A 57164-nucleotide genomic window follows, 5' to 3' on the forward strand; every position below is an offset into this window, starting at 1 on the left:
GGCATGGGCGTGCTGCCGCTGCAGTTCAAGGATGGCATGACCCGCCACGACCTGAAGCTGGACGGCAGCGAGCGGTTCGACATCGCCGGCATCGCCGACGGCCTGACACCCCGCCGGGACGTGACCCTGACCATCACCCGCGCCGACGGCACGGTGCAGACGGTGCCGCTGCTGTGCCGCATCGACACCCTGGACGAGGTCGAGTACTACCGCCACGGCGGCGTGCTGAACTACGTCCTGCGCAACCTGGCGCAGGCAGCGTAGCGCCGGCACCGCTGCGCGGGCGGAGCGTCAGTGCGGCGCCTCCGCCCGCGGGAAGGCGAGGGTCACCGTGGTGCCCCGGCCGGGGGTGCTGTCCATGTGGAACACCCCGCCGGACTGGGCGACGAAGCCATAGACCTGGGACAGGCCGAGGCCGGTGCCGTAGCCCGGCTTGCGGGTGGTGAAGAACGGCTCGATGGCGCGGCGCAGCACCTCGGGCGTCATGCCCGTACCGGTGTCGCTGACGCGGATGCGCACGTGGGGTTTGGCGTCGATGACGGCGTTGCCGGTCTCGATGACCAGGGTGCCGCCGTCGGGCATGGCGTCGCGGGCGTTGAAGGCCAGATTGAGCAGCGCCGTTTCCAGGGCCTGCGGGTCGGCGGTGGTCGGCCACAGGCCGGGCGCCAGGCGCAGATCCAGCCGCACGGATTTGCCGACCGTCCAGGTCAGCAGCGTCTCCATGGCGGTCAGCAGCGCGTTGGCGTCGAAGGTCCGCGGTTCCAGCACCTGGCGCCGCGCGAAGGCGAGGAGCTGGCCGGTCAGCCGGGTGCCGCGCCGGGCGGCGGCCTCGATGATCGCGGCGGCGTCGTGGCGGTCCGCCTCGGAAGCGGTGCCCTCCAGGTCGTCCACGGCGCCGAGGATGATGGTCAGCACATTGTTGAAGTCGTGGGCGACGCTGCCGGTCAGCCGGCCCAGCGCTTCCACCTTGCGGGCGTGCTGCAACGCCTCGTCGGCGATGCGACGTTCGGTGATGTCCCGGAGAACGCCGATGAGGCGCGGCCGGGGGGTGGGATCGCCGCTCTCCAGAACGGAGGCTTCCACGCGCACCCAGCGCGGTGCGCCGTCGTGCCCGGCCAGCCGCACCTCCAGCCGCAGCGCCCCGCGCCCGGCGATCGCCCCTTTGACGGCCGCGCGCAGGCGCGGCCGGTCGCCGGCGTGGAAACGGCGCAGCACCGCCGCCGGCGTCTCATCGAAGACCGGCCCCGCCGCACCGAGAATGCGCCGGGCGGCGGCTGAACAGCGCAGCGTGCCGCCGTCGCCGGCGTCGTAGATCCAGGACCCGAAGCCGGCGGCGGTGCCGGCCACGTCCAGCACCTGCCGGCTCTCCTCCAGGTCCGATTCGGCGCGCCGACGGTCCCGGCGTTCCTGCGACAGGTGTTCCTCGGCGCGGCGCAGGGTCCGGGCGGCGTGGCGGATCAGCAGGAAGAGCGTGGCCGCGGTTACGGTGACGAAGACCAGCCCCTTCACGGTCTGCCAGGGACCGGGGTCGGCAATCAGCCCGAGGGCCCGGTCCGACAGGACGATCCACGCCGCTCCCGCCAGGGCGTAACCCCAGGCCACGGCCGTCGGCGGCATCCCGGCCAGGCGATCGCGCACGGCATCGAGCATATCCGCCATGCCCGTCTCCCGTATTACCGTATGCTGAACCCGCTTGCAGCCGACTCAGCCAATGATTGGTCATTCTAGAGTGCGGATGCGAACAAGGAAAGGAAAGACCGAAAGAGCGGGCCGGAAGTATCCAAGTATGCAATCGATGATGTCTTTGTTGAAATAGAATACTTAAATGTGTCCACCGCGTTCGATCCAGCCGGCGCCGCGCACGGCGGCGGCATAGCGGCGGCTGACGGGAACACGGCGTCCGGTGCTGAGGACCAGGATCAGCCGCCCGTCGCCGCGCCGTTCCACCGCCGTCACCGCCCGCGCCGCCACCCAGTGGGACCGGTGGACCTGCAACCCGTCCGCGCCGTCCAGCTCCGCCACCGCGTCGCGCAGGCGCATCAGGATCAGGTCGCTGCCCAGCGGTGTGTGCACGCGCACGTAATGGTCCTCCATCTCCAGCGCCAGCAGCTCGCGGCCGAGCCGCGGCGGGATGCGGTCCAGGAAGGCGGGCGGGCGGGCCGGAGGCGGGGCGGATGGCTCCGCCGGCCCGGTGCCGGCCAGCAGGCCATGGGCGCGCAGTTCCAGCCACAGCGGGGCGGCCGAAACCAGCAGGGTGATGACAAGGACGTACGCGTACAGCTCTGCCAGGCCGGAGGGCGACAGGAAGTCGTGGCCCCGCAGCTCCCGCTCCACCAGCGCCACCGCGCCGGTCATCACGGCGGCGTTGGCGGCCACCAGCCCGGCGACCGCCGCCGGCCAGCCCACGCCGCGCCGCGCCGCGATGCGCACCGCCGCGGCGCCGGTGGCGTGGAACAGCGCGAAGCCGCACCCCATCAGCCCGCCCCAATAGGCGAGGCGCTGCCCGACGCTCAGCTCGGCAAAGGTGCCGAACGGGCCGATCACCGTCATCACCGCCACGGTGACCAGCAGGATGGGCAGGTGGCGGGTCAGGATGCGGGCCTGCCGTTCACGCATCGCCAACCGCCCGGCCCGTCGATTCACGAAAGCCGCCCCCCTCCGCCGCGCAGGGGCGCTGGTGCGTACGGGCTGCGGTGCGGCATGCCGGCGGGGTGGACGCCGTGCAGGCGTACGCGTCCCCCCCGCACCACAGGAGACGAGGATGAGGCCCCTGCTGCACCGGACGATCCCCCTTCTGCTGCTGTCGGCCCTGGCCCCCGCCACGGCGTTCGGCGGCGAGCTTCGCGCAACCGTAACCAACGTCAAGCCCGAACAGGGCAAGCTGATGGTCGCGGTTTACGAGAGCGCGGAGTCCTTCAAGGCCGGCCGGCGGTTCGCCGCGGCCATCCTCCACCCCGTAGACGCCATGGTGGATGTCGCGTTCGGCGGCCTGCCGCCCGGACGCTACGCGGTGGCCGTCTTCCAGGACCTGAACCGCAACGAGACGCTGGACACCAACCTGTTCGGCGTTCCCACCGAACCTTACGGCTTCAGCCGCGACGCCGCCGGGTCCTTCGGGCCGCCGCCGTTCGATGCCATGGCGGTCGCCGTCGACGACGAGACGGCCGACACCACCGTCACCCTGACGCCGTGAGGGAGGGCACCATGCAGCGACGCACCCTGTTGCAGGCCGCCGGCGCCGCCACCCTGGCCGCCGCCCTGCCGGCTGCGCTGCGCACCGCGGCGGCGGCCGGCGGTGCCCCGGTGTCCCTGGCCGATGCCTTCGATTCGGCCCTGGCGGGGAACCCCTGGCTGCTCGGCTGGGAAGGCCGCGGGCGGGAGCGCGAGCCCGTGCGGCTGGTGACCGAGGGCCGGCCGCCCGACGGTCTGGCCGGCACGCTCTACCGCAACGGGCCGGCGGGGCAGGTGGTGGGCGGCGTGCGCTACCGCCACTGGTTCGACGGCGACGGCATGGTCCACGCCTGGCGCCTCGCGCCGGACGGGGCAGTCTACCGCAGCCGCTTCGTGCGCACCCGCAAGTTCGTCGCCGAGACGGCGGCGGGGCGGCCGCTGGTGCCCGCCTTCGGCACGCTGCCGCCGGGGGTGCCGGCTTTGGTTCCCGGTGACGCCATGAACCCGGCCAACATCAGCGTCCTGCCGCTGGCGGGGTCGCTGCTGGCCCTGTGGGAGGCCGGATCGGCCTACGACCTGGACCCCGACAGCCTGGACACCCGGGGCGAGCGGGTGTGGCGCGAGGATCTGCGCGGCACCCCCTTCTCCGCCCACCCGAAGGTGGACCCGGACGGCACGGTGTGGAACTTCGGCGTCCATTACCCCGAAGGCCGCCTGATGGTGTGGCGCCTCTCACCGGACGGCGGGCTGAGCCGCTTCGCGCTGACGGACGTACGGCACCCCGGTATGTTGCACGACATGGCGGTGACCGGGCGGTCGCTGGTCTTCGTCCTGGCGCCCTTCACCCTGGACCCGGAGCGGTGGGGGCGGGAGTCCTTCCTGGACGCCCACCGCTGGCACGGCAACCGGGCGACCCGCGTCGTGGCGGTGGACAAGGACGACCCGTCGCGCGTGCGGACGTGGGAGCTGCCGGCCGGCTTCGGCTTTCACTTCGGCAACGCCCTGGAGGAGGCCGACGGCACCATCCGCTTCGATTTCGCCCTGGCCCCGGACGCCCGGCTGGTCACCGACACGCTGCGCGCGGTGATGGGCGGGGAGCGGGCGGATGCGGCGGGCCCGCGGGCGGTGCTGGTGACCCTGCGGCCCGGCGGCGGGACGTCGGTGGAGGCGCTGGGGCCCGAGCCGGCGGAGTTTCCCCGCGTCGATCCGCGGGTCGTCGGCCGCCGCAACCGGCACCTCGTCCACCTCATGCGGCCGGAGGGAAGCGCCTCCCCCTGGCTGAGCGCGCTGGTCCGCCGCGACCTGGAGACGGGTGCGGTCGACCGCTTCGACTTCGCGGCGGCCGAGATCCCGGAGGAGCATGTGGTCGTTCCCCGCCCGGGGAGCGACGGCGAGGCGGACGGCTGGCTGGTCGGCACCGTGCTCGACGTGGCGCGGCGGCGCAGCGGCGTGTCGGTGTTCGATGCACGCCGCGTCGCCGACGGCCCGTTGTACCGCGCCTGGCTGGACGCGCCCGTTCCGCTGGGCTTCCACGGCGCCTTCGCTCCGGCGTGACATCGGGGTCATACCGACGGCATCAGAATGATGCCGTCGGTATGACCCTATCGATCAATGCAAGGCATTGATCTGTCGGGTTTCACGGCCGGAAACCAATGGAACGGATCTTTTTCCGGCCGTATCAGATGTCGGGGCGGCAGCGGGCGAGATAGTCGGCAAGCCCCCGCCCCGACGATTCGGTGAAGGTGCGGTCCAGCGGCCGCACCGCGTCCATGCGGTCGACGCGGAAGGTGCGGAAATCATCGCGCAGTTCGCACCAGCCGGCCAGCGTCCACACCCTGCCCCAGAAGAACAGGCCCAGCGCCCGGACGCTGCGGGTCGAGGCGGTGCCGTCCCCCCGGATGTAGTCGAAGACGACGACCCGCCGGTCGTTGATGGCGTGGCGCAGGGCGTCCAGCCGTTCGGCCATGGCCGGCGGCAGGGCGACGTCCGGGGCGAACAGGCGGGACGCCTCCAGTTCGGGGCGGCGGCCGTCGGGGACCGCCGCCTCGATCTTGTCGAGTGCGCGCGCCGCCGCTCCGGCCAGGGCACCGCCGACCCGGGCGCCGACCAGCCGTGCCCCCACCACCAGCGCCTCGATCTCCTCGCGGGTGAACATCAGGGGTGGCAGGTCGTAGCCTTCGCGCAGGATGTAGCCGACGCCGGCCTCGCCCTCCACCGGCACGCCGGTGGCGGCGAGGTCGCGCAGGTCGCGGTAGATGGTGCGCTCCGACACCTCCAGCCGGCCGGCCAGGGCGGCCGCCGTGACCAGGCGCCCCTTGCGCAGGATCTGCACGATCTGGAACAGGCGGTCGGCGCGGCGCATGCCCGGCATTTCCCGGTGGCGGAGGAGGGGAAGCCTACGACGGATCGGGGCCGCCGCCTACCGCAGCGAGTGCAGGCCGACCCGGTTGCCCTCGGTGTCCTCGAAATGGGCGAAGTAGCCGATGGACTCGTCGATCAGCGTCTTCGTCACCAGCACCCGGCCGCCGGCCGCCCACACCCGTTCCAGCGGCCCTGTCAGGTCGTCGCCGCCGTTGAGGTAGACGACGGTGCCGGTGGCGCCCGGCGTGAATCCGGGACCGGCGATGATGCAGCCCTTCACGGCGCCGTCGGCGGCGGGGAAGATGCCCATGACGACGTCCGACTGCGGGCAGCGCTCCTCGACGAGACGGACGCCGAACACGGTTTCGTAGAAGCGTACGGCGCGGGCGAAATCGGTGGCGGGGATCTCGAACCACACGGCGACGTTGGGGGTGGTCATGGCGGTGCTCCCTGGATGCGGTGGAAAGGTCGACGTGCCGGCACGCCCCCTTTCTACCGCACCCCTCCTGACAGCGTTCTGTCAGGAGGCTGCACCGGTCCGGCGCAGCCCGGTCAGGCCGCGCGGATTCCCGCCAGGAATCGCTCGACCTCGCTGCGGAGCTGCTCCGATCCGCGCGACAGCTCGGCGGCGGCTCCCCGGACCTGGCCGGCCGCCGCCCCGGTCCGGGCCGAGGACTCCGTCACGCGGACGATGTTGGCCGACACCTCCTGCGTGCCGGCGGCCGCCTGCGAAGCGTTGCGGGAGATCTCGGCGGTTGCGGCCGTCTGCTCCTCGACGGCGGCGGAGATCGCGGTGGTGATCTCATCGATGGAGCCGATGGTGCCGGCAATCCCGCGGATGGCGTCAACGACGCCGCCCGTCGCCTGCTGCATCGCGGTGATCTGCGACGAAATCTCGTCGGTCGCCTTGCCGGTGCGGGTGGCCAGGCTCTTCACTTCCGACGCCACGACGGCGAAGCCCTTCCCGGCCTCGCCGGCCCGCGCCGCTTCGATGGTGGCGTTCAGCGCCAGCAGGTTGGTCTGGGACGCGATTTCGGAAATGAGATCCACCACCTGCCCGATGCGGCTGGCGGCTTCGGCCAGCCCCTGAACGGTTCCGTTGGTCCGGTCGGCTTCGGCCACCGCCCGGTTGGCAACCCCGGTTGACCGGCTGACCTGGCGTGCGATCTCCTGAAGGGAACCGCTCATCTCCTCGGCGGACGACGCGACCGTCTGCACGTTGACCGACGTCTCCTCCGCGGCGGCGGACGAGGCGCCGGCCTGGAGGGCGGTGTCGTCGGCGATCGCCGCCATCTCCCGCGCCGTGCCGTCCAACTGGGTCGCCGCCGAGGCGACGGTTCGCAGAACACCGCCGACGGCGGCGTCGAAATCGGCGATCATGCGGGCCATGGCTTCCATCCGCCGCTCCCGGGCCTCCTGATCCTCCCGCTGCCGGCGCTCCAGCTCCAGGCGCTGGGCGGCGCCGTCCTTGAACACCTGGACCGCACGGGCCATGGCTCCGATCTCGTCCTTCCGCTCCCGTCCCGCGATCTCCGCGCCGAGATCGTCCCCGGCAAGGCGGGTCATGGTCAGGGTCATCCCGTCGATCGCCGCGGCGATGCTCCGGTCGAAGAACAGGACGACGTATCCCAGCACCGCAAGGACCAGGACGAGCACGGCCACCATCATCGTCCGCGAGAATTCATAGACTTCATCGCCATACGCGCTCGATTCCGCCGCGTTGGTCTGCTCGAGATCGACAAGATCGGCCAGGGAGCGGGAAAAGGCATCGAAGATCGGGCGGGTCTCCATGAAATCCCGGGCCGCTTGCTCATTCTGGTTGCGGCGCGACAGACCGATGATGGACTGGCTCTTTTCGAGGTAAAGCGCCCATTCGTTCTGCACCTTGGTGATGGCGCTGCGTTCCGGCGCGTCGTGGTCGAGGCCCGCGTAGGCGCCGAGACTGTCGGTGATGGTCCGGCGCAAGGCGTCGATGTCGCGTTCGATCGCCGCCATGACCGCGGGATCGGTCGTCAGGATGTGGGAGGCTTCGGCGATGCGGTAATCGGAGGTCGCGATGTTGACCGTGCTCATCTGGTCCGCCCGCACCATCCACACCTCGGCGAGGATGGTCGACTGAGCGTTGACGACCCCCATGCGTTCCACGGCAAAGACACCGAGTCCGACGACCGCGACCGCCAGAACGGCGAGCAGAAGGCGCATGCGGGCGCGCAAGCTCAAGTTGGACATCGTCGATACTCCTGCAAATCTCTTCGAGCTGCAATATTGCGAGATAAAAAGTTAAATCAATGTGAGCGAAATAATAAAAAATATCGCACCAAAGCATGAGACATCATTGAACTCATACACTGCAACAGTATTTCCGGGAAGATAAGAATGATGTCGTCCGGCGGGGAACGCCGTCAGAAGGCGAACCGGCCGTTGCCCTTTTCGACGTCACCGCGCCGCTGCAACCAGCGGGCGACCAGCCACACCGTCAGCGCCCAGGCGGCCCCCACCGTCCAGCCCGCCAGCACGTCGGTCGGCCAGTGGACGCCGAGATAGACGCGGCTGACCCCGACCAGCACGGTGACCGCCACGGCCAGCGTCAGGATGTACGCCTTGATGCGCGGGTCCGGTTCCACGCGCGCCAGCAGCGCGCCCAGCGTCAGGTAGGTCACCGCCGCCATCATGGAATGGCCGCTGGGGAAGCTGGCGGTGTAGACGTAGGCGCCGTGCGGCACCAGGTCGGGCCGTGCCCGTTCGAAAACCATCTTCAACAGCGTGCTCACCAGCATGCCGCCGCCCACCGACACCGGCAGCAGGGCGGCGGCCCGCCACAGGCGGCGCATCGCCAGGTAGCCGGTGACGGCCAGCGTCAGCATGGTCAACACCCCCATGCTGCCGAGCGCGGTGATGTCGCGCCCCATCTCCTCCAGCCAGCGCGGACCCAGCGGGTCGCTCACGTCGGCCGGATTGCGCAGGGCCAGCAGCACGGTGCGGTCGAACGCTTCGGTCTCGCCCTCGATCACCAGGTCGGCCAGCAGGACGAATCCCCACACGCCGCCCCCGACCAGCAGCAGCAGCACCAGCGTGCCCAGCCCGACCCGCTCGGCATAGGGGATGCGGTGCAGCCACGACCGCAGGCCGGCGACGGTCATCGCTCCTCCCGCTTCCCGGTCCACGGGGCTACACCCCCGAGGTGCGCGCCGATTGCTCCAGCGACTTGATGTGGGAGAGGCCGGGCAGGATCTCCGACTTGATGAACTCCAGCCGGCGGTTGGGGCCGCCGCCGCCGCGCGCGAAGCGGGTCTTCCACAGGTCCATCTTCACCGCCAGGCCGCACAGCACGCCGCCGATGGTGACGTGGTGGGAGGTGATCAGCTCGCGGATCGAGCGGAAGGTCGCGGCGTTGATGTCGCGCCAGAAATCCTTGGATCGGTTGTCGAAGCTCTCGAACCGGCCGGTGATCGAGGTGGAGATGTCCGTCAGGTCGCGGTTGATGTCGTCCAGCATCTTGCCCAGCCGGAAATCCCGTTTGATCTCGGCAGAGTCGCGGACCTCGGCCGTCCAGGTGAGGAAGCGCTGGACCTCGGGGACGATGGTGTCCAGGCATTTGCGGAAATAGGCCAGCGAGAGGAAGATGTCGCCGTACTCTTCCAGGAAGTTGGGGATCTCCATCAGCTCGATGTCGAGCCGGTCGGCCATCATGCGCAGGTTGCGCAGCGCGTCCTCCCGATTGGGGGTCGCGAACATGCGGATCAGGTCGTCGACGTCCCGGATCTGCAGCTCCTCACCGGCGTAGACGTATTCGATCAGCGGACGGGTGAACACCTGCATGTAGCGGGTCAGTTCCGCCCGCTTGCGCTCGGACAGGGTCAGCGCCTGATGGTCGTTGACCTTGATGTTGAGGCGGCGCAGTTCGATGCGCGAGGTGTAGACGTCGAAACTGGCGGCGTGCGCGATCTTGTCGATCAGCACCAGGTCGCGCTCCACCTCGTCCTTGTAGGAATCGAAATAGACGGCGACCTGATGGGGGTGCACCTGGCCGCTGCCGGTCTGCACGTCATTGAACATCTCGATGACGGTCTGCAGGCGCACGTTCTTGATCAGGCGCGCGTGCTGCAACCCCGGCGTCTCCAGGGGCAGAGCCGTCAGCGGCATGATGTGCAGGGCGTCGCGGGCCTCGTCGTCCCACGCCTTGCGGCGCGCACCACCCTCCACATCCCGGCCGGTGGCGTCATCATCCGTGTTCACTGTCTGATGACCGCCATCCACGGACACGGTCCTGTCTCCCCGGGGTGGGGCACCGGCCGACTTCGGCGGATCGCCCCGGTAAAATATCTGATTGCGCCCGCGATCCCCGTCCGGTCAAGTCCGGCGAGGTTCGTGCGACGAACGGCGGAGACGACACCGGCCCCGGCCGGAGGCCGGCCGGGGCGCGGTCGGGTGCGCCGGTCAGTGGACGCTGACGGGCTCCATGTCGTGCTGGCGCACGGCGGCGCAGGCGACGTCCCGATTGGGAAGGACGGTGAGCGGGGTGCCATCGGCCGCGTGCACCGCGAAGGTGATCGCGCCGTTGGTGTCCACCTGCTTGACGTAGGCGACGTGATTGACGCCGAAGGCGGCGAAGTCTTCGGGCGAGAGCAGCTGCAGGGTCTGCGGGGCGATGTTCATGGCGGGACTTTCGTCGTGAAATGCGTGCGGGGCGGGAAACCGATGGGACGCGGTTCCGTCACGCCTCCGGCGGGGAGGAGGGGTCGGGCGCGACGTCGATCTGCTGCGGCCCCGGAGGACGGCCGGCCGCCTTGCCGGGCTGCTTGATGGCGATGGTGCGCACCTTCGGCTCGGGCATCGGGCGGACCAGGTCGATGTTCAACAGGCCGTTGTCCAGGGTGGCGCCGACAACCTCGATGCCCTCCGCCAGGACGAAGCTGCGCTGGAACTGCCGCGCGGCGATGCCGCGGTGCAGGTACACGCGCGCCCGGTCGTCCTGCTGGCGGCCGCGGATCACAAGCTGGTTGTCCTCGATCTGCACCGACAGGTCGTCGTTGGTGAAGCCGGCCACCGCCAGGGTGATGCGCAGGCCGTCGTCGCCGATCTGCTCGATGTTGTAGGGGGGATAGCCTTCGGCCGAGTTCTTGGCGATCCGGTCGAGGGTGCGTTCGAACTGATCGAAGCCCAGCAGCAGGGGGCTGTTGAAGAGGGACAGACGAGTCGACATGGCGCATCCTCCTCGGAAGCGAGCGAGTTGCCGGAGGGCCCAGGGTAGCGGCGCCCGTTCCGCGGCGGCCCGGGCGAACCCGGCGCCACCAATTCCCCCATTAGATGGGGGATCCGCCCGAACGGTCAAGGCCATCCAGCCGCGCGGCCACCGCATCGGCGATGGCGAGGCAGGCGGTGAGACCCGGCGATTCGATGCCGAACAGGTTGACCAGCCCGCCGATGCCGTGGTCGGCGGGACCCTGGATCAGGAAGTCCGCGGCCGGCTCGCCGGGACCGCTCAGCTTGGGGCGGATGCCGCAATAGGCCGGCACCAGGCAGCCGTCGGGCAAACCCGGCCAATAGCGGCGGATGCTGTCGTAGAATCGCCCGGCGCGGCCGGGGTCGACGGTGTGGTCATGGGCCGTGCCGTCCAGCCACTCCACGTCCGGCCCGAAGCGGGCCTGCCCGGCCAGGTCCAGGGTCAGGTGCACGCCCAGGCCCCCGTCCTCCGGGACGGGGTAGACGAGGTGGCGGAACGGGGCGCGACCCCGCTCCGGGGCGTAATAGTTGCCCTTGGCCAGGCGGCGCGGCGGCACGGCGGCGGCGGGGAACCCCTCCAGCCCCCTCGCCACGTCCCACGCGCCCAGCCCGGCGGCGTTGACCAGCACCGTGCAGGCGATGCGCGTCGGCTCCGCCCCGCCGACCGCCAGCTCGATTCCGTCGTCCGTCACGCGACCGCCGGTCAGCGGGCTGTGGAAGGCGATCATGGCGCCGCGGTCCTCGGCGTCCCCTTGCAGGGCCAGCATCAGGCCGTGGCTGTCGATGATGCCGGTGGAGGGCGAGAGGAGCGCTGCCACCGCGTGCAGCTCCGGCTCCAGTGCGCGCACCGCGGCGGCGTCGAGAAGGCGCAGGTCCTCCACGCCGTTGGCGGCGGCCTGCCGGCGGATCGCCTCCAGCTTCGCCACCTGGCTGCCGTCGGTGGCGACGATCAGCTTGCCGAGCCGCCGGTGGGCGATGCCGCGCTCCGCGCAGAAACCGTAGAGGGCGTCGCGTCCGGCCACGCACAGGCGCGCCTTCAGGGACCCCGAAGGGTAATAGATGCCGGCGTGGATGACCTCGGAGTTGCGCGAGCTGGTGCCGGTGCCGATGGCTTCCGCCGCCTCCAGCACCACCACCTCCCGCCCGGCCAGCGCCAGGCGCCGCGCCACCGCCAGCCCGACCACGCCGGCCCCGACCACGACGCACTCGACCCGTTCCATCCCCTCCGGTCTCCCCTTGCCCGCCCCGCGCACCGACGCACAGTGGGGGCAAATCCCCGCGCGGTGCAAGGGGCGGCGGCGGTCAGCGGGCCGCCTGCTCCAGCGCCCGCGTGGCGGCCGGGGTGCCGGCGGGCAGATGGTGGGCGATGCCCTTGTGGCAGTCGATGCAGGTCTGTCCGTTCTCGGGCGCCGCCAGGTGCAGCGGGCGGGCGCGTTCGCTTTGCAGGGCGACGTCCATGGACTGGAAGTTGTGGCAGTTGCGGCACTCGCGCGAATCGTTGGCCTTCATGCTGCGCCACACGTTGCCGGCCAGACGCAGGCGCTGCTCCTCGAAATCCTCGGTCGTTTGGATGGAGCCGAGGATGTGATGGTACAGCTCCTTCGACGCCTCGATCTTGCGGACCACCTTGTGCGTCCAGTCCTTGGGCACGTGGCAGTCCGGGCAGGTGGCGCGCACGCCCGAGCGGTTGCTGTCGTGCACGGTGCCGCGGTACTCGGCATAGACGTTGTCGCGCATCTCGTGGCAGGAGACGCAGAACTGTTCGTTGTTGGTCGCCTCCATCGCCCAGTTGAAGCCGCCCCAGAAGAGCACGCCGCCGGTCGCGCCGACGATCAGCAGGGTGCCCAGGGACCAGCGGACGGAGGGGCTCCACAGCACCCCCCACAGGCGGGCGAGCGGGCCGGGCCGCCGGGCGGCGTCGCCGCCGGCGGTGTCACGGGGTTCGGTCGTCATGGCCGGGTCTCTTTCGGTCAGCGCAGCGTCGGGGCAGGGGCGAACTCGTTCTCCACCAGCGGCTTGGCATCGGTCTGCGGGACGTGGCACTGGGTGCAGAACCAGCGGGTGCCGGCGATGGAGTCGAGGCGGTTGCCGTCGCGGTCCAGATAGTGGGTCTCGCTGATCTGCGGTGCCCGCATGCGCTTGGCGTTGGACCAGTCGTGGCAGGAGACGCACTGGTTGACGTTGCGGTCGACCTGGTACTTCTCCACCTTGTGCGGGATGAGCGGCGGCTGCTGGCGGAAGTTGCGCGACCAGCTCCCGCCCTCCTGGTACTTGAAGATGTCGATGGAGGGCGCCTGGTCGGTCGCCGGGATCTCCACGGCGCCGCGCAGGGACTGCAGGTCGGCGGTGAAGGCGCCCGCCGGCAGGACGGCGGCGGAGACGAGCGCCATGCCGGCCGCGGCGGCGATGAGCTTCAGATGGGATTTCACGAGGGGTCTCCTTGACGAAGGGCTGTGGCGCCGACGGGGGTGCCGGCCGCCGGCAGGCGGGGCCGGTGCAGGCCGAGGGCGAAGACGTCGTGCGGGCATACGTCGATGCAGCGGCCGCAGGCCGTGCAGTCGGGTGAGTGGATCACGTCGGTGCCGGTGTCCCGCAGGGCGGGTGCGATGACGTGGGGTTCGGGGCAGACCTGATAGCAGTCCATGCAGTGGTCACACGCCGCGCGCCGCGGCGCCGCCACCGCCACCGTGCCGAAGCGGCCGACCCGGGCGTAGAAGGCGCCGACCGGGCAGAGGTGGCCGCACCAGCCGCGCGGCGCCACCGCCAGGTCGAACAGGAAGATCGCGGCCACCACCGTCCACACCAGGCCGCCGGCGGCCAGGGAGCCGAACACCAGCGAGCGGTGCAGCAGGGTGACGGGGTTCACCGCCTCCCACACCACCACGCCGGTGACCAGGGAGGCCAGCAGCACCGCCGCCAGCACCATGTGGCGCAGGCGCCGGTTCAGCGCCGTGCCCTCCTTCAGCCCCAGCCGGCGGCGCAGGGCGGCGGCGGCGTCGGTGACCGGGTTGATCGGGCACACCCACGAGCAGTAGAGCCGGCCGCGCAGCAGCGCGTACGCCCCCAGCACCAGGATGGCCCCGATCACCGCCGCCGTCTCCGGCGCGTGACCGGCCAGCAGCGATTGCGCCAGCACCAGCGGATCGGTCAGCGGCAGCACGCCCAGCGTCTCGCTGGCCGCCAGCGTGCCCTTGGTGATCCACACGCCGAACAGCGGTCCGGTGAGGAACAGGGCGAGGAACGCCGCCTGGGCGGTGCGGCGGGCGATCAGCCAGCCGTTCGCCCGCAGCCGGCCCTTGGCGGCCACCGCCGCCGGGCCCGGCCGGCGCCGCGAGGGCGCGCTCATGGCCGGAACTCCCCGTTCAGGGACGGCGGCACGTAGCCGCGGTCGGGCAGGTCGATGATGCCGTCCACCAGCGGCTTGCCGGCGCGCTCCTGCTCCTTCCAGCCCAGCCGGTAATGGTCGCCGAGACGGCCGCGCGCCAGGTCGGCGGGCAGCACCTTGATCGCCGCCTCTTCCAGCACGCAGGACTTCTCGCACTTGCCGCAGCCGGTGCAGACGTCGGTGTCGACCACCGGGATCAGGTGGGCGTGGCGGCCGGTGCGTTCGTTGTGGCGCATCTCCAGCCGGATCGCCGTGTCGATCAGCGGGCAGACCCGGTAGCAGACGTCGCAGCGCAGCCCCAGCACGTTCAGGCAGGTCTCGTGGCCGACCAGCACGGCCGAGCCCATGCGGGCGTCGTCGATGCGGGTCAGCGTCTTCGTCAGGGCGCCGGTGGGGCAGGCGGCGACACAGGGGATGTCCTCGCACATCTCGCACGGGATCTCCCGGGCGACGAAGTACGGCGTTCCCGTCGCCGCGGCGTCGGCCAGATCGGCCAGCCGCAGCGTGTCGTACGGGCAATCGCGCACGCACAGCCCGCAGCGCACGCACGCCGCCAGGAAGTCGGCCTCGGCCAGCGCGCCCGGCGGGCGCAGGGCGGTGGCCGCCAGCGTGCGCGACGGGGCGGCGACGCGGCCCAGCAGCAGCGCCAGGAAGCCGGTCCCGCACACCGCCGCCGCCGCTGCCAGCACCCGCCGCCGGCCGGGACCCTCAGGTGATGCGCTCATGGTGAGCACTCCGGTTGCCGGTGGAGCGTGGTCGCACCGGGCCCCCCTCCTGGCCTCCCCCCACTGCGCGGGGGGAGGAACGCGAGCCCTCCCCCGTCGAAGATGGGGGAGGGTTGGGTGGGGGCCCGGCGTAGCCGCTCCCGCTCCGCCTTACACCTGCGCCGTCTTCTCGACCTTGCAGGCGCACTTCTTGAAGTCCGTCTCCTTGGAGATCGGGCAGGTGGCGTCGAGGGTCAGCTTGTTGACCAGCTGGCTCTCGTCGAAGAAGGGGATGTAGACCATCCCGCGCGGCGGCTTGTTGCGCCCCTGGGTCTCGACGCGGGTCGTCACGTCGCCGCGCCGGGTCGACAGCCGCACCACCATGCCGCGACGCAGGGAGCGGGCGGCGGCGTCGTCGGGGTGCATGTACACCACGGCGTTGGGGAAGGCGCGGTGCAGCTCCGGCACCCGGCGCGTCATGGTGCCGGTGTGCCAGTGCTCCAGCACGCGGCCGGTCACCAGCCACAGGTCGTACTCGCCGTCCGGGCTCTCCGCCGGGGGCTGGTAGGGCAGGGCGAAGATGTTGGCCTTGCCGTCCTTGTGGCCGTAGAAGCGCACGCCCTCGCCGGCCGGCACGTAGCTGTCGTACCCTTCCCGGAAGCGCCACAGCGTCTCCTTGCCGTCCACCACCGGCCAGCGCAAGCCCCGCGAGCGGTGGTACAGCTCGAAGTCGGCCAGGTCGTGGGCCTTGCCGCGGCCGAAGCGGGCGTACTCCTCGAACAGCCCCTTCTGGACGTAGAAGCCCATCAGGCGCGATTCATCGTTGTCGTGCCCCGGCTGGATCTGGTCCAGGCCGTACGCGTCGACGGTGCCGTTGGCGTACAGCACGTCGAACAGGGTCTTGCCGCGCACCTCCGGCTTTTTGGCGATCAGCTCCTCGGGCCACACCTCCTCGACCCGGAAGCGCTTGGAGAACTCCATGAGCTGCCACAGGTCGGAGCGCGACTCGCCCGGCGCCTTCACCTGCTGGCGCCAGAACTGGGTGCGCCGCTCGGCGTTGCCGTAGGCGCCCTCCTTCTCCATCCACATGGCGGTGGGCAGGATCAGGTCGGCGGCCATGGCCGACACCGTCGGGTAGGCGTCGGACACCACCACGAAGTTGGCCGGGTTGCGCCAGCCGGGGAACATCTCCTCATTGATGTTGGGACCGGCCTGCATGTTGTTGGTGCACATGGTCCAGTAGCAGTTCAGCTTGCCGTCCTTCAGCATCCGGCTTTGCAGAACCGCGTGGTAGCCGATCTTGTCGGGGATGGTCCCCTCGGGAACGTTCCAGATCGCTTCGGTCTTGGCGCGGTGGTCGGGGTTGGTGACCACCATGTCGGCGGGCAGGCGGTGGGCGAAGGTGCCGACCTCGCGCGCGGTGCCGCAGGCGGAGGGCTGGCCGGTCAGCGAGAAGGGGCCGCAGCCCGGCGTGGAGATCTTCCCCGTCAGCAGGTGCACATTGTACATCAGGTTGTTCACCCACGTACCGCGCGTGTGCTGGTTGAACCCCATGGTCCAGAACGAGACGACCTTGACGGTCGGGTCGGCGTACAGCTCGGCCAGGGCCAGCAGCTTGTCCGCCGGCACCCCGGACAGGGCGGCCGCCTTCTCCACGGTGTACTCGGCGACGAAGGCCTTGAAGGCGTCGAAGCTCATGGGCTCCGACGCGTTGGGGTCCTTGGCGTCCTTGGCCCCCGCTTCCAGCGGGTGGTCGGGCCGCAGGCCGTAGCCGATGTCGGTGACGCCCTTCTTGAAGTTCACGTGTTTGGCGACGAACGCCTCGTCCACCCGGCCGGTGGTGATGATGTGGTTGGCGATGAAGTTCAGGATCGCCAGGTCCGACTGGGGCGTGAAGGTCATGGCGATGTCGGCCAGCTCGTACGAGCGGTGCTCGAACGTGGACAGCACGGCGACCTTGCAGCCCTTGTGGGTCAGGCGCCGGTCGGTCAGGCGCGACCACAGGATGGGGTGCATCTCCGCCATGTTGGAGCCCCACAGCACGAAGGCGTCGGCGTGCTCCACGTCGTCGTAGCAGCCCATCGGCTCGTCGATGCCGAAGGTGCGCATGAAGCCGGCCACGGCCGAGGCCATGCAGTGGCGGGCATTGGGGTCCAGGTTGTTGGAGCGCAGGCCCGCCTTGTAGAGCTTGGACGCGGCGTAGCCTTCCCAGATCGTCCACTGGCCGGAGCCGAACATGCCCACGGCCGTCGGGCCGGTGGTCTTCAGCGCCTCCTTCCACTTGGCGGCCATGACGTCGAACGCCTCGTCCCACGACACCGGCGTGAACTCGCCGTCCTTGGCGTACTGGCCGTTCTTCTTGCGCAGGAGCGGCCGGGTCAGCCGGTCCTCGCCGTACATGATCTTGGAGAGGAAGTAGCCCTTGATGCAGTTCAGGCCGCGGTTGACCGGCGCCTCGGGATCGCCCTGGGTGGCGACGACGCGGCCGTCCTTCACGCCGACCAGCACGCCGCAGCCGGTGCCGCAAAAGCGGCACACGCCCTTGTCCCAGCGGATGCCGTCGCGGCCGGCCGCCTGTGCCAGCGCCGGTGATACGGGCAGCCCCGCCACGGCGGCGGTGGCGGCGACGGCGTTGGCCTTGACGAAGTCTCGCCTGGTGAGCGTCATGACGGCATCTCCTCCGACAGGTCGTCGGTCTCGCAGTGGTGGTAGACCAGGGCCGCGGACGCGACGCCCTCGATCTCGGTCAGGGTCTTGAGGGTGAGGGCGGCCGGGGCGCCCTCGGCGTCCTCGATGGTGAGGACGAGGCGCCCGTCGGCGGCCGACTGGTGGATCTCCACTCCCGGCAGCGCCGTCAGGCGGCCGCACGCGGCGTCGAGACGGGCGGGGTCGGCGTGGACGAGGACGCCGCAGATGTTGTGCCCGCGCGGCGGGCGGGCGGCCTCCTCGCGGACGAAGCGGTTCACCCGCATGCGGCTTTCTCCTGTGACAGGTCGTTGGAACGCAGGGTGATGACGCCGGCCGGGCAGGGGCCGGCGCAGGCGCCGCAGCCGGTGCAGGCGGCGGCGTCGACCTCGGGCAGCCGGCGGCCGCCCCCCAGCGGACGGAAGCGGATGGCGCCGGCCGGGCAGTGCTCGCCGCAGATCCGGCACTCCACCGCGGACAGGGCGATGCAGCGTGCACCGACATCGGCGACGAGGGTCCACGGCGCCGCCGCTGCCGCCGCCCCGGTGCGGTTCAGGGCACCGGTGGGGCAGGCGTCGGCGCAGGCGCCGCAGAAGGTGCAGCCGCCGGCGGCGAACGCCATGGCCGGGCGGCCGGGGCGGTCGCGGCCGATGATCCGCTCCGGACAGGCGGCGGCGCAGCGCCCGCAGCCGTCGCAGGCGGCGGCGAAGGACGCGGCGTCCTCCAGCGCCCACGGCGGGCGGATCGCGGCGGGGGATGCCGCGACGTGTCCTCGGAACAGATCGGCTCGGCTGACGCCAGCCATGGGGCACGCCTTTCCCGTTGGCGGCCCGTCCCCGTCGCCGGGGAGTGCCGCATTGGTTGTACCGGTGGTTCGGATGTCCGTGTCGGGATCGACTCTGGCACGGCCGGGGGCCGCGGGCTTGACGCCGGTCAAGTCGGCGCCCCCGATCGGCCGGCCCGGGCCGCGACATTTTGGCCGGCTCGGCGCACCGCCGGGGCGGTGCTGCCCAAGGTTTAGGCGGGCATGACCTATTACGATAGTCGGGGAAAACCCCTAAGGGATTGTACTTATGGTGAAAGCGGGAGCGGGGCGGTGTCGGATGCCGTTGACCCCACGACCAAGTCAACTATGCTTTAAGAACGTGAGGGTGTCACACGCCGGGGGTGAGGTGCAGTGCGGGGAGAGGACGCGGACCGCGGCGGCGATCTGCTGGCGCGTTTCCAGGCCATGATCGAGACGGTGCCCGACGGCGTGATCGTGATCGACGCCGACGGCCGCATCCTGAATTACAACCCGGCGTGCGAACGGTTGTTCGGCTGGCGGGCGGAGGAGGTGTGCGGCCGCAACGTCGCCATGCTGATGCCGCCGCCCTATCGGGAGGAGCACGACGGCTATCTCACCCGCTATCTGGCCACGGGGGAGCGGCGGATCATCGGCATCGGCCGCGAGGTCCGCGGGCAGCGCAAGGACGGCACCACCTTTCCCATGGAACTGGCGGTGGGCGAGGCGCGGCAGGGGGAGGGGCCGGCCTTCATCGGCATCATCCGCGACCTGACCGAGCGCCGGCGCGCCGAGGCGGAGATGCGCGAGCGCGAGGCGCGCCTTGCCTCGATCCTCGAGACGGTCCCTGACGCCATCGTCATCATCGACGAGGGCGGCCTGGTGGTGTCCTTCAGCCCGGCGGCGGAGCGGCTGTTCGGATACACCGCCGCCGACATGATGGGCCAGAACGTCAGCCTGCTGATGCCCTCGCCCTACCGCGAGCAGCACGACGCCTATCTCGCCCGCTACATCGCCACGGGGGAGCGGCGGATCATCGGCATCGGCCGCGTGGTGTCGGGCCGGCGCGCCGACGGATCGGTCTTCCCCATGGAGCTGGCGGTGGGGGAGGTGCGCACCGCCGGGCGGCGCCTGTTCACCGGATTCGTGCGCGACCTGACCGAACGGCAGGCCACCGAGAAGCGTCTCCAGGAACTCCAGGCGGAGCTGCTGCACGTCAGCCGCGTCAGCGCCATGGGCCAGATGGCCTCGACCCTGGCGCACGAACTGAACCAGCCGCTGACGGCCGTCATCAACTACGCCAAGGCGGTCAAGCGCATGCTGGCCAACGTCGAGGGGCCGGCGGTGCCGAAGGTCGCCGACACCATGGACAAGGCGGTGGCCCAGGCCACCCGCGCCGGGCAGATCATCCGCCGCCTGCGCGCCTTCATCGAGAAGGGCCACACCGAACGCACGGTGGAAAACCTGAACAAGGTGGTCGAAGAGGCGGCGGCCCTGGCCCTGGTGGGCGCCAAGGAGACGGGCATGCGCGTCCACTTCGACCTGCATCCGCAGGCGCTGCCGGTGGTGATCGACAAGGTGCAGATCCAGCAGGTGGTGCTGAACCTGGTGCGCAACGCCGCCGAGGCGATGGCGGAGTGCGAGCGGCGCGACCTGGTCATCGCCACCGGTCCCAGCGGCGAGTCGTCCGATCTGGCCGAGGTGTCGGTGGCCGACACCGGTCCCGGCATCGACGAGCGGGTGATGGAGCAGCTCTTCCAGCCCTTCGTCACCACCAAGGCCAAGGGCATGGGCCTCGGCCTGTCGATCTGCCGCTCCATCATCGATGCCCACGGCGGCCGGTTGTGGCCGCGGCGCCATCCCGCGGGCGGCACCGTGTTTCACTTCACCGTCCTGTCGGCCGATGCGCCGGGGGCCGAGGAGGAGGCCGGCGATGGCGAATGACCCGACCGTGTTCGTCATCGACGACGACGACGCCGTACGCGACTCCCTGCTGATCCTGCTGGAGAGCGCCGGGTTCCGGGTGGAGGCGTACGCCTCCCCCGCCGCTTTCCTGGACGGTGACGCACCGGCCCGGCCGGGGTGCCTTCTGACCGACGTGCGCATGCCCGGCATGAGCGGGCTGGAGTTGCAGGAGACGCTGGCGCAGCGCGGCAACCCCATGCCGGTGATCGTCATGACCGGACACGCCGACGTGCCGCTGGCGGTGCGCGCCATGAAGGCCGGGGCCGTGGACTTCATCGAGAAGCCCTTCGACGAGGAGACCCTGATCGGCGGCGTGCGCACCGCCCTGGCACGCGCCGGCGCCATGGCCGCCGCCTCGCCGCCCGCCGCTCCGCCCGCCGCTCCGCCTGCGGCGGCCTGCCCGCCGGAGGTGCTGGCGCGGCTGTCCAGCCTGACGCCGCGCGAACGCGACGTGCTGCGCGGGATGGTCGACGGCAAGTCGAACAAGGTCATCGCCTTCGACCTGTCCATCAGCCCGCGCACCGTGGAGATCCACCGCGCCCGGGTGATGGAGAAGATGCAGGCCGACAGCCTGCCCCAGCTCGTCCGCATGTCCCTCTCCGCCGGCTTTGCCGGCGGGCCTTGATGACCGGTTCAGGCCCCGGCCATACGCGTCACCAGCAGGGCGGTGAGGTCGTCGTCGATCGGGCCGCTGTCGGCCAGGGCCAGCCGCAGGCGGTCCAGGAAGGCGGCGCCGTCCGGGTCGTCCCGGCCGCAGGCGTCGACCAGGCCCAGCAGCCCGTCCTCGTCCAGCACGCCGCCGCCGGCGATCGGGATCTCCAGGGCGGCGTCGGAATAGAGGAACAGCCGTCCGCCCGGCGGCAGCGGCAGTGTACGCGTCTGGTAGTCGATGCCGTCGACCAGGCCCAGCGGCAGGCCGCTGCCGTCCCCCGCCTCCGGCGCCGCACCCCCCGGCCCCCACACCAGCGGCCGCGTCGAACCGGCCGAGGCGTACACGAAGCGGTTCTCCGCGGTGTCGACGACCCCCGACAGCATGGTCGCGAACTGGCCGGCTGGCAGCAGCGGGCACAGGCGGCGGTTGATGGCGGCCAGGAACGCCGCGGGATCGTACTCGGTGAAGTCCATCCGCTGGGTGATGGCGTGCAGGCGGAAGGTGTTGAGCGCCGCCCCCACGCCATGCCCGGAAAAGTCGACGAGATGCACGATCAGCCGCCCCCGCCCGTCGCGGTGCAGGTCCCAGCAGTCGCCCCCCAGCTCCGATGACGGGGCGAAGTGGGCGTCGATGCGCACGCCGGCCGCCGCCGTTCCGGCCAGCCGCTCCGGCGACGGCATCAGGCGTTCCTGCATCTGGCGGGCCAGCGCCAGTTCGCGCTCCGTGCGCTGACGGAACAGGCGCAGGTCGGCCAGCAGCGCCCGGTTCTGCAAATGGATGCGCACCCGCGACAGCAGTTCCACCGCGTTGATCGGCTTGGCCACGTAATCGGTGGCGCCGGCGGCAAAGGCCCTGGCGCGGTCCTCGGCGCGGTTGAGGCTGGACTGCACCAGCACCGGAAGGTCCTGCCACGCGGGCATGGCGCGCAGACGCCGGCACATGTCGAACCCGTCCAGGTGGGGCATCATGAGGTCGAGCAGGATCAGGTCCGGCCGGAAGGTGTCCAGCAGATCCAGCGCCTCGTTGCCATCCCCGGCGGTTTCCAGATGGCCGACGCCGCCGCGCTCCAGCAGCGCCGTCAGCAGGTGGCGGTTGATGCGGTTGTCGTCGACCACCAGCACCCGTGCCGCCTTCAGCTCCGCCGGGTCCGGGATGCTGCCGGCGGCGGTCATGCCCCGCCCTCCGCCCCGTCCTCCACCGTGTTGTCCGCCCCTGCCGCCGGGCGGTCGAGCCACACCAGGGTGTGGTCGTCGTCCGGCGTCTCTCCCAGCGCCGTGCGCGCCGCCTCCGCCGCTGCCGCGAAGCGGTCGCCGGGACCGTCCAGGGATGCTTCCAGCGCCGCCGCCAGGCGTGTCGCCGCGTCCCCGGCGGTGCTTGAGCGCAGCACCACGGCGGTGCCCGGGGGGAAGGGCACGGTGTGTTCGGCATAGCGGATGCCGGCCGCGGCGGCCAACGGCGGTCCGGCCCCTTCGGCGCTCCCGTCACCGGCGATCCGCGGCAGCGGCAGCGGCGGCGGGGCGGCGGCGGCGGCGTAGCGCAGGCACCCGGCCGCGCTGTCGACGACGGCGTAGAGCGCGCCGGCGCGCTCCCCCGGTTCCAGCAGGCGCACCGCACGGTCGTTCAGTTCCGACACCAGATCGGCCGGGGACCCGGCCAGGGCCGCCAGTTCGTACACCGCCGTGTGCAAGCGGAAGGCGTTCAGTGCCGCGGCCACCCCGTGTCCGTCCATGTCCAGCAGAAAGATCCCGAATCGCGCGTCGTCGCCGGGCACCCGCAGCGCTCCCCAGATGCCGCCGCCCAGTTCGGAGGACAGCAGCGTGTGCGCCCGCAGCCGCACCCCGGAGGCGGACCGAATCCGCTCGCGCAGGGCCGGTGACGGTGGCAGATGATCGTACATGGCGCGGGCCATCGCCAGTTCGCCCTCCACCCGGGCGCGGTAGGTCTGCAGGTCGCGGATCAGCACCCGGTTTTCCAGGTGGATGCGCACGCGCGCGATCAGCTCCGTCCGATCCAGGGGTTTCGACACCAGGTCGGTGGTGCCGGCGGCGAACGCCCGGTTGCGGTCGTCGTTGCCCGATAGCGCGGTCTGCACCAGCACCGGCAGGTCGGCGTAGGCATGGTCGGCGCGCAGGCGCCGACACAGCTCGAACCCGTCCATGCCCGGCATCATCAGGTCGAGAAGGACCAGGTCCGGCGTGCGGGCGGCGATGCGCTCCAGCGCCTCCGGACCGTTCGCGGCGAAGGCCAGGTCATGGAACCCGGCCTCATTCAGCATAGCGCCGATCAGGGTCCGGTTGTAGTCGGTGTCGTCGACCACCAGGATGTGGCACTCGCGGATCGGCAGCCGGCTTTCGGCCGCGGCGGTCACGTATCGACCTCCGGCGCGGGGCGCGTCACAGCCGGAACCGCATGCGGATGCGCCGGCCGTCGTCCAGCAGCTCGTATCCTTCGGCGATGGCGCTGATGAGGTCCAGGCCGCGACCGCTGGCACCGCCGCCCGCGGTGCCGGTGCCGGCCGGTGCGCGGGGGGCGAAGCCGGTGCCTTCGTCGGCCACCTCGACCACGCAGGCCCGCGGCTCCAGCCAGGCCCGGACCACGATGCGGCGGCCGGCGTAGGCGGGGTCCGCCATGCGTGACGCCAGTTCGGCGGAAAAGCGGTCGAGCGCGGCGACGCTCAGCCCTTTCATGCCCTCCACCTGCAGGTTGCCGTGGACGAGCGCGTTGGAAATGGCCTCGTGCAACGCCAGTTCCAGGTCGTCGCGCTGCGCGTCGGACAGCGGCCGCCGTTCGGCAATGGCGGCGACGAGGCGGCCGGCCAGATGAAGGCGGTTGGCGCTGGCGGTGGTGAAGCTGGCGAACAGGTCGGCGGCGGAGGCGGCGCTGACCGCTTGCGCCAGCGCGTCATCGGTCAGCGGCCCGACCTCTACCCACGCGGCGACAGGGCGCTGCCACAGGTCGACCGCGCCGGCCCCCTCGCCCTGCACCAGCAGGGCGGCGCGGGGATCCGCGGTGCCGTCAGCCGGGGCGGCGGCATCCGGTGCGGCCGGCCGGCAGGGCAGGCCCAGGCTGTGCGCCAGCCGCAGCGCGCGATCCGGCGCGATGCCGGACGTGAGGAGGACCGATACCGGGGTGGGCGCCACGACGATCGCCCCTATTCCTCGATCATCACGATCTTGTTGAGCTGCGCCACCGTCAGCACCCGGCGGACCTGACCGGTTGCGCTGCGCAGCACGAGCTGCTTGTTGGCGTTGGCCATCTCCTCGCGGGCGATCAGCAGCATGCCGATGCCGGCGGAATCCACGAACTCCAGCCCCTCCAGGTCCATCACCTGGCGGGCCGCCTGGTTCTGCAGCATCTCCCGGATCAGGGCCCGCAGCTTGGCGTGATCGTTGAATGTGAGGCGACCACGCAGCCGTACGATGGCCTGCTGATCCTTCACGTCGATTCCGTAGTCCATCGTTGCGCGTCCCCGCTGGAGCCTAAAACAACTCGATGTCGCCGCCGGAACTGTCGTCGCGGCCCGCTTCGGCGTCAAGCGCCCCGTGGAGGTCCAGCGCCGTGCCTTCGAGCAGCAGCCGGCGCACGAACCGCTGGCGGACGTCGCTCAGGCGAAAGCGTTCCAGCAGGCCGTCCAGCCAGACCTGCGGCACCGGGATGTCCACATGGGGCGGCAGTTTGCCGCGGGTGCGGTCCTCCAGATCCTCCAGCCCGGCGGTGATGACGTGCAGGCTGTCGCCGATCGCCTCCAGGCGCTGCTTGGTCAGGTCCTGGAACTGCATGCCGGTGACCACGTGGGCGATGGTGCCCGACATCTCCTGCGACACCCGGGCTGCGGTCTCCAGGACCGCCTGGAAATGCCCGGTCTGGCGGACCAGGCTCTCCATGGTCTTGTCCACATGCTCCTTGGCCAGCATCTGCGGTGACATGTCCGTGTCGGCGATGGTGCGCAGGATTTCGTGGCCGTGGCGCACGCCGTGGACCACCGCGTTGACCTTGGCGCGCATGCGGTCGGCCAGCGCCCCGGTGTTGCGCGACAGGTGCCGCACCTCCTGCGCCACGACGGCGAAGGTGCGCCCGGCCTCGCCGGCCCGGCTCGCCTCGATGGTGGCGTTCAGCGCCAGGAAGTTGGTCTGCCGGTTGATGGCGTCGATGTCGCTGATGGACTTCTCCAGCTCCGTCACGTCCTTCTGCACGTCATCGAGCAGGTAGACCATGCTCATCGCCTGCTTGGACAGGTTGACGATGTTGGAGATCATTTCGGCGATGGAATGCTGCATCTGGACGACCACGTCGTCGAGCGGCACCCGGTCGCCGTCGATGTCGACGGTTCCGGCGGTGGCGACGATCTGTTCGACCCGCTGCGACTGGTCGAGCGCCTTCTCCGCCAGCTCGCGAAAGCGCGCGGACAGGTCCAGCGTCGAGGTCTCCACAAGGTCGGACGCGCGCACCAGCTCGCCCTGGACGGCCTCCAGGGTGCGCCGCTGCACGTCGGCGAACCCCATCCAGGTCGCCAGCAGTTCATAATCGACGACCACCTGCGGGCCGTGGTCCCCCGGTCCGCCGTCGATTGCGGTCATCGGGTCGGCCACCGGCTCGGCCGCCGGCACGGCGGCGGCCGTCACCTTGCCGGGACGCCAGTCGAAAGCCATCGCAACACTCCTCACGTCGAACGGGGCCGGTCGCCGATGGCGTCGTACGCCCGCAGCATTTCCGCCGGAATCTGAGCCAGCGGCAGTTCGATGGCGACGGCTCCGGCCTCCCGCGCGGCGCGCGGCATGCCGTAGACGACGCAGCTCGATTCCTGCTCGCCGATGGTGTGGGCGCCGGCCCGGCGCATGGCCAGCAGCCCGGACGCACCGTCGCGGCCCATGCCGCTCAGGATCACGCCGACCGCCGCCGCCCCGGCGGCTTCAGCGACGGACTCGAACAGCACGTCGACCGACGGGCGGTGGCCGCTGACCGGCGGCCCGTCGTCGATGCGGCATGCGTAGCCGCCGGCGCCGTCGCGCACCACCATCAGGTGGCGGTCTCCCGGCGCGATCAGCGCCACGCCCGGCTCCAGCCGCGCCTTCCGATCGGCGACGCGCACCGACGGCGGCGTCTGACGGTCCAGGCGCGCCGCCAGGCTGGCGACGTAAGAGGGGCCGATGTGCTGGGTGATGACGATCGGCGGGCAATCCGCCGGCATCATCGCCAGCACCTCGCGCAGCCGTTCCACCCCGCCGGTGGAGGCGCCGATGGCGATGATGCCGTTGCCGCGGTGCCGCGGCGAGGCCAGGGACTTGCCCGCCGGCGGCGGGCGGCGCAGGGTCAGGCGCGCCGTGGCGGCGACGCGGATCTTGGCGACCAGTTCCTCCGCCATGGCCTCGAAGCCGTGGCCCTCCGCCCCGTCGGGCTTGGCGACGCAGTCGATGGCGCCCAACTCCAGGGCGCGCACGGCGGCGTCCGATCCTTCCTGCGTCAGCGACGACACCATCACCACCGGGGTGGGGCGCAGCGTCATGATCTTTTCCAGGAAGGCCAGCCCGTCCATGCGCGGCATCTCGACGTCCAGGGTGATGACGTCGGGGTTGGTGGTCTTGATCAGCTCGCGCGCCTCGTAGGGGTCGCGGGCGGTGCCCGCCACCTCGATCCCGCGCTCGCGGCCGAGGATGTCCTTCAGCATCTCCCGCATGAGGCTGCTGTCGTCAACGACCACGACGCGGATCGGCCTGGCCATGGCGGTTCAATCCTCTGCGAACAGTTCGACCTCGCCCTCGATCGGCGAGGCGCTGAGGTCGGACAGGAAGTGCATCTCCCGGCTCACCGTCTGCGGCAGGGCCTCGGGGCGCAGGAGCCGGCGCAGGGCCCGCCCCGAATGGGGAAAGAAGTGGATGCGCCGGGCCCGGTTGCCGCCCAGGTCCTCGCCGACCAGGCGCAGCCCCTCGCGCTCCACATAGGTGCGCACGAAGTCGGCGTTGCGGCGGCCGACGTCGGCGCTGGACGCGATGACCCGGGCGGCGCCGAACACCTTCACCTCCAGGCGCGAGCGCCGCCCCCCGCGCAACAGCACGGCGTTGACCAGCCATTCCATCGCCACCGCGCCGTAGCGGGCGGCGTCGTCGACACTGCCGGCGTCGGACTGCGGGACGTCGGGAAGCAGGAAGTGGTTCATGCCCCCCACCCCCGCCGCCGGGTCGTGCACGCACGCGGCCACGCAGCTTCCCAGCGTGGTGACCATCATGACGTCCGGCCGGTCGCTGATCGCGTGGCGGCCCAGCAGGACCTTGACCGCATGGGCCTGGAACTGCGGGTGGTAGTAAGTCCCGCCGAGACGGAGACCGGCGGCGCGGCGCCCGCTGTCGAGGCTCATGGTTCACAGCCTCCGGTAGATGGTCGGGCCGGCCTGGCGGAAGCTGTTCGAAACACCGTACAGACTCTCGGAATGCCCCAGGTAGAGGTACCCATCGGTTGCGAGCAGGCGGGCGAAATTCTCTATCACCTGCGTGCGTCCGGCACGATCGAAATAAATGAGGACATTGCGGCAAAAGATCGCGTCGAAGGGGCCGCGCATCGGCCAGCGTTCCAGCAGGTTCAGCGGCTTGAAGGTGATCAGCCGGCGCAGGTCCTCACCCATGGACAGGGCGGTTGCGCCGTCGTCGCGCACCCGCCGGGTGAAGCGGTCGCGGATCGCCGTGGGGATGCCGCTGGCCTGGTCGCCGGCGTAGACGCCGCGCCGGGCGGTCTCCACCATGTGGGTGTCGATGTCGGTGGCCAGGATGCGCGCGTCCCAGCGGCGCAGATCCGCCATGGCGGACGCCAGCACCATGGCGATGGTGTAGGGCTCCTGCCCCGAGGAGCAGCCGGCCGACCAGATGCGCAGCCGCGGCCGCGGCACGCCTTCGGCGCGGGCGCGCAGCTCGGGCAATGCCACCCGCTCCAAATGGGTGAAATGGTGGGACTCCCGGAAGAAGGCGGTGAGGTTGGTGGTCAGGGCGTTGACCAGGAATCCCACCTCACCCGCCCCCGCGTCGCTGTCCAGCAGCGTGCAGTAGGCGTCGAAATCGGGCAAGCGCAGGTCGCGCAGGCGGCGGGCCAGGCGCGAATACACCATCTCCACCTTGTGCGGCGCCAGATGGATGCCGGCAAGCTGGTGGATCAGCCGGGCGATGGCGTCGAAGTGCCGGCGCTCGAACGGGAACTCCCGCCGGCCGGCGGCCTCGGGTGCCGCGGCGTCGGCGCCGGTCACGGCGGAGATCCGGGTGCGGCGGAGCGCATGGCCACCCTCACGCCGCCATGCCGCGGGCACGGGCGCGCACGTCGGCCGCCAGCTTGTCCAGCAGGTCGAGCACGGTGTGGGAGACCCGCTCCAACTCCGCCGCCTCGCTCCGGGCCCCGGCGATGTCGCCCCGCTCGGCGGCGACCAGCGCCCGCTTGCCGGCGTCGTGGAAGCGGGCGTGCGGTTCGGCCAGCGCCGCGAAATGGGGCGAGGACGTCACGGCGGGGTCCTTCATGGCGTCGTACCACTTGCCCAGCCGGCACTGGTGGTGATTGGCAAGGTTGTCGGCGCGGGTGTCGTTGCCGCCGTCGATGGCGGCGCGCACCTTCTCCAGGAAGGTGACGTGGTCGATCTTGGTCCCTTCGATCAGTTGGACGTGGCGGTTCAGCGCGCCGCGGCCCCGGGAGGCCGCGGCGTCCAGGGCGAAGAACGCCATCTGCTCGCGCAGGGCGGCGGCCTGTTCCTCCAGCGAACGGGCGGCGGCCGTGCTCTCCTCCACCAGGGTGGCGTTCTTCTGGGTCATCTCGTCCATCTGGGCGACGGCGGCGTTGATCTCGTCGAGGCCGGACGCCTGTTCGGTGGTGGCGCGGGCGATCTCCGACACCAGGTCGGCGACGCGGGCGATGCCCGCGACGATGCCCGTCAGCGTGGTTCCGGCGGTTCGCACCAGGTCCACGCCCTCGCGCACCCGGGTGCCGCTGTCGAGGATCAGGGTCTTGATCTCCTTCGACGCCTGGGCGGAGCGCTGGGCCAGGTTGCGCACCTCCTGCGCGACCACGGCGAAGCCGCGCCCGGCGTCGCCGGCCCGCGCCGCCTCCACCGCCGCGTTCAGGGCCAGCAGATTGGTCTGGAAGGCGATCTCGTCGATCACCCCGATGATGTCGCTGATCTTCTGCGACGCCTCCTCGATCCGCTTCATGGCCTCGACGGCGTCGTCGGCGACCTTGCCGCCCCGTTCCGCAGCACCCCGTGCCTCCAGGGCGACGCCGTTGACCTGGCGGGCGTTGTCGGCGTTGGACCGCACGGTGGCGGAGATCTGCTCCATGCTGGCCGCCGTCTCCTCCAGCGAGGACGCCTGCTGTTCCGTGCGCTCCGCCAGGTCGAGGCTGCCGGCGGCGACCTCCGCGCTGGCACGGCCGATCGCCCCGGCGGCGTCGTTGATGCGCCGGACGATCTGGCCCAGCTTCTCGGCGGTGGCGTTGCAATCCTCCTTCAGGCGGTGGAAGACGCCTTCGTAATGGGTGTCGATGCGCCGCGACAGGTCGCCCTGCGACAGCGACTCCATCATCGCCCCCAGTTCGCCGGTGATGGCGGCGACGTTGTCGGCCAGCCGGTTGATGCCGTCGCTGACCAGGCGGAAGAAGCCGTCCTTGCCCGCCGTGTCGAGGCGGCGGTCGATGTCGCCGCGCACCGCGGCGTCGACCATCCCGGCGATCTCCCGCTCGATGGCCAGTTCGGCGGTCTTGTCGGCCCATTCGACGACGCTGCCCAGGCGATCGCCGTGGCGGCCGACCACCGGGCTCATGGTCGCGGCGAAGGTGCGGGTGCCGATGTGGATCGTCGCGGTGTGGGTGCCGTCCAGCCGGTCCAGCAGGGCGCGGATGGCGCCGGGGTCCCGGTGGAAGGCGTCGACGGGCATGCCCACCAGGCGGGCGGCGTCGAACTGCGGCAGGTCGCGGCGGATGTCCGCCTCGGCGGCGGCGAACATGCGCAGGACCGCGTCGTTGGCATAGGTGACGACACCGTCGGGGTCGGCCATCATGATGCCGGCGGTCACCCGGTCCAGCGCGATTCGCGCGCGCAGGGCGCCCACCGATTCCACCTTGAACGCCTCGACCGCGCGCGCCATCCCGGCCAGCTCGTCGGAGCCTCCGGTGTGCGGGACGGTCACGTTCAGATGGCCGTCCGTCAGGTCGGCCATGGCGGCGCGGATGCCCTCCGCCGGCTGCACGATGGAGTTGGCGATGGCCCGGGCGGCGACCAGCCCCACCAGCAGGGACAGGCCGGCGATGATCAGGGTGAGGATGATGCTGAAGCGGCCGTCCGCCGCCGTGGCGTCGGCGACCGTCCGCTCCCCGGCGTCGACGGCGGCGGTCATGGCGGCGGCGGAGTCGGCCATCCGCTGCCCGAGCCGCGGCAGCACGTCGTCCCGGTACCGTGCGGATTCACGGCCGAGTTCCGCGATCTCGGCGAAGGCATCCCGGTAGCGGGGATGGGCGGCCTCCGCCTCGCGGATGCGGGCCTGCTGGTCGGCGGCCAACGCGAGGCGCGCGGCGTCGGCGAGATGTCCGGCCATCGCCGCGAGGTTCTCGGTCACCGCCGCCGGCGCCGGCGCGTCGCCCTGGCCGATGAAGCGGCTGGCCGCCAGACGGGCCAGCGCCCAACGGGTGTCGGCCCGGGCCAGCTCCAGGGCCAGCACCCGGGTTCCGTCGGCCGCGGCCGCGGCCGTCGCCTCGTCCAGCAGCGCGGTGATCCGGGCGCCCGTCGGGTCCAGCCGTTCGCGCAGCAGGCGGTCCGATTGGTCGCGCAGGGTGCGGGCGCGGTCGAAGGCGCGCCGGTATTCGTCAAGGGTGGCGGTCAGCGCGTCGAACGCCGCCGCGTGGTCGGAGGCCGCGACGAGGGCGCGCGACTCCGCCACCCGCCGGTCGATGGCGGTGCGCTGATCGTTGAGGGCGGTGAGGAAAGCGGGATCGCCGGAATAGAGGAAGCTGCGCGCCTCGATCCGCAGGGCGGCCATGCGCGCCTCCAGATCCCGGGCCAGCGCGGCCAGCTCGGTCGAGCGCCGCAGCGCCTCCACCGTCTCGCCGCTGTGCCGGCTGTTCAGCAGCCCGACGCCGGCCTGGGCCGCCAGCAGCGCCAGCAACAGGCCGAAGGCCAGCCACAGCCGCCCCGCGATCCCCATGCGCGTCAGGAACGAACCGTCATGCGTTGCCATCGCCGTGTCCTCCGTTCGGGCAGAAACCGCGCGCCACCCCCGGGGTTCAGGGATGGACGTCGCGGCCGGCGGCCGGCAGGCGGCGTTCCAGGGCGTCGGCGTCGCCGGTTTCCACCGCGAACAGCCGTTCGACGTCCAGCAGGGTCACCATCCGCCGGTCGGCGGTGTAGAGGCCGCTGAGATAGGCCGCGTCGATCATGCCGGCGTCCACGTCGGGGGGCGGCTTGATGGCATCGCGGCTGATGGCCAGGATGTCGGAGATGGCGTCCACCAGGATGCCGCGCGTGCGTTCACCCACCTGGAGCACCACCACCACGTGGCGCTTGGTCACCTCGGTCCGGCCGCCGCCGAAGCGGGCGCGCAGGTCGAAGATCGGGATGATGATGCCGCGCAGGTTGATGACGCCGCGCACGAAGTCCGGCAGGTTGGGCAGGCGGCTTTCCGGCGTCCAGCCGCGGATCTCGCGCACCGCCAGGATGTTGACGCCGTACTCCTCCTCGCCGACGGTGAAGGTGACGTATTGCTCCTCCCCGGCGTCGGCGGCGGCGTCGGTGCGGGCGGCATCGGCCCGGGGGACGACCCCGGCGGCGGTGCGGTCGGCGACGGGGGCAAGGGCGGTCGAGCTGCTCATCGGGTTGACCTCACACCGGTTCCAGGGTTGCCGATCCCGCGGCGGCGGGAGCATCGGGGGCGGGCAGGGCGGCGGTGGCGCGGGTGCCGCCGTGGTCGGCGTGCCGGCTCATCTCGCGCAGGCCCGCGGCGTCCAGGATCAGGGCGACGCGGCCGTCGCCCAGGATGGTCGCGGCGGCCACCCCGTCCAGGCGGCGGTAATTCGCCTCCAGGCTCTTGATGACGACCTGCTGCTGGCCCAGCACCTCGTCCACCACCAGGCCCAGGCGCGCACCGTCCTCGGTCTCCACCAGCACCACCAGGCCGCGGGTGGCGTCGCCCACCGCCCGGGGAATGCCGAACAGCCGGTGCAGGTAGACCAGGCGCACGTATTCGCCGCGGGCCATCATCACGTCGCAGCGGCCGACCAGCCCGTGCAGGTCCTCGGGCTTGGGCCGCAGGCTTTCCACGATGTTGGTCAGCGGCAGCACGAACCGCTCCTCGCCCACCGAGATGACCATGCCGTCCAGCACCGCCAGCGTCAGGGGCAGCGACAGCACGAAGCGCGATCCCTCGCCGGGTGCGGAATAGACGGCGATGCGCCCGCCCAGGGACGTGATGTTGCGCCGCACCACGTCCATACCCACGCCGCGGCCGGAGATGTTGGACACCGCATCGGCGGTGGAGAAGCCGGGCACGAAGATGAGGTTGTCGATCTCTTCGTCCGACAGCGCGGTGCCCGGCGCCACCAGCCCCTTCTCGATGGCCTTGGACAGGACGCGGGCCCGGTTGATGCCGCGGCCGTCGTCGGCCACCTCGATGACGATGCGGCCGGACCGGTGCTGGGCCGACAGGTGCACGGTGCCCTGGCGGGGCTTGCCGACGCGCTCCCGCTCCTCGGGGCTTTCCAGCCCGTGGTCGATGGAGTTGCGGATCATGTGGGTCAGCGGGTCGACCAGGTTCTCCACCACGGTCTTGTCCACCTCGGTGGTTTCGCCGGCGGTGACGAGCTGCACCTCCTTGCCGGTTGCCGCCGCCAGTTCGCGCACCAGGCGCGGCATGCGGCTGAACACGCTGGACACCGGCTGGGCGCGGATCGACATCACGCTCTCGCGCAGCTCGCGGGTGTGCTGGGCCAGTTGCTCCAGCCCCTCCAGCAGCTCCTGGAAGGCGCCCGGCGGCAGGTCGCGCACGTGCTCGGCGATCATCGCCTGGGTGATCACCATCTCGCCGACCATGTTGACCAGCCGGTCGATCTTGTCCAGGTCGACGCGGATGGTGTGGCTGGTCAGGCCGGTGTGGGCGGCGCCGTTGCCCGCACCGTTGCCGCCGCCGGCACCGCCGGCACCGCCGGCCTCGCGCCGGACGGCGGCGTCCGGCACCGCGGCGGGAGCTGCCGGGACCGGGGTCGCCGCAGGGGGCGCCGCAGGGGGCGCCGCGGTGACGGTCGCTGCGGCCGCAGTCGGGACCGGCTGCGGCGGCTCCACCGGGACGGGGGGCGGGGAGTCGATGGTGACGGTGATGTCGCATTCGTCGGCGACGAATTCGAACACGTCGTCGATGGCCTCGGGGCCGACCTCCGGCCCGCTGGTCAGGCGCACCGTCCACCACAGGTGCAGGTGCTCCGCCTCCAGGTCCGCCAGGGCCGGCAGGCGCTCGGTATGGCACTCCACCTCCGCGTCGCCCAGCCGGCGCAGGGCGCGCAGCAGGAAGGCCGGCTCGTTGCCCGACATCAGCAGGTCGTGGCGGGGGCGGAAGGTGATGATCCGACGCACCCGGCCGTCGTCATCGCCGGCTCCGGCGTCTTCGGACGCGGCGGCGCGGGCTTCGGCGATGGCCGCCAAGGCGTCGCCGAAGATGCCGGCCTCATCGTCCTCATCGTCGGGCGGGACGCCGGCGGCGGGAGGGGGGGCGGCGGGAGGGGGGGCGGCGACGCCGGTGGTGTTGGCATCCGTGTCCGGGGCCCGCAGGTACCGGCGCAGGGCGGCGACCACCGCGTCGGTGGTGCCGGGGGGCACGTCGGACCCTTCGCGGGCGTAGGCCAGCAGGTGGCCCAGCACGTCGTTGGCGCGGATCAGCGTGTCCACCAGGTCGGTGCTGACGGGGATGCTGTCGTTGCGCACCCCGTCCATCACCGTCTCGAACTCGTGCGCGAAGGCCACCAGGTCCGTGAAGCCGAACGCCCCGCCGCCGCCCTTGATGGAGTGGACGGCGCGGAAGATGGCGTTCACCTCGTCGGCGTCGACGGTGCCGGGCGCCAGGTTCAGCAGCCCGGTTTCCGCCACCGCCAGCAGCTCGGCGCTTTCATCGAAATAGGTCTGCTTGAAGCGGCTCAGGTCTTCCACGGGCGGTGTCCTCCTCCGGCGGTGTTCAGCCGCAGACCTTCTGAACCACGGAGATCAGCTTGTCCGGGTTGAAGGGCTTGACGATCCAGCCGGTGGCCCCGGCGGCCCGCCCCTCGGCCTTCTTCTTCTCGTCCGATTCGGTGGTCAGCATGAGGATCGGCAGCGTGCGGTGCGCCGGGGCGGCGCGCAGGCGGCGGATCAGCGTCAGCCCGTCCATGATGGGCATGTTCAGATCGGCGATCACCAGATCCACCTTGTTGGCGGCGACCACCGAAAGGGCCTGCTGGCCGTCGCCGGCTTCCAGGACGTCGTAGCCGGCGTTCTTCAGCGTGAACGCGACCATGTCCCGCATGGTGCGGGAATCATCGACGGTGAGAACCTTCTTCTTCACGCCACGCTCCATTGCTTCAGCCAATCGGCAAGCCCCAGGTCGCCGCAGGTCTCGGCCATCACCTCCGACGGGTGTTCCACGACGAAGACCCGGCCCTGTTCGCCGGCGTGGCGCGATGCCACCATCAGGGCCTGGACGCAGGCCGTGCTCAGGCGCTCGACGGCCCCGGCGCGGACCACCACCGCCCCGTCGCGGGCGAAGGCGGCGCGCAGACTGTCGGCTAAAGGCTGCGCCATGGGCAGGTCCAGGTCCCCCGGGAGGCCGAGGCACACCCGCCCGTCCTCCTCGCTCCATCCGATCAAGCTCACACCCGTCCTCCCCTGCGCCGCGGCACGCCGCCGGCCGACGCGGCCATCGGGCGAAAACTGCCGGATCCAGGGATAAGGATTGGTTAAGGGCGTAGGCCGAATGGGGGATTAATGCCGGTGGATGATTCGGCCCGTGCGCGCCGGCACTTTTTCAGGTCCGCACCGCCTCGCTGCGGACCGCCTCCAGGTTGAGGGCGGCGGCCAGCAGGGCGCGGGTGTAGTCCTGCTCGGGCTGCTCGAAGATCCGGCGGGTCGGGCCCTGCTCCACCACCTTGCCGTCCTTCATGACGATGACGTGGCTGGACAGGGCGCGGACCACCCGCAGGTCGTGGCTGATGAACAGGTAGGCCAGGTTGTGGCGGGCCTGGATGTCGCGCAGCAGGTCGACAATCTGCGCCTGCACCGACATGTCCAGCGCGCTGGTCGGCTCGTCCAGCACCACGAAGCGGGGCTTCAGCACCAGGGCGCGGGCGATGGCGATGCGCTGGCGCTGGCCGCCGGAGAACTCGTGCGGGTAGCGGTGGCGGGCCTCGGGCGGCAGCCCCACCTCCTCCAGCGCCGTGGCGACCATGGCGTCGCGCTCGGCCGCGCTGCCGATGCCGTGGATCTTCAACCCCTCCTCGACGATCTGGCCCACCGACATGCGCGGGCTGAGCGAGCCGTAGGGGTCCTGGAACACCACCTGCATCTGCCGGCGCAGCGGCCGCAGGGCCTTCGGCGGCCGGCCCTGGATGTCCTTGCCGTCGAACAGGATGGCGCCCTGGCTGGCGTGCAGGCGCAGCAGCGCCAGCCCCAGCGTGGTCTTGCCCGATCCGGACTCGCCGACCACACCCACGGTGTGGCCGGCGCGCACCGTCACCGACACGCCGTCGACGGCGCGGATGTGGTCCACGGTGCGGCGCAGCACGCCCTTCTTGATGGGAAAATGCACCTTCACGTCGCGCGCCGTCATCACCTCCGGCGCGTCGGCCGGCGGGTTCAGCGGGTTGCCTTTGGGCTCGGCCGCCAGCAGCTTGCGGGTGTAGGCGTGCTGCGGGCGCACGAACAGGTCGGCCACCGCCGCGTGCTCGACGATCTCCCCCTGGTTCATCACGCAGACCCGGTCGGCCATCTTGCGCACCACCCCCAGGTCGTGGGTGATCAGCAGCAGCGCCATGCCGAACTGCTGCTGGAGCTGCTTCAGCAGCTCCAGGATCTGCGCCTGGATGGTCACGTCCAGGGCGGTGGTCGGCTCGTCGGCGATCAGCAGGTCCGGCTCGTTGGCCAGCGCCATGGCGATCATCACGCGCTGGCGCTGGCCGCCCGACAGCTCGTGCGGGAAGGCGCCCAGGCGCTTTTCCGGCTGGGGGATGCCGACCAGGCGCAGCAGTTCCAGCGTGCGCCGGCGCGCCGCCGTTCGGTCCAGGCCCTTGTGCAGGAACAGCGTCTCGTTGACCTGCCGCTCGATGGTGTGCAGCGGGTTCAGGGACGTCATGGGTTCCTGGAAGATCATGGCGATGCGGTCGCCGCGCACCTGCCGCAGCGTCTTCTCCTCCGCCCCCATCAGCTCGGTGTCGAGGAAGCGGATGGAGCCCGAGGGGTGGCTGGCCATCGGGTAGGGCAGGAGCTGGAGGATGGAAAGCGCCGTTACCGACTTGCCCGATCCGGACTCGCCGACCAGCGCCAGCGTCTCCCCCTTGGCGATGTCGAAGGAGACGCCGCGCACCGCGTGCATGGTCCCGCCGCCGGAGCGGAAGTCGACGGACAGGTTGCGCACGGACAGCAGTTCGGGCATGGCGGGGTTCCCCTTCTCGTTACTCGGCGGCCTTGGCCGTGCCGGCGGTGCCGGTGGCGGTGTCGGACACGTTCGGGCCGGTGGACAGCGCGCCGATGGTCTTGCGCGGGTCGAAGGCGTCGCGCACCGCCTCGCCGATGAAGATCAGCAGGCTCAGCATGATCGCCAGCACGAAGAAGGCGGTCAGGCCCAGCCACGGCGCCTGCAGGTTGGCCTTGCCCTGGGCCAGCAGCTCACCCAGCGACGGTGAGCCCGGCGGCAGGCCGAAGCCCAGGAAGTCCAGCGCCGTCAGCGTGGTGATGGACGAGTTCAGGATGAACGGCAGGAAGGTCAGCGTCGCCACCATGGCGTTGGGCAGGACGTGGCGCGCCATGATGGTGGCGTCGCCCGCCCCCAGCGCCCGGGCGGCCCGCACATAGTCGAAGTTGCGCGCCCGCAGGAACTCCGCACGCACCACGCCGACCAGCGCCATCCACGAGAACAGCAGCAGCAGTCCCAGCAGCCACCAGAAGTTCGGCGTCACCACGCTGGACAGGATGATCAGCAGGAACAGGGTGGGGAGGCCCGACCAGATTTCGATGAAGCGCTGGAACAGCAGATCGGTCAGGCCGCCGAAATAGCCCTGCACCGCGCCGGCCGCCACGCCGATGAACGAGGACAGGATGGTGAGCGTCAGGCCGAACAGCACCGAGATGCGAAAGCCGTAGATCATCCGCGCCACCACGTCGCGCCCCTGGTCGTCGGTGCCCAGCCAGTTCTCCGCCGACGGCGGGGCGGGGGCGGGGACCTGGAGCCCGTAGTTGATGGTGCGGTAGCTGAACGGGATCAGCGGCCACACCGCCCAGCCCTTCTCGGCGATCAGCTCCTGCACATAGGGGTCGCGGTAGTCGGTGTTGGTGGCGAACTCGCCGCCGAAGGTGGTTTCCGGATAGTTCTGGAAGACCGGGTAATAATACTGCCCGTCGTACTGCACCAGCAGCGGCCGGTCGTTGGCGATGAACTCGGCGAACAGGGTCACCAGGAAGATCACCAGGAAGATCCAGAACGACCAGAAGCCGCGCTTGTTGGCGCGGAAGTTCTGCAGGCGCCGCCGCGTCAGCGGCGTCACGCGCATGCCGAGGACGCGGGGGGTAGCGGTCGCCGGTGCCATCTCACACCCTCCGCGCTTCGAAGTCGATGCGGGGATCGACCACCACATACATGATGTCGCCCAGCAGGTTCATCAGCAATCCCAGCAGCGTGAAGAAGTAGAGCGTGCCGAACATCACCGGATAGTCCCGGTTGATCGCCGCCTCGAAGCCCAGCAGCCCCAGCCCGTCGAGGGAGAAGATCACCTCGATCAGCAGCGAGCCGGTGAACAGGATGCCGATGAAGGCGCCGGGGAAGCCGGCGATGACGATCAGCATGGCGTTGCGGAAGATGTGGCCGTAGAGGACGCGCCGCTCCGCCAGCCCCTTGGCGCGGGCGGTGACGACGTACTGCTTGTTGATCTCCTCCAGGAAGGAGTTCTTGGTCAGCATGGTCAGGCTGGCGAAGCCGCCGATCACCAGCGCCGTCACCGGCAGGGTGATGTGCCAGAAGTAATCGAGGATCTGCTGCCACCACGTCAGGTCGGCCCAGTTGTCGGACACCAGCCCGCGCAGGGGGAACCAGTCGAGATAGCGGCCGCCGGAGAACACCACGATCAGCAGCACGGCGAACAGGAAGCTGGGGATGGCGTAGCCGACGATCACCACCCCCGACGTCCAGACGTCGAAGGGGGCGCCGTCGCGCGTCGCCTTGGCGATGCCCAGCGGGATGGACACGAGATAGACGATCAGCGTCGTCCACAGCCCCAGCGACACCGACACCGGCATCTTCTCCAGCACCAGCTCCATCACCCCGCGGTCGCGAAAGTAGGAGGTGCCGAAGTCGAACACCAGATAGTTGCCCATCATATGCAGGAAGCGTTCGTGCAGCGGCTTGTCGAAGCCGAACTCCCGCTCAAGCTGGCGGATGAACTCCGGGTCCAGGCCCTGGGCGCCGCGGTAGCGGCTGGTGACGTCGCCCCCGGTGGCCTGGCCCTGCATCTGCGCCGCCGCCCCGGCGTCGCCGCCGCCGGTGCCGCCGATGCGGGCCGTCGCCTCCACGGCGGTGCCCTGCATGCGGGCGATCACCTGCTCGATCGGGCCGCCGGGGGCGATCTGCACGATCAGGAAGTTGATGATCATGATCCCGATCAGCGTCGGGATGATCAGCAGCAGACGGCGGATGATGTAGGCCAGCATCGGCGGTCCTGTCCTGTTCCGGCGTGTCCGGGGGCGGCGGGGCGGCGGTTACGGAGCCTTGCGCAGCGCCGCATCCCTGGCGGCATCGATCCACCAGGTGGTGGGGAAGCCGTGCGAGTACCGCGCCATGGTCTCCGGATAGCCGAAGCGGTCCCAGTAGGCCAGCCGGTCCGTGTCGTTGTACCACAGCGGGATGACGTACCAGCCGGACAGCAGGACGCGGTCCATGGCGCGGGTCGTCGCCTCGATGGTGGGCAGGTCGGTGCCGGTGACGATCGTTTCCAACAGTTCGTCGACCACAGGATCGCGGATCGCCGCGAAATTGCCCTGGCCGGGCACGTCCGCCACCGCGCTGGAGTAGTAGGAGCGCAGCTCCGGCCCCGGCGGCGGGAAGAAGGTCAGGCCCAGGCTGACCATGTCGAAGTCGTACTCGTCGGTGCGCACCTTGTACTGGGCGGTGTCGACGACGCGGATCGAGGCGTCGATGCCCGCCCGCTTCAGGTGGGTGACGAATGGCTCGGCCAGGCGCACCGAGGACGGGTCGTAGAGCAGGATCTCGAAGGCGAACTGGCGGCCGGTCTGCGCGTTCACCAGCCGGCCGTCCCGGTGCTCCCACCCCGCCTCGTTGAACAGGGCGTAGGCCTTGCGCAGGTTCTCGCGCGAGCGGCCGGAGCCGTCGGTGGACGGCGGCTCGAACGCATCGGTCAGCACCTCCGGCCGCACCCGGTCCCTGTAGGGGGCGAGCGCCGCCAGCTCCTCGGGCGTCGGCGGGCCCTTGGCGCCGTAGTCGGAGTTGGGAAACCAGCTCTTGATCCGCTTGTACTGGCCGTAGAGAAGCTGGCGCTGGATCGTCTCGAAATCATACAGGTGGTTGATCGCCTGGCGCACCCGGATGTCCTGGAACTGCGGCCGGCGGGTGTTGAAGACGTAGCTGAGCATGCCGTGCGGCGCGTTGTCGGGCACCTCGCGGCGGACCAGCCGGCCCTGGCGGACGGCGTTCGTCTCATAGCCGGTGGCCCAGCGCTGCGCCCGGTTCTCCGCCCGGAAATCGATCCGGCCGGCCATCAGCGCTTCGAACTGCACGTTGTCGTCGCGGTAATAGTCGTAGCGGATCTCGTCGAAGTTGAACAGACCCTGCATCATCGGCAGGTCCTTCGCCCAGTAGTCCTTCACCCGCTCGTAGGTGATGGACCGGCCGGCCTCGACCGACTTGATGCGGTAGGCACCGGAGCCGAGCGGCGGCACCAGGGTGGTCCGGGTGGGGTCGCGCCCCTCCGCCTGCCAGTAATGGCGCGGCATCGGCCACAGGCCGGCGGCGGCCATCAGCGGCTTCATGGTGTCGCGGGTGCGCACGTGGCAGGTCAGCACCCGGGTGTCGGTCGCCTCGCACCGCTCGATGTCGTCGAAGAAGGAGCGCAGGAACAGCCGCCCCTCCTTGCGCACGAAGTCCAGGGAGTAGACGAAGTCCTCGGCGGTGATGGGCGTGCCGTCGTGCCAGCGCGCTTCCTCGCGCAGGTGGAAGCGGATCCAGCTCTTGTCGGCGGGATACTCCATGGTCTCGGCGATCAGGCCGTAGGCGGAGGACAGCTCGTCGCCGGAGCCGGTGGTCAGCCCGTCGGTCGTCAGCCCGATGCCGGCCGGCCAGGTGCCGCGCTCGATCAGGGTGGTCAGGGTGTCGAAGCTGCCGAACGCCCCCAGCGTGATCGAGCCGCCCTTGGGCGCGTCGGGGTTGGCGTAGGGCCAGTGCGGCATGTCCGGCCCGTACAGCGGCTCACCGAACTCGGCGATCGCCCAGGACCGGGTGATGCCGTCGCCGGCGGTTTCCTGCGCGGCCGCCGGCACCGCCGCCAGGACCAGCCCCACCAACGCCGCCCGCACCGCGGCCGCTACCCGAACCCCCATGTCGCGCCCCTTGCACCCCGCGGCGGACCGCCGCCGCATCAGGCGTAAGGTAGGGACCGCAGCATGTCACAATCAAGGCATGGCGGTGCAGAAAGGCTGCCGATCGCAGCCCTCCCGCGGCCGCGCCGGGGGAGGGCGACCCGCGAAGCGGGCGGGTGAGGGATTGGGTTCGCGAGAATGAAGAGTTTCCGGAACCGGGACCCGGGGGCGTCGGCTCTGTCAATGACACCGCACCCCCCGCCTTCCCAACCGGAGGTTGGGCCCCTTCCTCCCCCGCCGGAGGCGAGGGAGGAGACCGTCGTCTCACTTGCCGGGGAGCCGAGTCACTGTCCCTGAGCCCGCTTCGACCACCAGGCCGGGGAATAGAAGACGGCGCGCAGGCTGTCGTCGTAGGGGGCATCGGTGTCGGGGGTGCCGAACTTGTCCCACATGGCCACCCAGTTGTCGGCGTTGTACCAGTGGGGAACCATGTAGTGGCTCCACAGCAGCACGCGGTCGAGGGCGCGGGTGGCGCCCAGCAGGCTGTCGCGGTCGTTGGCCTCCACCACCTTGCCGATCAGCGCGTCCACCACCGGGTCGCGGATGCCGGCCAGATTGGCCGAGCCGGGCGTGTCCGCGGCCTGCGAGCCGAAGTAGTTGTACAGCTCCGTGCCCGGCGGGCTGGGGAAGGCGAAGTTGGTGACCACCACGTCGAAATCGAACTCGTCGGTGCGCCGCTGGTACTGGGCGGTGTCGACGATGCGCAACTGCGCGTCGACGCCGGCGCGGCGCAATGCCTCCACATAGGGCTGGATGACGCGGGTCAGACCGCCGCTCTCCAGGAACTCGACGGTCATCCGGGCGCCGGTGGCGGTGTTGATCATGCGCCCGTCGCGCAGCTCCCACCCCGCCTCGGCAAACAGGCGGAACGCCTCGCGCAGGTTCTCGCGCGAGCGGCCGGAGCCGTCGGTCACCGGCGGTTCGTACGGATCGGTGAAGACCCGCGGTGGCACCCGGTCGCGGAACGGCTCCAGCAGTTCCAACTCGTGAGGGCCGGGGAGGTCGCGGGCGCCGTATTCGGAGTTGGGGAAGTTCGACTTGGTCCGGGTGTACTGGCCGTACAGGATGTTCCGCTGGATCCACTCGAAATCGAAGAGGTAGCCGAACGCCTCGCGCACCCGCGGGTCGGCGAAGCGCTCGCGCCGGGTGTTGAAGCGGAACGCCTGGGCACCCAGCGGCAGTTCGCGGGCGATCTCCCGCCGCACCACCCGGCCGTCGCGGGCGGCCGGGAAATCATAGCCGGTCGTCCAGCGCTGGGCCCGGTTCTCCATCCGCACGTCGTAGGCGCCGGCCTTGAACGCCTCGAACATCACGTCGTCGTCGCGGTAGTAGTCGACGCGGACGGTGTCGAAATTGTACTGGCCGCGGTTGACCGCCAGGTCGCGGCCCCAGTAGTCCTCCACCCGCCGGAAGGTGATGGAGCGGCCGGGGTCCACCGCCGCGACCCGATAGGGGCCGGAGCCCAGCGGCGCCTCCAGCGAGGTGCGGGAGATGTCGCGTCCCTCCGCCGTCCACCAGTGGCGGGGCAGGGGCGACAGGGTGGTGGCGAAGTCGATGATCGGCTTGATCTCGCCGCGGCTGCTCAGGGCGATGCGCAGGCGGCGGTCGTCCGGGGCCTCCACCGCCGTGATCTTGTCCAGGAACGACTTCAGGAAGGGGGACCCGTGCTCCTGGATGGCGTCCCAGGCGAACACCAGGTCGCCGGCGGTGATGGGAGTGCCGTCGTGCCAGCGGGCCTCCGGGCGCAGGGTGAAGACCGCCTCGCTGCGGTCCTCGGCCACCGCGACGCTTTCGGCCAGCCGGCCGTAGGCGGCGTCCAGCTCCCACCCCGACCCCACCATCAGCGGGTCGGCGATCAGCCCCATGTGCCGCGGCTTGACGCCGCGCAGGATCACCGTGTTCAGGCTGTCGAAGGTGGCCGGGAAGTTGGAGCCGATGATGATCTCGCCGCCCTTGGGCGCGTCGGGGTTGACGTGCGGGAAATGGGTGAAGTCCGGCCCGAACTCCGGCTCGCCGAACTGGCGGAGCGCGTGCACGGGATCGGCGGCGGCCGGTGCCGGTGCCGGGGCCGCAGCCACGGTCAGGGACAGGACGGCGGCGGCCAGGGTCGCGGCGAGGGTGCGGCGCATGGGCGGTCGGGCTCATCCATGAAAGGTTCACACGTCTCCGATAGATTGCCTCATACGCCCGTCGATCAAGCGCAAAGTCCGGTGCGGCGGGCGGCTGCGGCCTGTTGACGCCGCGTGACCGAACGGAGAGCCCGCAATGACCGTCCCCACCGCCCCGACCACGCCCGCCGCCCTTCTCGACCTGCTGCGCAGCCTGCGGGCGGACGTGGCCGCGGAAGGGGCGGTGCGGTTCGATCGCTGGCGGCCCGGCCTGCGCCGCGCCGCCCGGCCGTCGCTGCTGAACCTGGCCCATTACCTGGCGCTGCGCCGGCGCGACCTGCGGGGGCTGCAGACGGCCCTGTCGCCGTGGGGCCTGTCGTCGCTGGGCCGGCTGGAAGGTCGCGTGCTGGCCAACCTCGACGCCGTCATCGCCGCGCTGGCCCGCCTGGAAGGGGATCAGGGGCCGGCCTTTCCGGGCGCGCGCGCCTTCTTCCGCGGCGGCCGCCTGCTCGACCTGCACACCGGCGCCCTGTTCGGCCGGCCGCCGGCGGGGCGGCGAGGCCGCATCCTGGTCACCCTGCCGTCGGAGGCGGCGGCCGACCCCTCGCTGCTGGCCCGCCTCGTGGCAAGCGGCGCCGACGCCGTGCGCATCAATTGCGCCCACGACGACGCGGCGGCGTGGTCCGCCATGATCGCCCACCTGCGCACCGCCGAGGCCGCGGCGGGGCGGCGGCTCACCGTGCTGATGGACCTGGGCGGGCCGAAGCTGCGCACCGCCGCCGTCGGCCTGCCCGAGGGGCAGCACCGCCTGAAGCACGGCGACCGCCTGTTCCTGGCCGTGCAGCCGCCGGCCGACGCCGGGACCGCCACCCGGGCCTGGGCGACCCTGTCCCTGCCGGAGGTGGTGGGCCAGTTGCGGCCCGGTCACCGCGTCTTCCTCGACGACGGCAAGCTGGGCGGCACGGTGGCGGAGACCGGCCCGGACGGCGCCTGGCTGGCGGTGGAGCGCGCCCGGCTGCGGGGAACCCGCCTGGCGGTGGACAAGGGCGTCAACCTGCCGGACACGCCGCTCCCCCTCGACCCGCTGACGCCCAAGGATCTGGAGGACCTGGACTTCGTCGCAGCCCACGCCGACCTCATCGGCTACAGCTTCGTGCAGCGCCCGTCCGACGTGGAGCGGCTGCAGGAGGAACTGGCTCGCCGCCGTCCCGACGCGCACCGCATCGGACTGATTGCCAAGGTCGAGACGCCGCTTGCCGTGCGCAATCTGCCCGAACTGATCGTGCACGGCATGGGCCGCCAGCCCTTCGGCGTGATGATCGCCCGCGGCGACCTGGCGGTGGAGCTGGGTTTCGAGCGCCTGGCGGAAATGCAGGAGGAGCTGCTGTGGCTGTGCGAGGCGGCGCACGTGCCGGTGATCTGGGCCACCCAGGTGCTGGAGAACCTGGTCAAGAAGGGCCTGCCCTCGCGCGGCGAGATGACCGACGCCGCCATGGCCGCGCGGGCAGAGTGCGTCATGCTCAACAAGGGCCCCTACCTGCCCGAAGCGGTGGAAGCACTCGGGCGCATGCTCGCCCGCATGGGTGAGCATCAGGCCAAGAAAACCCCGCGGCTGCGCGCCCTGCAAAGCTGGGCCGACCGGGAGGCCTAGGCGGGGCGGTGGCGGGTTTCATGGTCGGCGCGTGACGGACGTCATCATGCCGCCGCCGCCACCCACCGGGCGGCGCCTATGCCTGCGCCTCCTCCACCCCGTCCGGCGCGTCGGCCACCGCCCGGTCGATGGTGCGCATCAGCGCGCGGTAGGTGCGGTCGGCCTTCATGGTCTTCTTCAGGGATTTGGCGTTGCGGATATCGGCGTTCATCCAGTCGATCACCGACTGCCCGTGTTCCGGGTGGATGGACAGGGTGTACATCAGCGCCTGTTCGGGGCCGGTGATCTGCGTCTCCTCCAGCCGTTCCAGGACGGCGCCGGCGTAGAACAGCACCAGGGCTTCCGGGCGCGGCGCACCGACCCCGGTATCGGCGTCCGCTGCTTCCGCTTCGTCGTCTGCCGGCGGATCGGCGGGCGCGCGTCCGTCCAGCTCCGCCAGGCGGCGGAACAGCGCCTCCCGGCTCTCCTGCGGCATCGTCGCCAGGGCTTCCAGCGCCGTCAGCACGTCGAGCAGCGACTTCTTGCGGACCTTCCAGTTCGCCCCGGCGGCGACTCGGTCGACGATGGTGTCCACCTGCGCGCGGATCACCGCGTCCAGGTCGGCATAGACCGAGTTGGCCGGGGGATGAACGGGCGTCGGGGTCATTGCCGGCCCTTGGGGTCGGGGACGTCGTCGTTGGCGGCATCGGGCAGTTCGAACATCATGCCGTCGTCATCGTCATCGTCATCATCATCCGCGTCGTCGTCGTCGAAGTCCCCGTCGTCGCCGGCCATCAGCAGGTCGAACAGGGCGGCGAAGGCGCGGTCCTCGTCCAGCAGGGCCTGGAACGCCTGCATGTGGTTCTCGTCGCTCTCCAGCCAGGTCTCGGCCGCCTCCACGTGTTCGGGCTGGACCGACAGCAGGTAGAATCCCGCCTGCTCGGCGCAGGTGATGCGGGGTTCGTCCAGCCGTTCCAGGATGGCACCGATGAACATGGGCAGCAGGTCCGGGGGCGGGCTGGCCTCGCCGTCGGCCGCCGGGGTCTCCCCGGCGGTGAGCGCGGAGAGGGTGCGTTCGGCCTCCTCCTCGCTCAGCGTGCCCGCCTCGACCTGTTCCATGATGCGGGCGAGCGCCGTCTGCTGGGCCGGCGACAGGGCGGTCATGCCGTCGACCGCCATCAGCACCTCCAGAAGGGCGTCCTTGCGCAGCGCCCAGTCCTCCTCTCCGGCCAGCGCGTCGGCGAGGCTTTCCAGGACGGGCTTCAGGTCGTCGGGAGCGGTGTCGAAGACGGGCGTCTCCGGTTTGGCGATGGCCGTCATCGGGGTTCTCCTTGCATGGCTTCGTCGGCCCCGGCGGCGGTGTCGCGGGGGGACGGGGTGCTGCGGTCGTGCTCCGACAGGAGCGTCATCAGGGCCGCGTAGCGGCGGTCCTGGCGCATGATGCGGCGCACCGCCTTCTCGTGCCGCGGGTCGAGCTGCATCCACGCCTCGGCGGCCCCGGTGTGTTCGGGCTGGATCGAGAGGAGATAGATGGCGGCCTGTTCGGGGCCGGCAACCCGCTCCTCGCCCAGGTGCTCCAGAATGGCGCCGACGTAGGTGGGCAGCAGCCCGGCGAAGGGCTCGGCCGGTCCGGCGTCGTCGGGTTCGTCGGCGTCCGGCGCCCGCCCGATGGCGGCGCGGCGCTCCCCGGGCGTCATGGAGAAGAACGAGTCCAGCCCCAGCATCAGGTCGCACAGCGTCTTCTTGCGCACCATCCAATTGGCACCCGCCGCCACCCGGCCGGCCATGGACTGCAATAGTCCATGCACCTTGGGCGACAGGCCGTCGAGGATGGGGCGGGCGGGGCGGGACACGGGGACGGATGGCATGGTGCGGTCGTTTGTCGGCTGCGCTCGTTCGGTGATCGGCGTTCGGCGGGCGGTGTCAGCCGGCCAGTGCGGCCAGCGCCTCGCGGTGGGTGCGCGGATCGCCGGCGGCGATCACCCGTCCGTCGGAGGTGCGGTCCAGCGGACGGCCGTCCCAGTCGGTCATGACGCCGCCGGCCCCGGTGACCACCGGGACCAGGGCCGCGAAGTCGTACAGCTTCAGCCCCGCCTCGACCACCAGGTCGTAATAGCCCGATGCCAGCAGGCCGTAGGTGTAACAGTCCCCGCCGTACACCGTCACCTTGGCGGCGCCGGCGGCGCGGCGGAAGGCGGCCAGCGTGTCGCCGGGGAACAGGTCGGGGCCGGTGGTGCCGACCATCGCCGCGGCCAGCCCGCCGGGGCAGGGCCGGACCTTCGCCGGCTGGCCGTTGTGGGTGGTGGGCCGGCCGGCGACGCCGATCCAGCGGTCGCCGACGATGGGCTGGTCGATGATGCCCAGCACCGGCGTGCCGTTGCGCAGCAGCGCGATCAGCGAGCCGAAGATCGGGCGTCCGACGATGAACGACTTGGTGCCGTCGATGGGGTCGATGACCCACACGTACTCGGCGTCCAGGTTGCGGGTGCCGAACTCCTCGCCGAAGATGCCGTCGTCGGGACGCTGCGCCTCGATGATGGTGCGGATCATGCGCTCCGCCTCCCGGTCGGCCACGGTGACCGGCGAGCGGTCCTCCTTGTCGTCCACCGCGACGGGCGTGCGGAAATAGCGGCGGATCACCGCCGCACCGGCATCGGCCAGGCGCTGGGCCAGCGCCACGAGATGGGCGGGACAGGACTCGGACATGGCAGGCTCCGCCGAGGGGTCGATCGGGGCGCATCCTAGACGCAAGCGCGGGCCGGCGGGAAGCGTCGCGTGGCGGCGGCGGCGGCCGGTTCGTGTCAAAGACGGGTGATCCACACGGCCGTCAGATCGTCGGCGAGCGGGCGCGGGCGGCCGCCGAACACCCGGTCCAGCACGTGGTGCAGCGGCCGGCCGGGAGCCCCGGCCATGGCAGCGCCCACCAGCAGCGGCACCGCCTGCTGGCCGATGCCGGCGGGGCCGCCGCATTCGATCAGGGCGTCGCTGTACAGGAACAGGGCGGCGCCGGGCGGCAGGGCGACGGTGCGGGAGACGTAGCTGGCCTTGCGCGACACCCCCAGCAGCAATCCGGAGGACTCCAGCAGCCGCACCGAGCCGTCGGGCAGCCACAGGGCCGGGTTGGGGGAACCGGCGCCGACGCCGGTCAGGGTGCCGGCCGCCACGTCGATGATGCCGAGGAACGCGGTGGCGAACTGGCCGACCGGCAGGGTCGCCTTCAGCGCGGCGTTGAGCGCCATCATCCAGCCGGCCGGGTCGCCGGCGTCCAGGGGAATGCGGTCGATCAGCGTGTGCAGGCGCACGGTGTTGAGGGCGGCGGTGACGCCGTGGCCGGTGAAGTCGGCGATCATCACGGCGATGCGCGTGTCGTCGAGCGGCCGCAGCGTCCACAGGTCGCCGCCCAGCTCCGACGACGTTTCGAAATGGGACTCGATGGCCAGCCCATAGCGCGCACCGGCGGCCTCCAGGTGCCGCCGCTCCGGAACCAGGGAAAGCTGCAGGGTGCGCGCCTGGGTCAGCTCGGCCTCGACCCGCCGGCGGAAGGAGGACAGCTCCTCGAACAGGGCGCGCTTTTCCAGGTGGTGACGCACGCGCGCGATGCACTCGCCGGGGCGGATCGGCTTGGCGATGACGTCGCTGCCGCCGGCCTCGAAGCAGTGCGCCGGATCGGCGTCGCCGTCGGCAGGGGTCTGGAACAGCACGGGAAGGGTGGCTTCCCCCAGATCGCGACGCAGCCGCCGGCACATCTCCAGCCCGTCCATGCGCGGCATGCGCACGTCGAGCAGCACCAGATCGGGGCGGAAGCGCAGGACCTTGCGCAGCCCCTCCTCGCCGTCGCCGGCAAAGGCGATGGCATCGACGCCGGCACGCACCACCAGCCCCGCCAGCATGACCCGGCTGGACTCCTCGGCATCGACGATGAGCACCCGGCTGCCCGCGAGCGGTGGCGCCATCGGCCTCCCTCCGGCGAAGACGCGATGGTGGGGGTCAGTACTCTATGGTCAGGACCTCGCCGATACGGGCCAGGTCGATGCTGCGGCGCACCTCGTTGCGCGGGCCGCGCACCACCAGGGCGATGCCCCGCGATTCGCATTCCTCGTGCAGGATCAGCAGCATCCCCAGCCCGGCGGAGTCGATGAAGTCCAGCCCGGACAGGTCGGCGACGAACCGCCGGGCGCCCGGGCCGTTCAGCAGGTCCAGCAGGTCGCGCAGGCGGTCGTGGTCGGTGAACTCGAGCCGGCCGGACAGGCGCGCCTCGATGGCGTCGGGGGTGGTGCGCGCTTGAAAGTCCATGGTTCCCTCGCGTGTGTGGACCCGTGATCCGGACACCGGCCCGCGCCGGCCATGCGCGGCCAGAGATTGTAACCGCATTGCAATAAAGTTATGCCGCACGATACGAATGTTAGGCGCCAGTCTTATGGCTGAGGCCATGCGCCTTTTCAACACCTTTACGGGCGGTTTTCGCGGGGTGCGCGGCCGTCGCGCGCCGGGCCGCCGGGGTCGCCGGAGCGGGCGCCACCGCGTGCGATCCTTGCGTCCGGCTGCCGGGTCGCTTATGTGTGGCGCCGTCGGCCGCGATTCGCGCGGCACCCATCCTGCGCCGGACCGGCGCGAGACCGATCCCGTCGGCGCCGATCCGGTGCGTTTCGCGTTTCGGTCGCCTCCGCCCGCCACCGCGGGCGTCACGGAACAGAAGAGAATGACCGAATTCGCGACTCTCGGCCTGATCGAGCCGCTGCTGAACGCCGTGGCCGAAGAAGGCTACACCACCGCCACCCCCATCCAGGCGCAGGCCATTCCGCACCTTGTCGAAGGGCGGGATGTGCTGGGCCTGGCGCAGACCGGCACCGGCAAGACCGCCGCCTTCGCCCTGCCCATCCTCCAGCGCCTGATGACCGTGCGCAAGCGCACCGTCCGCGGCACCACCCGCGCGCTGATCCTGGCGCCGACGCGTGAGCTGGCGCTGCAGATCTCCGACGGATTCGGGACCTACGGGCGGCACCTGCCGCTGCGCCGCACGGTGATCTTCGGCGGCGTCGGGCAGAGCCCGCAGGTGGCCGCCATGGCGCGCGGCGTCGACATCCTGGTGGCGACTCCGGGCCGCCTGCTCGACCTCATCGCCCAGGGTCACATCCGCCTGGACACGGTGGAGGTGCTGGTGCTGGACGAGGCGGACCGCATGCTCGACATGGGCTTCGCCCCGGCGATCCGGAAGATCATGGAAAAGGTGCCGGCGGAGCGCCACACCCTGCTGTTCTCGGCCACCATGCCCGACGAGGTGGCCGGCCTGGCGCGTGGCCTGCTGAAGTCCGACCACGCCCGCGTCGAGGTGGCGCCCCCCGCCACCACCGCCGACCGGATCGAGCAGCGCGTGCTGTTCGTCGAGCGCGCCGACAAGCGGCCGCTGCTGGTGGAACTGCTGCGCGAGCCCGGCGTGGAGCGCGCCATCGTCTTCGCCCGCACCAAGCACGGCGCCGACCGCGTGGCCGAGCACCTGCGCAAGGCCGGACTGGGGGCCGAGGCGATCCACGGCGACAAGTCGCAGACCGCCCGGGTGCGGGCCCTGACCGATTTCCGCGAGGGCCGGGTGCGGGCGCTGGTCGCCACCGACATCGCGGCGCGCGGCATCGACGTGGACGGCATCACCCACGTCATCAACTATGACCTGCCCAACGAGCCGGAATCCTACGTCCACCGCATCGGCCGTACGGCGCGCGCCGGGCAGGACGGCATCGCCCTGTCCCTGTGCGACGCCGAGGAGGTGGGCAACCTGCGGGCCATCGAGAAGGCCATCCGCCGCGCCGTGCCGGTGCAGGAGGAGCACGGCTTCCACGCCGACGCCGTGGCCAACCTGCACCGCATGGCCGCCCGGGCCGGCAGCCAGCCGCCGCGCAAGAAGCCCCAGGGCGGCCGGCCGCAGCCCCAGGCGCAGCACCGCCGCCAGCCCGCCCCCCACGGCGGCCGCGGGCGCGGCGGCCCGGCGCGGCGCACGGGAGAGCCGGCGTAACGCCGGGCTCCCGATCTCGGGAAAACGTAACCAATCGTTCGCGGAGTTGCCGCCCAGGACTGCTACCCCTGTCTCCGGGACCATTCTCGGAACGGGGGCTGTCATGCGCGACATACTCTTTCGCACCGTGATCGCCGCCGCCGGCCGGCTTGCCGTGACGCCGTCCCGTCCGGCGATCCTCGCCCGGCGCGACCAGCGGTGACGCTGACGGGGATCGGCGCGGGGAATCCCCTGTCGCGAAGCCTGATGATCCGCACCCTGCTGCTGGTGCTGGCGCCGCTGCTGCCGGCGGTTCTGGTGGCGACGTACGCCGCCATCGACGTCTCCGTGCGCGACGCGCGGGACGCGCTGAGCGATCGGGCGCGCCAGACCGTCGCGCTGCTGGCCGGCGGCGCGGCGGAGGCGGTGTGGAACCTGGACCGGGCCGGGGTGGGCGTCCTGCTGGCGCCGATGGCGGGAGACCCTGCCTTCATCGGGGCGCGGGTCCTGCTGGCCGATGGCCGGCTCCTCGTGGCACTCGGCACCCCGTTCGCACCCGCCGTGGATGTGATCGTGGAGAGTCAGCCGCTGGTCCGGGCGGCCGCGGGACCCGACGGGGCCGACGAGCGGATCGGCACGCTGGAACTTGCCCTGACCACGGCGCACGGGGAAGCGGTCGCGCGGTCACGCGCCCGGGCGATCGGCCTGATCGGGTTCGGCGTGTCATTGGTGGTCTGCGGTGTGCTTGCGTACATCATCCGGGAGGTGACGGCGCCCATCCGCAGCGTCACCGCCAGCCTGACGGCGCTGGCCGCCGGCCGGACCGACGTCGCCATCCCCGTGGCCCCGCACCCCGACGAGATCGGCCGGATGGTGGCGGCCCTGGCCGTCCTGAAGGAGCACGCGGCCGAGCGCTTGCGCTTCATCGAACGGCAGTCCGGCCAGATGGAGGAGATCGAACGCCGGGTCGCGGAACGGACGCGCGAACTCCGCGCCGCGCTCGACACGCTGAGGCAGGCGCAGGACGAACTGGTGCGCGCCGAACGGCTGGCCGGGCTGGGCGGCATGGTGGCCACCATCGCGCACGAGATCAACACCCCGCTCGGCAACGGCCTGACCGTCGCCACCACCCTGGTCGAACGGATCGACGCCTTCACGCGGACCCTGGACGGGCGGGAGCTGCGCCGGTCGGCGCTGCGCGAGCATTCGCAGTCCCTGGCCACCGCCGGCCGGCTGCTGACCGCCAACCTGCTGCGGGCGGCGGACCTGATCAGCCGCTTCAAGAGGGTGGCGGTGGATCAGACCAGCGAGCAGCGGCGCGCCTTCACCCTGGACGAGCTGTGCGCCGAGGTGGCGGCGATGGTGCAACCCGCCCACAAGCGCAGCGGCGTCACCTTCGCCCTGGAACCGGCCGCCGGCGTCACCATGGACAGCTACCCCGGGGCGCTGGGGCAGGTGCTGACCAACCTGATGACCAACGCGGTGCTGCATGGCTTCGACGCGGCGGCGGCCGGAGGAGAGAGGGCCGCGGCGGTCCTGCGCATCGCCACCGAGCCGCCGGACGAGGACGGCCGCGTCACGCTGATCGTCGAGGACAACGGGGCGGGCATCGCGCCGGCGGTGCTGCCGCGGATCTTCGATCCGTTCTTCACCACCCGGCTCGGCAGCGGGGGCAGCGGCCTGGGGCTCCACATCGTCTACGCGATCGTCACCAGCGTGCTGGGCGGGACCATCGCGGTGACCAGCACCCCCGGCGTCGGGACGCGGTTCACCATGCGCCTGCCGGTGACGGCACCGCTGCACGGTGCCGGGCCGGACGGCGGTGACGGCGACGATGACGGGTGGAGCGCCGCCGCCGTCAGTGTCCGCCGGCCGGTGCAGCCTGCATGACCGCCGCCGGCGTGTTCGGACCGCCGTTCAGCAGCCAGCGCTCGAACGCGTCGGCGGGCAGCGGGGGCGCATAGAGAAACCCCTGCACGGCGTCGCAGCCGAGCGCCCGCAGCACCTCCTCCTGGGCCGGCACCTCCACCCCCTCCGCCAGAACGTCCAGTCCGAAGGCGTGCCCCATCTTCACGATGGCGGCGGCGATGCTGCGGTTTTCCCGCCGGCGGTCGATGTCGCGCACGAAGGAGCGGTCGATCTTCAGCAACGAAGCCGGAAGCTGCTGCAGGCGCGACAGCGAGGAGTGCCCCGTGCCGAAATCGTCGATCGCGATGCTGAACCCCATGTCGCGCAAGGCCCTGGCGGAGGCCAGAACCTGGTCGTTCTCCATCGCGTGGCTTTCGGTGATCTCCAGCTCGATGTCGGCGGGATCGGCGCCGCTGGCGGCCAGCGCGCGCTCGGCCGCACCCACGGCGTGGCCGTCGCGCAACTGGCGCACCGATACGTTCACGGCGATGCGCAACCGGCCCACGGCGCCGTCGCGCCAGCGGGCCTGGTGCTCGCACGCCTGCCGCAACACCCATTCCCCCAGCCGCAGGATGTGTCCGGAATCCTCGGCCACGGGGATGAAACGATCGGGAGGCACCGAGCCGCCATCGGGGTGTCGCCAGCGCAGCAACGCTTCCGCTCCCGTTACGGACCCTTCCGACAACCGCACCTGTGGCTGGAACACCAGGGAGAACTGTCCCGTCTCCAGGGCTTCGGGGATTCGCCTCACCAGCGACAGGCGATCGCGGAGGGTGGCCTCCATGGTCGGGTCGAACGCCAGGACGCGGCCGCGGCCCTCGCGCTTGGCGGCCTTCAGCGCCATGCCCGCCCGCCGGAACAGACGGTGGGCGTCCGTTCCGCCGTCGTCGAGGGCGTAGCCGCCGGATGCCCCGATGGCAATGGGGTGACCGTCCAGCAGGAACGGTCCCGCGAAGACCTGTTCGACCGCCCCGATCAGACGGCGCGCCGCCGTGCCGTCGGGCAGCGCGGCCAGCACGCCGAAGGTGTCGCCGGTGATCCGGCTGAGGAGCGCGGATGCGGGCAGAACCCCGCCCAGGCGTTCGGCGACCGCCACCAGCAGGTCGTCACCGATGGAATGGCCGAGGCCGTCGTTCAGGGCCTGGAAATGATCGAGATCGATCAGCAGCACCATCAGGCACCCCGCGGTGCCGGACCGTTGCGACAGCCCCTGATCGACCGCGTCGAGAAAGGAGGCGCGGTTGGGCAGACGGGTCACCGAATCGAAGAAGGCCATCCGCCGTATGCCGTCGAGGAGCGACACGTTGTCGAAACCGAGGGCCACGTTGGAGGAGAACACATCCAGCAGCTTCCGGTCGATCGGGTCCGGCGGCCGTTCGGTGGCCAGATAGACGGCGAGATCGTCGCCGCTGCGGCCGCCGATGTGAAGGACCGTGGCGTCCGGATGAAACACGCTGCTCCGCCGTTCCAGCGCGGTGCGCAGCAACGCCTTCAGGACCTCGTCCGGCACCTCGGCCAGCGGGCGTCCGGACAGGTCGCGGTGGGGGCCGGCTGCCGCCAGGATCAGCGGATCGCCGCTCCGGGGGCCGGCCGATCCCGCCTGCATGCGGGCGATCACCAGGCCGCGGGCGTCGATGTCCAGCAGACCGGCGATCTGCGTCAGGACGCCGTCGCAGAACGCCCGGAGGGAGGCGTGGCGGAACAGTTCGGCCGACGCCCCGATGATCTGCTCCAGCCCGCGGCGGCTGGCTTCCAGCGCCTGGATGTGGCTGTAGGTGCGCAACGCCGCATGCAGGGAGGTCAGCAGACGGGCCCGCGTCATCTCCGCCTTGGTGCGGTAGTCGTTGATGTCGTAGTCGCGGATGACCGTCAGTTCCGGCGCGTATCCCGGCTGCCCCGTGCGCAGGATGATCCGGGGCAGGGAGAGGCCGAGTTCTTCGCGGACACGGCGGACCAGTTGCAGCCCCGCGTCGGCGCTTTCCATCACCACGTCCAGCAGGATGACGGCGAAATCGCCGTCGCGGCGCAGCAGGTCGAGCGCCTCCCCCCCCGACAGGGCGTGAACCAGCTCCAGCCGCCGGCCGAGGATCTCCGTACCGGTCAGGGAAAAGGCGGTGGCGCTGTGGACGGCCTCATCGTCGTCCACCAGCAGGATGCGCCAGCACCGCCCGCCGCCGTTCCTCGTGCCCGGAGCGGGCCGGCCGCCGTCCGCAACACCATCGGGACCATCGTCCTCGACAATGTCCAGGCACTCATCGTCGGTCAGCCGGCCCATGCGAACGACACCCTCTGGTCGGAAACAACGGCCCTCCACCGTAAGGGGTGCCGGCGACTCCCCCGGTGACGGTTGGATGAAGGTTTTCGGGCGGCGGCGTCACCGCCGCCACCATCCCGGCACCCGCAGGACCGGGGCGCGGTGTTCAGTCCGCCGCGATCTGCGCGACGAAGCGGTCCACCTGCTCTCCCACCTCGCGGACGCTGCGCTGCAGTTCGCCGATGCCCTCCCGCAGGCGGCCGGCTGCCTCGCCGTTGCCCTGAGCCGATGCGGCGACGTCCTGGACGGCGCCGCGCAGCCGTTCGGTCCCGTTGGCCGCCTGCTGGACGGCGCGGCCGATCTCGGCGGTGGCAGAGCTCTGCTGCTCGACCGCGGCGGCGATGGAGGCGCTGATGGAACTCAGGCGGCCGATCACCGTCACGAAGTCGCCGATGCGGGCGGCGGCGGTACCGGTGGAACTCTGGATGCCGCTGACCAGGCCGGAAATCTCCTCCGTCGCCTTGGCCGTCTGGCCCGCCAGGTTCTTCACCTCGGTGGCGACGACGGCGAAGCCCTTCCCGGCCTCGCCGGCGCGCGCCGCCTCGATGGTGGCGTTGAGCGCCAGCAGATTGGTCTGGCCGGCGATGCTGGAGATCAGGGTGACCACATTGCCGATCTTGTCGGCCCGTCCCACCAGTTCGTTCATCAGCTCCATGGTGCCGCCGACCTCGCGGCTGGCGCTTTCCGATTCCGCGTGGGCGGACTGGGCCTGCGCCGAGATTTCGCGGATCGACGCCTCCAGTTCCTCCACCGCGGCGGCGACCGTCTGGACGTTGGCGCTGACCTCTCCGGAGGTCTGCGCCACCATGCCGCTCATCGTCGCGTTGTCGGCGGCGCTCATGGCCACGTCCGACACCGACTCGCTCATGGCCCCGACGGTTCCGGTCACCCCGGCCAGCAGTTGGCCGACGTCCCGGTCGAACCGGCCGGCGATCGCTTCGAGCATCGCCCGCCGCTGGCGCTCGGCCTCGTCGCGCAGGCGGACCTGCTCGTCCTCCAGCCGGCGCCTTTCCAGGGCGTGGGTCCGGAACACCGCCAGCGTCCCGGCCATATGGCCGACCTCGTCCTCGCGCCGGACATCGGGCACCGCGATGTCGGTGCGGCCGTCCGCCAGCGCCCGCATCGCCTCGGTCATGCGGGAGATCGGGCGGGTGACGCCGCGCACGATGACCAGCAGGGTGCCGCAGACGGCCAGCAGCGCCACCAGGGCGCCCGCCGCGATGGCCAGCGCGTTGTCCATGCTCTGCCGCTCGATGCGCCGGGTGTTCAGACGCAGTTCGATCTCACCGATCGTGGCGATCGTGCCGCCGTCGTTGCGCAGGAGGGGAAGGGTGCGGGAGACGATGCCCTCGGCGGCGGCCCCCCTGATCGTGCCGTCGGTGGCGAAGGCCGCCCCCCTGGCGTCGCGGATGGCGCTGCCGACATAGTCGGGGTCGGCGGCCAGCGCCGCCAGCAGCGCCTTCGCGGCGGACGAGTCCATGTTCCACAGCGCTTCGCCGGCCCCGCCGCCCAGCGCCGTGACGGTCATCCGGGCCCGCTCGTCCAGGGCGTCGCGGGCGCTGGTCATGGTCGCCCACACGGCGGCGGCCGTCGCGCACAGGGCGATGGCGACCAGGAGCGCCGCGATCGGCACGATCACATGCGCGGTCAGGCTGCGGCGATAAAGGCGAATCATCCCACTCTCCTTGCCGGTTCGGCGGGCGATCAACGGTCCGATCGCGGCCGGTCAACTCCCCAGGGCGGTCGAGAGAATCGCCGCGGCGTCGATCTTCGACAGCCCTTCGGCGAACAGGCGGGCCAGCGCCTCACCCTCCGCCCCCTTGCGGAAGGCGATGTGCAGGGTCTTGTCCTCCAGCGGCCGGGCGTTGAAACGCAGGCCCGCCGCCAGCGCCTTCAGGTCGGGGTTGGTGCGCAGAAGGTCGGTCATGACGGCGCGGTCGATCACCGCCAGGTCGATGCGACCCGCCGCCAGCTTCTTCAGGTTGGTGGCGTCGCTGTTCGCCCGGTCGGCGGTCAGCCGGCCGTCGGCGATGCGGGCGTCGAGGTCCTCGGTGTTGACGTAGCCGTCGACGACACCGATTCGCGCGTTCGCGAGATCGTCCAGTCCGGTCCAGGTGACCGGTGCGTCCACCCGTTCGGCGAAGCCCAGGGGGCTGGTGCCGAGCGGAACCGACAGGATGAAGTCACGTTCGACCTCCGCCCCGGCGTACTCCGGAAAATACCCGCGGATGCCGCTGTCTTCCCTGGCCAGCGTCACGGCCCGGTTCCAGGGGTAGAAGCTCACGCTCACCTCGTGACCGACCGCGGCGAAGGCGGCCCGCACCACCGCCACCGCCGCGCCCTTGTCCTTCAGGGCGTCACCGCTGAAGGGCGGCCAGTCGAGCGACGTCAGGCGCACGACCTTGTCCTGCGCAACCGCCGGCGAAGCGGCCGTCATGGCGAGGCATATGCAAAGGAAAA

At 71.2% G+C, this 57164-nt stretch carries 52 protein-coding genes (1 of these 52 cut by a window edge); 8 read left to right on the forward strand and 44 right to left on the reverse strand.

Translation table 11 applies throughout. The annotated features are described in order from the left end of the window. Window positions 1–264: the end of an aconitate hydratase AcnA gene (gene acnA / locus G472_RS0111960; RefSeq protein WP_029008590.1), read on the forward strand. 2433 nt of this gene lie to the left of the window's left edge; 264 of the gene's 2697 nt are visible here — the last part of the coding sequence; its start codon lies off the left edge, out of view; it ends in the stop codon at window positions 262–264. Between the two features lie 27 nt (window positions 265–291). Here the strand turns inward: acnA and G472_RS32715 are convergent, their stop codons facing one another. Then, complete coding sequence (locus G472_RS32715; RefSeq protein WP_051340719.1) at window positions 292–1659, reverse strand: hybrid sensor histidine kinase/response regulator; 1368 nt, start codon at window positions 1657–1659, stop codon at window positions 292–294. A 162-nt stretch (window positions 1660–1821) separates the two neighbouring features. Continuing rightward, window positions 1822–2616 (reverse strand): LytTR family DNA-binding domain-containing protein, encoded by a 795-nt coding sequence (locus G472_RS0111970; protein ID WP_029008591.1) that lies wholly within the window; start codon window positions 2614–2616, stop codon window positions 1822–1824. Between the two features lie 145 nt (window positions 2617–2761). Between G472_RS0111970 and G472_RS32720 the strand changes: the two genes are divergently transcribed. Continuing rightward, the gene (locus G472_RS32720) at window positions 2762–3193 is read left to right on the forward strand and encodes a DUF2141 domain-containing protein (RefSeq protein WP_051340720.1); all 432 of its coding nucleotides are present in this window, start codon (window positions 2762–2764) and stop codon (window positions 3191–3193) included. Between the two features lie 11 nt (window positions 3194–3204). Then, the gene (locus G472_RS0111980; RefSeq protein WP_029008592.1) at window positions 3205–4725 is read left to right on the forward strand and encodes a carotenoid oxygenase family protein; all 1521 of its coding nucleotides are present in this window, start codon (window positions 3205–3207) and stop codon (window positions 4723–4725) included. A 124-nt stretch (window positions 4726–4849) separates the two neighbouring features. Here G472_RS0111980 and G472_RS0111985 read toward each other — a convergent pair whose 3' ends face one another. The 15 genes from G472_RS0111985 to G472_RS0112055 form a co-directional block, all read right to left on the reverse strand. Beyond that, window positions 4850–5533, reverse strand: coding sequence for a helix-turn-helix transcriptional regulator (locus G472_RS0111985; RefSeq protein ID WP_029008593.1), 684 nt, complete (start codon window positions 5531–5533; stop codon window positions 4850–4852). A 57-nt stretch (window positions 5534–5590) separates the two neighbouring features. Further along, window positions 5591–5971, reverse strand: coding sequence for a VOC family protein (locus tag G472_RS0111990; protein WP_029008594.1), 381 nt, complete (start codon window positions 5969–5971; stop codon window positions 5591–5593). A gap of 113 nt (window positions 5972–6084) precedes the next feature. Beyond that, entirely contained in the window at window positions 6085–7761 is a 1677-nt protein-coding gene (locus G472_RS0111995; RefSeq protein ID WP_029008595.1) for a methyl-accepting chemotaxis protein, read from the reverse strand. A gap of 173 nt (window positions 7762–7934) precedes the next feature. Then, the gene (locus tag G472_RS0112000) at window positions 7935–8672 is read right to left on the reverse strand and encodes a phosphatase PAP2 family protein (protein ID WP_029008596.1); all 738 of its coding nucleotides are present in this window, start codon (window positions 8670–8672) and stop codon (window positions 7935–7937) included. 28 nt (window positions 8673–8700) lie between these two features. Continuing rightward, the gene (locus tag G472_RS32725) at window positions 8701–9768 is read right to left on the reverse strand and encodes a hypothetical protein (RefSeq protein ID WP_051340721.1); all 1068 of its coding nucleotides are present in this window, start codon (window positions 9766–9768) and stop codon (window positions 8701–8703) included. A 201-nt stretch (window positions 9769–9969) separates the two neighbouring features. Beyond that, window positions 9970–10188, reverse strand: a complete 219-nt coding sequence (locus G472_RS0112010; protein ID WP_029008597.1) for a DUF1150 family protein — start codon at window positions 10186–10188, stop codon at window positions 9970–9972. Window positions 10189–10246: 58 nt separating this feature from the next. Further along, window positions 10247–10735 (reverse strand): Hsp20 family protein, encoded by a 489-nt coding sequence (locus G472_RS0112015; protein ID WP_029008598.1) that lies wholly within the window; start codon window positions 10733–10735, stop codon window positions 10247–10249. 100 nt (window positions 10736–10835) lie between these two features. Then, on the reverse strand, window positions 10836–11975 hold the full coding sequence (locus G472_RS0112020) for an NAD(P)/FAD-dependent oxidoreductase (protein ID WP_029008599.1): 1140 nt from the start codon (window positions 11973–11975) through the stop codon (window positions 10836–10838). Between the two features lie 82 nt (window positions 11976–12057). Continuing rightward, window positions 12058–12708, reverse strand: coding sequence for a NapC/NirT family cytochrome c (locus G472_RS32730; protein ID WP_051340722.1), 651 nt, complete (start codon window positions 12706–12708; stop codon window positions 12058–12060). 17 nt (window positions 12709–12725) lie between these two features. After that, the gene (locus tag G472_RS0112030; protein WP_245593466.1) at window positions 12726–13184 is read right to left on the reverse strand and encodes a nitrate reductase cytochrome c-type subunit; all 459 of its coding nucleotides are present in this window, start codon (window positions 13182–13184) and stop codon (window positions 12726–12728) included. Next, window positions 13181–14101: a quinol dehydrogenase ferredoxin subunit NapH gene (gene napH, locus G472_RS32735; protein WP_084536594.1), complete on the reverse strand. Its 921-nt coding sequence runs from the start codon at window positions 14099–14101 to the stop codon at window positions 13181–13183. The genes G472_RS0112030 and napH overlap by 4 nt, the downstream gene beginning before the upstream one ends. After that, window positions 14098–14865 carry a ferredoxin-type protein NapG gene (gene napG / locus G472_RS32740; RefSeq protein WP_035692131.1) on the reverse strand — a complete coding sequence of 256 codons (768 nt, stop codon included), beginning with the start codon at window positions 14863–14865 and terminating at the stop codon, window positions 14098–14100. The genes napH and napG overlap by 4 nt, the downstream gene beginning before the upstream one ends. Window positions 14866–15015: 150 nt before the next feature. After that, window positions 15016–17511 (reverse strand): nitrate reductase catalytic subunit NapA, encoded by a 2496-nt coding sequence (gene napA, locus G472_RS0112045; protein ID WP_029008601.1) that lies wholly within the window; start codon window positions 17509–17511, stop codon window positions 15016–15018. Beyond that, complete coding sequence (locus tag G472_RS0112050) at window positions 17508–17816, reverse strand: chaperone NapD (RefSeq protein ID WP_029008602.1); 309 nt, start codon at window positions 17814–17816, stop codon at window positions 17508–17510. Before G472_RS0112050 ends, napA begins: the two co-directional genes overlap by 4 nt. Continuing rightward, a complete protein-coding gene (locus G472_RS0112055) occupies window positions 17807–18334 on the reverse strand; it encodes a ferredoxin-type protein NapF (RefSeq protein ID WP_035692134.1) in 528 nt (175 codons plus the stop codon). Before G472_RS0112055 ends, G472_RS0112050 begins: the two co-directional genes overlap by 10 nt. Before the next feature lie 372 nt (window positions 18335–18706). Here G472_RS0112055 and G472_RS32745 point away from each other — a divergent pair, with 372 nt between their 5' ends. Continuing rightward, window positions 18707–20257, forward strand: coding sequence for a PAS domain-containing sensor histidine kinase (locus G472_RS32745; protein WP_245593467.1), 1551 nt, complete (start codon window positions 18707–18709; stop codon window positions 20255–20257). Continuing rightward, window positions 20247–20903, forward strand: coding sequence for a response regulator FixJ (gene fixJ, locus G472_RS0112065; RefSeq protein WP_029008604.1), 657 nt, complete (start codon window positions 20247–20249; stop codon window positions 20901–20903). The genes G472_RS32745 and fixJ overlap by 11 nt, the downstream gene beginning before the upstream one ends. Window positions 20904–20911: 8 nt before the next feature. Here the strand turns inward: fixJ and G472_RS32750 are convergent, their stop codons facing one another. From G472_RS32750 to G472_RS0112155, 18 genes are all read right to left on the reverse strand, one after another. Further along, entirely contained in the window at window positions 20912–22102 is a 1191-nt protein-coding gene (locus G472_RS32750; protein WP_035692135.1) for a PP2C family protein-serine/threonine phosphatase, read from the reverse strand. Further along, window positions 22099–23298, reverse strand: a complete 1200-nt coding sequence (locus G472_RS32755; RefSeq protein WP_245593468.1) for a response regulator — start codon at window positions 23296–23298, stop codon at window positions 22099–22101. The genes G472_RS32750 and G472_RS32755 overlap by 4 nt, the downstream gene beginning before the upstream one ends. 25 nt (window positions 23299–23323) lie before the next feature. Next, window positions 23324–24070 carry an ATP-binding protein gene (locus G472_RS0112080; RefSeq protein WP_051340723.1) on the reverse strand — a complete coding sequence of 249 codons (747 nt, stop codon included), beginning with the start codon at window positions 24068–24070 and terminating at the stop codon, window positions 23324–23326. An 11-nt stretch (window positions 24071–24081) separates the two neighbouring features. Further along, window positions 24082–24387, reverse strand: a complete 306-nt coding sequence (locus tag G472_RS0112085; RefSeq protein ID WP_029008606.1) for an STAS domain-containing protein — start codon at window positions 24385–24387, stop codon at window positions 24082–24084. Between the two features lie 22 nt (window positions 24388–24409). Then, window positions 24410–25579, reverse strand: coding sequence for a methyl-accepting chemotaxis protein (locus tag G472_RS0112090; protein ID WP_029008607.1), 1170 nt, complete (start codon window positions 25577–25579; stop codon window positions 24410–24412). An 11-nt stretch (window positions 25580–25590) separates the two neighbouring features. Further along, window positions 25591–26649, reverse strand: a complete 1059-nt coding sequence (locus G472_RS0112095) for a protein-glutamate methylesterase/protein-glutamine glutaminase (protein WP_029008608.1) — start codon at window positions 26647–26649, stop codon at window positions 25591–25593. 6 nt (window positions 26650–26655) lie between these two features. Further along, a complete protein-coding gene (locus G472_RS0112100; RefSeq protein ID WP_029008609.1) occupies window positions 26656–27282 on the reverse strand; it encodes a chemotaxis protein in 627 nt (208 codons plus the stop codon). 3 nt (window positions 27283–27285) lie between these two features. Beyond that, the gene (locus G472_RS0112105; RefSeq protein WP_029008610.1) at window positions 27286–28158 is read right to left on the reverse strand and encodes a CheR family methyltransferase; all 873 of its coding nucleotides are present in this window, start codon (window positions 28156–28158) and stop codon (window positions 27286–27288) included. A 37-nt stretch (window positions 28159–28195) separates the two neighbouring features. Then, window positions 28196–31123: a methyl-accepting chemotaxis protein gene (locus G472_RS32760; RefSeq protein WP_084536596.1), complete on the reverse strand. Its 2928-nt coding sequence runs from the start codon at window positions 31121–31123 to the stop codon at window positions 28196–28198. A gap of 46 nt (window positions 31124–31169) precedes the next feature. Next, window positions 31170–31754: a chemotaxis protein CheW gene (locus tag G472_RS32765; protein WP_035692137.1), complete on the reverse strand. Its 585-nt coding sequence runs from the start codon at window positions 31752–31754 to the stop codon at window positions 31170–31172. A gap of 10 nt (window positions 31755–31764) precedes the next feature. Continuing rightward, entirely contained in the window at window positions 31765–34077 is a 2313-nt protein-coding gene (locus G472_RS0112120) for a chemotaxis protein CheA (protein ID WP_029008611.1), read from the reverse strand. Between the two features lie 25 nt (window positions 34078–34102). Beyond that, the gene (locus G472_RS0112125) at window positions 34103–34480 is read right to left on the reverse strand and encodes a response regulator (protein WP_035692138.1); all 378 of its coding nucleotides are present in this window, start codon (window positions 34478–34480) and stop codon (window positions 34103–34105) included. After that, entirely contained in the window at window positions 34465–34776 is a 312-nt protein-coding gene (locus tag G472_RS0112130; protein WP_029008613.1) for an STAS domain-containing protein, read from the reverse strand. The genes G472_RS0112125 and G472_RS0112130 overlap by 16 nt, the downstream gene beginning before the upstream one ends. Window positions 34777–34927: 151 nt before the next feature. Then, window positions 34928–36550 (reverse strand): ABC transporter ATP-binding protein, encoded by a 1623-nt coding sequence (locus G472_RS0112135; protein WP_029008614.1) that lies wholly within the window; start codon window positions 36548–36550, stop codon window positions 34928–34930. A gap of 19 nt (window positions 36551–36569) precedes the next feature. After that, window positions 36570–37700: an ABC transporter permease gene (locus tag G472_RS0112140; protein ID WP_084536597.1), complete on the reverse strand. Its 1131-nt coding sequence runs from the start codon at window positions 37698–37700 to the stop codon at window positions 36570–36572. A 1-nt stretch (window position 37701) separates the two neighbouring features. Continuing rightward, window positions 37702–38817 carry a microcin C ABC transporter permease YejB gene (locus G472_RS0112145; RefSeq protein ID WP_029008616.1) on the reverse strand — a complete coding sequence of 372 codons (1116 nt, stop codon included), beginning with the start codon at window positions 38815–38817 and terminating at the stop codon, window positions 37702–37704. A 48-nt stretch (window positions 38818–38865) separates the two neighbouring features. Continuing rightward, window positions 38866–40719: an extracellular solute-binding protein gene (locus tag G472_RS0112150; RefSeq protein WP_029008617.1), complete on the reverse strand. Its 1854-nt coding sequence runs from the start codon at window positions 40717–40719 to the stop codon at window positions 38866–38868. A gap of 323 nt (window positions 40720–41042) precedes the next feature. Continuing rightward, window positions 41043–42887: an extracellular solute-binding protein gene (locus G472_RS0112155; protein ID WP_029008618.1), complete on the reverse strand. Its 1845-nt coding sequence runs from the start codon at window positions 42885–42887 to the stop codon at window positions 41043–41045. Window positions 42888–43023: 136 nt separating this feature from the next. Here G472_RS0112155 and G472_RS0112160 point away from each other — a divergent pair, with 136 nt between their 5' ends. Then, entirely contained in the window at window positions 43024–44517 is a 1494-nt protein-coding gene (locus G472_RS0112160) for a pyruvate kinase (protein WP_029008619.1), read from the forward strand. A gap of 76 nt (window positions 44518–44593) precedes the next feature. On the opposite strand, the gene G472_RS32770 is transcribed toward G472_RS0112160, so the two are convergent. The 6 genes from G472_RS32770 to G472_RS0112190 form a co-directional block, all read right to left on the reverse strand. Next, window positions 44594–45163, reverse strand: coding sequence for a hypothetical protein (locus tag G472_RS32770; protein WP_051340724.1), 570 nt, complete (start codon window positions 45161–45163; stop codon window positions 44594–44596). Further along, the gene (locus G472_RS0112170; RefSeq protein ID WP_029008620.1) at window positions 45160–45816 is read right to left on the reverse strand and encodes a hypothetical protein; all 657 of its coding nucleotides are present in this window, start codon (window positions 45814–45816) and stop codon (window positions 45160–45162) included. The genes G472_RS32770 and G472_RS0112170 overlap by 4 nt, the downstream gene beginning before the upstream one ends. Continuing rightward, on the reverse strand, window positions 45813–46364 hold the full coding sequence (locus G472_RS32775; RefSeq protein WP_051340725.1) for a hypothetical protein: 552 nt from the start codon (window positions 46362–46364) through the stop codon (window positions 45813–45815). The genes G472_RS0112170 and G472_RS32775 overlap by 4 nt, the downstream gene beginning before the upstream one ends. 55 nt (window positions 46365–46419) lie before the next feature. Continuing rightward, window positions 46420–47202 (reverse strand): histidinol-phosphatase, encoded by a 783-nt coding sequence (gene hisN, locus G472_RS0112180; RefSeq protein ID WP_029008621.1) that lies wholly within the window; start codon window positions 47200–47202, stop codon window positions 46420–46422. A gap of 95 nt (window positions 47203–47297) precedes the next feature. Next, window positions 47298–48449, reverse strand: a complete 1152-nt coding sequence (locus tag G472_RS0112185) for a PP2C family protein-serine/threonine phosphatase (protein WP_029008622.1) — start codon at window positions 48447–48449, stop codon at window positions 47298–47300. A gap of 34 nt (window positions 48450–48483) precedes the next feature. After that, the gene (locus G472_RS0112190; RefSeq protein ID WP_029008623.1) at window positions 48484–48789 is read right to left on the reverse strand and encodes an STAS domain-containing protein; all 306 of its coding nucleotides are present in this window, start codon (window positions 48787–48789) and stop codon (window positions 48484–48486) included. Window positions 48790–49195: 406 nt separating this feature from the next. On the opposite strand from G472_RS0112190, the gene G472_RS32780 reads away from it, so the two are divergent. Both G472_RS32780 and G472_RS32785 read left to right on the forward strand, forming a co-directional pair. Continuing rightward, window positions 49196–50503 carry a DEAD/DEAH box helicase gene (locus tag G472_RS32780; protein ID WP_035692212.1) on the forward strand — a complete coding sequence of 436 codons (1308 nt, stop codon included), beginning with the start codon at window positions 49196–49198 and terminating at the stop codon, window positions 50501–50503. A gap of 246 nt (window positions 50504–50749) precedes the next feature. Beyond that, window positions 50750–52372: a sensor histidine kinase gene (locus tag G472_RS32785; RefSeq protein ID WP_084536598.1), complete on the forward strand. Its 1623-nt coding sequence runs from the start codon at window positions 50750–50752 to the stop codon at window positions 52370–52372. Here G472_RS32785 and G472_RS0112210 read toward each other — a convergent pair. From G472_RS0112210 to G472_RS0112220, 3 genes are all read right to left on the reverse strand, one after another. Next, the gene (locus G472_RS0112210; RefSeq protein WP_029008624.1) at window positions 52341–54665 is read right to left on the reverse strand and encodes a GGDEF/EAL domain-containing response regulator; all 2325 of its coding nucleotides are present in this window, start codon (window positions 54663–54665) and stop codon (window positions 52341–52343) included. The two genes, G472_RS32785 and G472_RS0112210, sit on opposite strands and share 32 nt — an antisense overlap. 145 nt (window positions 54666–54810) lie before the next feature. Beyond that, window positions 54811–56379 (reverse strand): methyl-accepting chemotaxis protein, encoded by a 1569-nt coding sequence (locus G472_RS40570; protein WP_029008625.1) that lies wholly within the window; start codon window positions 56377–56379, stop codon window positions 54811–54813. Window positions 56380–56430: 51 nt separating this feature from the next. Beyond that, window positions 56431–57141 (reverse strand): substrate-binding periplasmic protein, encoded by a 711-nt coding sequence (locus G472_RS0112220; RefSeq protein ID WP_169732807.1) that lies wholly within the window; start codon window positions 57139–57141, stop codon window positions 56431–56433. Between the last annotated feature and the right edge of the window lie 23 nt (window positions 57142–57164).

It is taken from the genome of Azospirillum halopraeferens DSM 3675, from assembly GCF_000429625.1.
GTDB lineage: Bacteria > Pseudomonadota > Alphaproteobacteria > Azospirillales > Azospirillaceae > Azospirillum > Azospirillum halopraeferens.

Coding starts and splice junctions, on each gene's coding strand:
- G472_RS0112210 (WP_029008624.1), bottom strand. CDS start 54,665: ATGGGCCGGCTGACCGACGATGAGTGCCTGGACATTGTCGAGGACGAT.
- G472_RS0112135 (WP_029008614.1), bottom strand. CDS start 36,550: ATGCCCGAACTGCTGTCCGTGCGCAACCTGTCCGTCGACTTCCGCTCC.
- G472_RS0112145 (WP_029008616.1), bottom strand. CDS start 38,817: ATGCTGGCCTACATCATCCGCCGTCTGCTGCTGATCATCCCGACGCTG.
- napH (WP_084536594.1), bottom strand. CDS start 14,101: ATGAGCGCGCCCTCGCGGCGCCGGCCGGGCCCGGCGGCGGTGGCCGCC.
- G472_RS0112055 (WP_035692134.1), bottom strand. CDS start 18,334: ATGGCTGGCGTCAGCCGAGCCGATCTGTTCCGAGGACACGTCGCGGCA.
- G472_RS0112010 (WP_029008597.1), bottom strand. CDS start 10,188: ATGAACATCGCCCCGCAGACCCTGCAGCTGCTCTCGCCCGAAGACTTC.
- G472_RS0112155 (WP_029008618.1), bottom strand. CDS start 42,887: ATGCGCCGCACCCTCGCCGCGACCCTGGCCGCCGCCGTCCTGTCCCTG.
- G472_RS0112050 (WP_029008602.1), bottom strand. CDS start 17,816: ATGCGGGTGAACCGCTTCGTCCGCGAGGAGGCCGCCCGCCCGCCGCGC.
- G472_RS40570 (WP_029008625.1), bottom strand. CDS start 56,379: ATGATTCGCCTTTATCGCCGCAGCCTGACCGCGCATGTGATCGTGCCG.
- G472_RS0112150 (WP_029008617.1), bottom strand. CDS start 40,719: ATGGGGGTTCGGGTAGCGGCCGCGGTGCGGGCGGCGTTGGTGGGGCTG.
- G472_RS0112100 (WP_029008609.1), bottom strand. CDS start 27,282: ATGAGCCTCGACAGCGGGCGCCGCGCCGCCGGTCTCCGTCTCGGCGGG.
- G472_RS0111980 (WP_029008592.1), top strand. CDS start 3,205: ATGCAGCGACGCACCCTGTTGCAGGCCGCCGGCGCCGCCACCCTGGCC.
- G472_RS0112085 (WP_029008606.1), bottom strand. CDS start 24,387: ATGGACTACGGAATCGACGTGAAGGATCAGCAGGCCATCGTACGGCTG.
- G472_RS0112220 (WP_169732807.1), bottom strand. CDS start 57,141: ATGACGGCCGCTTCGCCGGCGGTTGCGCAGGACAAGGTCGTGCGCCTG.
- G472_RS0112170 (WP_029008620.1), bottom strand. CDS start 45,816: ATGACGGCCATCGCCAAACCGGAGACGCCCGTCTTCGACACCGCTCCC.
- G472_RS32770 (WP_051340724.1), bottom strand. CDS start 45,163: ATGACCCCGACGCCCGTTCATCCCCCGGCCAACTCGGTCTATGCCGAC.
- G472_RS32715 (WP_051340719.1), bottom strand. CDS start 1,659: ATGGCGGATATGCTCGATGCCGTGCGCGATCGCCTGGCCGGGATGCCG.
- G472_RS32765 (WP_035692137.1), bottom strand. CDS start 31,754: ATGAGCAGCTCGACCGCCCTTGCCCCCGTCGCCGACCGCACCGCCGCC.
- G472_RS0111985 (WP_029008593.1), bottom strand. CDS start 5,533: ATGCGCCGCGCCGACCGCCTGTTCCAGATCGTGCAGATCCTGCGCAAG.
- G472_RS0111990 (WP_029008594.1), bottom strand. CDS start 5,971: ATGACCACCCCCAACGTCGCCGTGTGGTTCGAGATCCCCGCCACCGAT.
- G472_RS0111995 (WP_029008595.1), bottom strand. CDS start 7,761: ATGTCCAACTTGAGCTTGCGCGCCCGCATGCGCCTTCTGCTCGCCGTT.
- G472_RS32785 (WP_084536598.1), top strand. CDS start 50,750: ATGATCCGCACCCTGCTGCTGGTGCTGGCGCCGCTGCTGCCGGCGGTT.
- G472_RS0112125 (WP_035692138.1), bottom strand. CDS start 34,480: ATGGAGCGTGGCGTGAAGAAGAAGGTTCTCACCGTCGATGATTCCCGC.
- napA (WP_029008601.1), bottom strand. CDS start 17,511: ATGACGCTCACCAGGCGAGACTTCGTCAAGGCCAACGCCGTCGCCGCC.
- G472_RS32720 (WP_051340720.1), top strand. CDS start 2,762: ATGAGGCCCCTGCTGCACCGGACGATCCCCCTTCTGCTGCTGTCGGCC.
- G472_RS32760 (WP_084536596.1), bottom strand. CDS start 31,123: ATGGCAACGCATGACGGTTCGTTCCTGACGCGCATGGGGATCGCGGGG.
- G472_RS0112000 (WP_029008596.1), bottom strand. CDS start 8,672: ATGACCGTCGCCGGCCTGCGGTCGTGGCTGCACCGCATCCCCTATGCC.
- G472_RS0112160 (WP_029008619.1), top strand. CDS start 43,024: ATGACCGTCCCCACCGCCCCGACCACGCCCGCCGCCCTTCTCGACCTG.
- G472_RS32780 (WP_035692212.1), top strand. CDS start 49,196: ATGACCGAATTCGCGACTCTCGGCCTGATCGAGCCGCTGCTGAACGCC.
- G472_RS0112185 (WP_029008622.1), bottom strand. CDS start 48,449: ATGGCGCCACCGCTCGCGGGCAGCCGGGTGCTCATCGTCGATGCCGAG.
- napG (WP_035692131.1), bottom strand. CDS start 14,865: ATGAGCGCATCACCTGAGGGTCCCGGCCGGCGGCGGGTGCTGGCAGCG.
- G472_RS0112090 (WP_029008607.1), bottom strand. CDS start 25,579: ATGGCTTTCGACTGGCGTCCCGGCAAGGTGACGGCCGCCGCCGTGCCG.
- G472_RS32775 (WP_051340725.1), bottom strand. CDS start 46,364: ATGCCATCCGTCCCCGTGTCCCGCCCCGCCCGCCCCATCCTCGACGGC.
- G472_RS32730 (WP_051340722.1), bottom strand. CDS start 12,708: ATGACGACCGAACCCCGTGACACCGCCGGCGGCGACGCCGCCCGGCGG.
- G472_RS0112140 (WP_084536597.1), bottom strand. CDS start 37,700: ATGGCACCGGCGACCGCTACCCCCCGCGTCCTCGGCATGCGCGTGACG.
- G472_RS32750 (WP_035692135.1), bottom strand. CDS start 22,102: ATGACCGCCGCCGGCAGCATCCCGGACCCGGCGGAGCTGAAGGCGGCA.
- fixJ (WP_029008604.1), top strand. CDS start 20,247: ATGGCGAATGACCCGACCGTGTTCGTCATCGACGACGACGACGCCGTA.
- G472_RS0112020 (WP_029008599.1), bottom strand. CDS start 11,975: ATGGAACGGGTCGAGTGCGTCGTGGTCGGGGCCGGCGTGGTCGGGCTG.
- hisN (WP_029008621.1), bottom strand. CDS start 47,202: ATGTCCGAGTCCTGTCCCGCCCATCTCGTGGCGCTGGCCCAGCGCCTG.
- G472_RS0112190 (WP_029008623.1), bottom strand. CDS start 48,789: ATGGACTTTCAAGCGCGCACCACCCCCGACGCCATCGAGGCGCGCCTG.
- G472_RS0111970 (WP_029008591.1), bottom strand. CDS start 2,616: ATGCGTGAACGGCAGGCCCGCATCCTGACCCGCCACCTGCCCATCCTG.
- G472_RS0112015 (WP_029008598.1), bottom strand. CDS start 10,735: ATGTCGACTCGTCTGTCCCTCTTCAACAGCCCCCTGCTGCTGGGCTTC.
- G472_RS0112095 (WP_029008608.1), bottom strand. CDS start 26,649: ATGGCCAGGCCGATCCGCGTCGTGGTCGTTGACGACAGCAGCCTCATG.